The following is a 56239-nucleotide window of genomic DNA, read 5'->3' as shown; positions in this document are numbered from 1 at the left end:
GGACCTCGAACCGAAACATCGCGGCTGTGCCATGGTGTTCCAGAATTATGCGCTTTATCCGCATATGAGTGTGTTCGAGAACATGGCCTACAGCCTCAAAGTCGCCGGCATGGCGAAGGCGGAGCGCGCCGAGCGGGTCGCCGCGGTCGCCAAGATGCTCGGCCTCGCCGACTATCTGCATCGCAAGCCGGGACAGCTTTCCGGCGGCCAGCGCCAGCGCGTCGCGATCGGCCGCGCCATCGTCCGCGAACCCGCCGTACTGCTGTTCGACGAACCGCTGTCGAACCTCGATGCGCAGCTTCGCCATGACATGCGTGTCGAGCTTGCCGACCTGCATCGCCGCATCGGCGCCACCACGGTCTTCGTCACCCACGATCAGGTGGAGGCGATGACGCTCGCCGACCGCATCATGATTCTCAACAAGGGCCGCATCGAGCAGTTCGATACGCCGAAGGCGATCTACCACCATCCGGCCTCGGTCTTCGTTGCCAAGTTCATCGGTGCACCACCGATGAATATTTTGCCCGTGACCGGAGACGGATCGGCGCTGAGGCTCGCCGACGGCCAGGTGGTGGCGAACGCCCCGCTGACCGGCGCCTATCAGCTCGGCATCCGGCCCGAGGACATCGTCGTGGACGGCAAGGCGGACGGCCATGCGGTCAAGGCGGCACTCCGGTTTCGCGAGGATCTCGGTTCCCATTCGGTGCTGGCCGCCGATCTCGGCGGCTCGATCGTCCGCGTCGCGACGCCCTTCGGTGCGGATATCGCCGACCGGCTCGAACTTCTCCTGAACTTCCCGACCTCGCGACTGCATCTCTTCGATGTAGCGACGGGCCGGGCCATACCCGGTGCCTTCGGCGCCCAATGAAAGCCCGGCGCCAAGGGCGCCTAATGAAAGAAACCCTCATGAACTACAAAGACTTCATCGCCGATCCGGCACGCAGCTGTGCCGTCGTTGCCCATCGCGGCGCCTGGCATGGCGCGCCGGAAAACAGCCTGGCGGCCATCGAAAACGCCATTGCGCTCGGCTGCGAGATCGTCGAACTCGACGTGCGCAAGAGCGCCGACGGCCAGCTTTTCCTGATGCATGACGATACGCTGGAACGCATGGCCGGCATCGACCGCGATGCCGAGACTTTCACCATGGCGGAGCTGCAGGCGATCATGCTGCGCGAGGACGATGGCGGCGAAGGCCGTGCTTTCAGCGACCAGCCCATTCCGACCCTGAAACAGGCGCTGGAGATCATGCGCGGCCGCATCTTCGCCGATCTCGATCTCAAGGACCGCGGGCTTTTCTCGGAAGTCGCCGCCTGCGCCCGCGAGATGGGCGCCCACGCCGGCGTCGATCTCAAGACCAAGGTCCACAGCCTAGCGGATGTCCACTGGGTGCGCGACCAGAATATCGACGGCGTGCCGTTCATGGGCATGGCGCGCTTCACCGCCGAAAACATCGGCGACTCGCTTGCGGTTCTCGCCAACCTGTCGCCCTTCATGTGCGAAATCCGCTTCGACAGTCTCGAAACGATCGCTCATCATCGCGAGGCTTTCGCGAGGGCCCGCATGGCGCTCTGGGTCAACACGCTCGACCAGCCGGGCAGCGGCGAGTGGACGGACAGTGCGGCTCTTGCCAATCCCGATCTGATCTGGGGTCGGTTGATGGAGGCGGGCATCAGCGTTATCCAGACGGACCAGCCCGCCGTACTAAAATCCTACATAAAGGCCCGCCAGGCATGACGATCATTTCAGAGGCCGTGCTCCAGTCCCTGATGGAGGATATGCGCCAGGCGGGGGAGGCGGAGGTTCTGCCCCGTTTCCTAGGCGTAACGGCGGATGGCATCCGCGCCAAGACCGCCCCGGACGACATCGTCACCGATGCCGATCTGGGTGCGGAACGCCGGCTTTCCGCAGCACTCTCCACACATTTTCCCGAGGCGCTGATCGTTGGCGAGGAGGCAGTCTCAGCCGATCCGACGCTGCTCGACCGCCTGGCGGATGCCAAGCTCGCGGCGATCATCGATCCCGTCGACGGCACCTGGAATTTCGCCCATGGCGTGCCGCTGTTCGGCATGATCGTGGCGGTCGTTTCCGGCGGAGAAACCGTCGCGGGGCTGGTCCACTATCCGGTGACGGGCGATTTTCTCGTGGCCCGGCCGGGCGAGGGGGCCTGGCATATCGCCCGTGACGGCGCACGCACCCGCCTCAGCGTTGCCGCGGCGGTTCCGGTCGGCGAGATGAGCGGCTTCGTGCCGCTGCATATGTTTTCGCCGCAAGAGCAGGCGGCGTTCGCGCCGCGGCTTCTGCGCTTCGGCCGCACCACCACATGGCGATGCTCCGCTTTCGAATACCGGATGGTGGCGACTGGAGCGATGACCTTCTCACTGAATGCCGACATGAAGCCATGGGACCACGCGGCGGGCGAACTGATCCACCGCGAAGCCGGCGGTTATAGCGGCCTCCTGAGCGGCGAGCCCTATCGCCCCGCGATGACGCAAGGGCGGTTGCTGCTGGCGCCCGATGCGGCGAGCTGGGAGGCGATCCGCGAAAGCCTGAGATGACGGCCGAGTTGAGCGGGGTCGCCGGTCAAGGTCGGCCAGTCGGCATCGGCCCGCCCGCAAAATGAAGCAACACCCACCCCGCGCGTTCGCAAGCGTGATCGCGACCGCGCCGACGGACGACAATTTTCATTCTGGCTTTCGTCAACGTGACGTGTAATGTATACACGATTAGGCTCTCGGGAGGAGTCTGCATCGCGTATCAGGATCCCTGATGGGGTCTTTGGCGCGGTGAGGAGAATGCAAACTAGCCGCCTGCATGTCACATGCTGACCACGCGGGCGGCGGGCCGATAGGAGGATCAGGGCCGCATGCAGCAGCTTGCCGAGACCATGGTGGCCGGTCAGGACACGCTTCTGGATATCCAGAACCTGACATTGTCATTGCGTGACCAATCGGGTTGGGTCGAAGTCCTCAACAATGTTTCGCTTTCGGTAAAACCGAAGGAAATTCTCGGCGTCGTCGGCGAAAGTGGCTGCGGCAAGTCGATGACCGCGCTCTCGATCCTGCGCCTCCTGCCGCCACGCGATTCGCGCCTTGGCGGCAAGATCATGTTCGGCGGGCAGAACCTGGTGTCCTGTTCGGAATCGCAGATGAATCGTATTCGCGGCCGGCACATCAGCATGATTTTCCAGGAGCCGATGAGCGCGCTGGACCCGGTATTCACCGTGGGTTACCAGATCGAAGAAACCCTTCGGCGGCATTTCAAGCTGGATCGCCGGGAGGCGGCGGAACGCGCCATCGCGGCGCTGGATTCGGTCGGCATCGCATCGCCGCGCCGGGTCGCCACGCTTTACCCGATGAACCTTTCCGGCGGCATGCGCCAGCGTGTGATGATCGCGATGGCGCTCGTCTGCGAGCCGCGCCTGCTGATCGCCGACGAGCCGACCACGGCCCTCGACGTGACGATCCAGGCGCAGATCATGGACCTGCTTTTGGGCCTTGCCGACCGCACGGGCACCGCCATCATGTTCATCACCCACAATCTCGGACTGGTTGCGCAGAGCTGCCATCGGATGGTGACGATGTATGCAGGGCAGGTCGTCGAAGGTGGCCCGGTGAGGGACGTCATCGCCGGCCCCCGCCACCCCTATACCGCCGGCCTTCTGCATTCCATCCCCGACAGCAACCGCGCGCGGGGCACGCTGCCCTCGATCGCCGGCCGTGTTCCGTCCCTGCGCCACATGCCGAAGGGCTGTCGATTCGGGCCGCGCTGTTCCTATTCCATGCAGCCCTGCGAACTGCCCCAGAGCATAGAGAATGAGTGCATCGAGGGCGTCGATCGCCGGGAAGTGCGTTGCAACCGTTGGGACGAACTCGAATTGAGGGGGGTAGGAGCATGAGTGCCGGCGCTGCTTCGGATCAGACCGCGCTCAAGGTCGACAACCTGCATGTCAGCTTCGGCAATCCCCGGCGCGGCTCGCTGATCCGCGCGGTTGACGGCGTCAGCTTCAGCGTCCGCCAGGGCGAGATCTTCGGTGTGATCGGCGAGTCCGGTTCCGGCAAATCGACGCTCGGCCGCTGTCTCGTCGGCCTGCTCAGCCCAAGTGGCGGCGGGGTTTTGCATGACGGCGTCGATCCGTTCAAATTCTCCCGACGCGAACTCAACCGTCATCGGCGCAAGTATCAGATCGTTTCGCAGGATCCGAATGCGGCTTTCGATCCGCGCATGACCATCCTTCAGAGCATCTGCGAACCTTTGAACATCGCGGGCGAGGGGACGAAGGCCGAGCGGCGCGAAAAGGCGTTCGCGATGCTGGACCGGGTGTCGCTGGCGGCCGAAATGGCCAACCGCTATCCGCACGAGATTTCCGGCGGCCAGAAGCAGCGCGCCAACATTGCGCGTGCGCTGATGCTCGATCCGAACGTGATCGTCTGCGACGAGGTGGTTGCGGCGCTCGACGTGTCGATCCAGGCCGACATGCTCAATCTTTTCGCCCGCCTGCAGGAGCAGTTCGGCCTCACCTACGTCTTCATCAGCCATGATCTCAGGGTTGTCAGCCATATCAGCGACCGCGTGGCAGTGATGTATTTCGGCAAGATCGTCGAGTTCGGCCCCGCCCATGCCGTGATCGAAACGCCGCTGCATCCCTATACGGAGGCGCTGCGTTCGGCCGAACCGGAGATCAACCCGGCGGCAGCTGATGCCCGGCAGAGAATCATCCTGCAGGGGGAGATACCAAGCGCGATCGCGCCACCGGGCGGCTGCCGTTTCCACACGCGCTGTCCGCGGGTGCGCGACATCTGTCGCACGCAGGAGCCACAGCAGCGCGAATTGCTGCCTGGACGGCATGTTGCATGCCATTTCGCCGAGGAAATGCTTGGCGAAAAGGAGAGGAGAAGTCTTGATCTCGCGGGACGGGACGGCGCTCATCAAAGCGCCACCGCCCACACAGGGCGCTGACATAATGTGACGCTGATATAGCGGTCGAGCACGGCCGGTCATGGATGATGGAGGAGAAGACGTGACCACAAATCTATTTGGAAAGACACCGGATATTACCCGTCGTTCGCTGCTGGCCGGTACGGCTGCCGCGGGCGGCCTGGCCCTGTTGCCGGCAGTGGCGCGGGCTCAGGCCCCACAGCCGAGATCCGGCGGGACGCTGAGGGCCGTGATGCCGTTCAATCCGGCGGCACTCGACCCGCTGACGGGCCGCAACAATCCCGACTTCAACGCGCTTCTCCTGATGTTCGACGCGCTGATCGGCTTTGATCCGCAGACGCTCGAACTGCAGCCGATGCTGGCGACGTCGTGGAAGTTCACCGACCCCACCACGCTGGTTCTCGAGTTGCGCCAGGGCGTCGAATTCCATGACGGCACCCCGTTCAACGCCGAGGCGGTGGTCTTCCACCTGCAGCGCTGCAGCACCTACGATCGCTCGAACGTGAAGTCGGATCTTGCTGTCATCGACAAGGTCGAGGCGACCGGCCCCTACCAAGTATCGCTGAAGCTGAAATATCCGGACGCCACCCTGCCTGCGATCCTCACCGACCGCGCCGGCCTCATCGTGTCGCCCGCTTCGGTCAAGGCTGCCGCAGGTGGCAATGTCGATCGCGCGCCGGTCGGCACCGGGCCGTTCAAGTTCGTGGAATGGCAGGACAACACCCTGATCAAGGTGGTGAAAAACGCCAACTACTGGGGTGACAAGCCCTACCTCGACGGCGTCGACATGCGCATCGTCAACGAGTTCAACACGGCTGTCCGCACGGTGACCGCCGGTGAATCCGATATCGTCCTCAACATGAGCGCACAGCAGATGGCCGTCGCCAAGCGCGACCCGAAACTGGTCGCCGAAGCGACGCCGTCGATGATCTACTACACGGCTTTCCTGAATTATGGTGAGGGGCCGTTGAAAGACGTTCGCGTTCGGCAGGCCATGAACTGGGCGCTCGACCGGCCGGTGCTCAACCAGGTCCTCTGGGGCGGCCTTGGCGGCGGGCATTGCAGCATGTTCCCGTCGGGCTTCTGGGCCAACGACCCCGCGACCGAAAACTATTACAAGCTGGACCTCGACCGCGCCAAGTCGCTGCTGAAGGCGGCAGGTTTTGCAAACGGCATCGAGATCGCCACCTTCACCTGGGCGGACCAGGCGGCGGTGCAGCGCCAGGAAGTCCTCGGCGCCCAGCTTGCCGAGGCGGGCATCCGGCTGAAGGTCACTCCGGCGCAGCCGGCGCAGACGATGCAATATTTCCTCACCGAGAAGAAGGGTCAGATGCTGATGACCCCGACCGGCGGTCTTCCGGATCCGGCAACGGCCTACGACCGTCAGTTCTCGGCGACGGCCTATCGCAACGCGGCGAAGATCGAACTGCCGGGTTATCGCGAACTGATGGATGCGTCGATGAACACGTTCGACAACGCCAAGCGCAAGGATGTGCTCTTCAAGATGCAGCGTTTCGTGCTGGAAAACGCGCTGCACCTGCCGCAGTTCTCGTCGGCCGGCATCATCATCCGCACGCCGAAGGTGCACGGCTTCAATTTCAGCCTGCTGCAGCGCCCGCGCTTCCACAAGGTGTGGATGGAGGCCTGAGGCCAGTGATGCGATGCGCCCATGCGACCGTCGCATCGGGGCGTTGCCCGGAATCGGAGCGGGGGCAGGGTTTGCCTGCCCTGCTTCCCCGCATCGGAAGGCAGTGTTTATGCGCATCCGGTGTTCCCGCGCGGGCCCTTGGACTGGCCGGCGTCAATTGCAGATTGACGGAGTATCGATGATGTACGGCGTCCCCGGGATGATTGCGCAAAGGCTCATGCAGCTCGTGCCCGTGATGATCGTGGCCACGTTCGTGGTGTTTTCCCTCGTCTACATGATGCCCGGCGACCCGGCCATGATGATCGCGGGCGACTATGCGACGGCGGAACGGATTGCGGAAATCCGCCAGATCTACGGATTCGACCGGCCGATGCTGGTGCAATATTTCTTCTGGCTGGGAAATGCCGTGCAGGGCGATCTCGGTCATTCGCTGTTTTCGAACGAATCGGTTCTGCGGCTGATCCTCTCGCGCCTGCCGCATACGATCCTGCTGGTGCTTTATTCGCTGGTTCTCGGCGCAGCGATCGGCGTTCCGCTCGGCATTCTCGCCGCCACCCGCCAGGGCACCACGCTCGACAAGACCATCACCAGCGTCGCCTCGCTTGGCGTCGCGGTTCCCAATTTCTGGCTCGGCATCATTCTGGTGACGCTCTTTTCGCTCGGCTATCGCTGGTTCCCGGCGACCGGCGCCGTTTCCATTTTCGAAAAACCGCTGGAAGCGCTCTATTATGCGACCCTGCCGGCAATAGCGCTCTCGACCGGGGTGGTCGCGGTTCTGGCGAGACAGGTGCGCAGCGCGCTGCTTGAGGTTCTGGGCTCGCAATATATCCGCACGCTGCGCGCCAAGGGGCTCGGTTCGGGCGCCATCCTTTGGAAGCATGGGCTTCGCAACGTGGCGGCGACGATGCTGACGATTGCCGGCCTGCAGGTGAACCGGCTGTTTTCCAGCGCCGTCATCATCGAGGCCGTGTTCGCTATCCCCGGCGTCGGCAACCTGATCAGCTATTCGGCGCTCAACAAGGATTTTCCGGTCGTACAGGGCGTGGCGCTCGTGCTCGTGCTCGTTGTGATCCTCACCAATCTCCTGGTCGACGTGCTCAACGCGACTTTCGATCCCAGAGTGGCAGCCTCCACATGACCGATATGAACATGACCGCGATGACCCAAACCGCTGCCGTGCCGGCAACCAGGGCCACCCTGCCGCCTCCCGCCCGCTTCCGTTTCTGGGCCTGGCTATGGGCCGACAAGCGCGCGCTGATCAGTCTTGCTTACCTCTCCGTTCTGGTTCTGGCGGCGATCTTCGCGCCGGTGATCGCGCCCTATGCGCCCAACAAGCAGGACCTGATGGACCTTCTGGCGCCGCCGAGCGGCGCGCACTGGCTCGGCACCGACGATCTTGGCCGCGATACGCTGAGCCGGCTGATATACGGCTCCTACAATGCGCTTTATGCGGCAAGCCTTGCTGTCGGCATCGGCGTGGCGATCGGCGTGCCGCTCGGCGTCTTCATCGGTTTTGTCGGCGGCTGGATCGACCAAGTGGGCAGCCGCATCATCGATGGCGTGCTGGCCTTTCCGCCGCTCGTGCTGGCCGTCGCCGTCACCGGCGCGCTCGGCATCGGCCTCACCAATGCGATGATCGCCGTCGGCTTCGCCTTCGCGCCGGTGCTTGCCCGCACGATGCGGGCCCAGACGCTGGTGGTGAAGAATGCGCTCTATGTCGAGGCGGCCGTCGGCTTCGGCGCGTCACGCCTGCATCTGATCCTGCGCCATATCCTGCCCAATGCGATCCAGCCCGTGATCGTCGAAGTGACCCTGATGCTGGCCGTGGCGCTTCTGGCGGAAGCCGGACTGAGCTTCCTGTCGCTCGGCGTCCAGCCGCCTGAATCGAGCTGGGGCGGCATGCTGGCGCGCGCCTACCATTATGTCGAGGTGGCGCCCGAGCAGATGTACGCGCCGGGTTTCGCCATCCTGTTCACAGCGCTCGCCTTCAACACGCTCGGCGAATCGATCCGCGTGCTTCTCGATCCGACCATCAAGCGGCGGTAATCCCGATTTTGGATGCGAAACAACCCGGCTTCACGGCCGGGCTGTTTTGTTGCGTCTAACATGTCCTGGCTACGGATCACGCGGTCTGGTCGAGCCAAACGCGATGGAACCGCGGCGAGTGCAGCCGGTCGTACTTGAAATCCTTGACCTTCTTGTTGCGGATCGACATGGCGGCCGAGGTCACCAGCGGCAGATGCAGTGCCTGCTCCACGACGAAGCGCTGGAGCGCGGCAAATGCCTTCTTGCGTTCGCCGGCATCGGCCGAGGTGCCGGTCGCGTCCAGCAGCTTGCGGAATTGCGGGTCCTCGATCTTGCCGGCGTTGAACTGGCCGGTCGCCCCGAACAGCCGCTCATAGGTCTGGCTTGGATCGAGCCAGCCGCCCTGCGGATTGAGGATCATCGCGCCCTGGCCCTCGATGTAGAAGCGTTGGTTGACCACCTGCGGAGGCGAGGGAGTGACCTTGAGGCGGATGCCGACCTGTTCGAGCTGGTTGCCGACCACTTCCATGCGCTGCATCGACGTCTGGTCCGGCCAGCTCCAGGTCTCGACTTCCAGACCCTTCGGATACCCGGCGTCTGCCAGCAGGCTGCGCGCCTTGTTGGGATCGTGCTGGTAGAACTGCGCCGTTCCGGCATCCACCGCCCAGAAATCCTTGGGGAACATGGTCGAGGTCGGCTCGCCGAGGCCAAGCATCAGGACCTGATTCAGTTCGGTACGGTTGATGGCATAGTTCATCGCCTGCCGGACCCGTACGTCGTTGAGCGGCGGCTTGGCGAAATTCATCATCAGGGTGAAGAAGATCATCGAAGGATTGGCTTCGGCGGTCAGGTCCTGCACCCGGCGGGCCGTCGCGATCTGCTGCGCGGCCATGTTGAGCGCGAGATCGGTTTCGCCGGCCGTCACCGTGCGGGCGGCGGTATTGAGTTCGTTGATGATGCGGAAGTCGATGCCGTCGAGATAGGGCAGGCCTTTCTGCCAGTAGTCGGGGTTCTTCGCGACCTTGATCAGGTCGTTGTCGCGCCATTCGACGAATTTGATTGGTCCGGTGCCGACGGGCTTGCGGTCGACATTGCCGTCGGCCGCCGACGTGATGGAGGCGGGCGAGACGATGCAGCCGACGCGGCCGGTCAGGATGGTGGGCAGCGAATAGTTCGGCTGCTTGAGCTTGATCGTCACCTGGCTGGGACCGGTGACCGCCGCCGACGCAACCGAAACCAGGTCCGACTTCACGTTGGAGCGCGGGTCGCTGATGAAACGGTCGAGGTTGAACTTTACGGCCTCGGCGTTGAAAGGCGTGCCGTCATGGAATTTCACGCCATCGACGAGGTTGAGCACCAGTGTCGTGGGATCGGTGAAGCTCCAATCCTTGGCGAGCATCGGCTTCAGCTCGAGCGTTGCCGGGTCGAAGGCGATCAGCGCGTCGAACAGCGCGTAGAGCGCGTTGAAGTCCGGCACGTTGCGACCGGTCATCGGGTCGAGTGCGGCCGGGTTGAACGGCATGGCGATGCGCAAGGTGCCGCCCGGTTTGGGCGGCGTCGCCTGGGCGAAAATCTGCCCGGGCAAAAGCATCGCGCCTCCCAGCGCAGCACCTGACGCCAGAAGCGTTCTCCGGTTGATCCTGCTGTCATGAATGATCGACGGCATGCCGTCCTGCTGTTTCTTCATCTTTGGGCTCCTCCCCAATGAAACGAATTGATGAAACAAACTCCTGCCGGCAAGACTGGTGATGCATACACAACGCCCGCAATCTGGCTTCCTCCTCCCGATTTGCGGCAGCCTGCCGTGGGTAAAACCTACAGCAGCAGGAGGCCGATGTATACTTTTGCATTCGTTTTTTGCAGCAAATGACTTCCTTCCCACCGGGCCATGTGCCATGGTTGTATGGGAGGCTGCGATGGCGCGGCCGCTGTGTCCTTTGCTCTTTCGGTGCCTGGTCCGGCGCCGTAACCGCGAGGCAGGCGGCGGTGCCGGTTGCGGGAAGTGGAGGAGAGACCATGGGTGCGTTCGAGCATTCCCGTACCTACGACTACGTCATCGTGGGCGGCGGCACGGCAGGCTGCGTTCTGGCCAACCGGCTGTCGGCGGATCCGACGGTCGAGGTACTGATGATCGAGGGCGGTGGCGAGGGGCGGGGTTTCTACGTCGACATGCCGCTTGGTCTCGCCTATCTCATCGGCAGGCCGCGATATGACTGGCTCTACAAGGGCGAACCGGAGCCCTATCTCGACGGACGCCGGCTGGCGCTGCCGCGCGGAAAAATGCTCGGGGGCAGTTCCGCGATCAACGGCCTGATCTATGTGCGCGGCCATGCCTACGACTACGACCAGTGGGCGCAGCTCGGCAATCGCGGCTGGTCGTGGGAAAGCGTGCTGCCCTATTTCAAGCGCTCCGAAACGTTCCATCGGGGCGATTCCGAGGCGCACGGCACCGAGGGCGAATGGGCGGTTTCCGATCCCAATGTGCGCTGGGAGGCCCTGGAAGCCTATCGCCGGGCGGCGATAGAGCAGGGTATCCCCGCTGCGGACGACTACAATTCCGGCGACAATGAAGGTGTCGCCTTCTTCGTCGCAACCATCAGGAATGGCGTGCGCCACTCCACCGCCCGCGCATTTCTCGATCCGGTCCGCAAACGCCGCAACCTGACCGTCGTCACCGGCGCACTGGTCGATCGCGTCACTTTCGACGGCAGCCGGGCGAGCGGTGTCGTGTTCAGCCTGGACGGCCAGGCCCATGAGGCGAAGGCCGGGCGGGAAGTCCTTTTGTGCGCAGGAGCCTATAGCTCGCCCGCCATTCTCGAACGCTCCGGCGTTGGCGCGCCGGACGTGCTTGCATCTGCCGGAATAGAGGTTCTTCACGCATTGCCGGGTGTCGGCGAAAACCTGCAGGACCACTGGCACATCAGGATACAGCACCGTCTTCACAACACCCACACGCTGAATACCCGCGCCGGCACGCGGCTTGGCCGGATGCTGCTGGGCATGCAGTATCTTGCGACCAAACGGGGGCCGCTCGGCGGTTCGCCGACGCTATTGGGCGTCTTCCTCAAAACCTCGCCGGATGCGCCGGCGCCGGAAATCCAGATCCATGTCTCCGGCTCCACCTCGCCGAGTTTCGGCGGCGCCATGCATCCGTTCCCGGGCATCACCTCGTCGGCCTGCATCCTCAGGCCGGAAAGCCGCGGCCATTGCCATGTCGCGGGGAGCGATCCTTCGGCCCAGCCGCGCATCCTGCATAATTTCCTGAAAGAGGAGGCCGACCGTGAAATCCTGATACGGTCGATCGAGGCTGTCCGGAGGATCGCCGCGAGCCCCGCCATGGCGCGCTTCGAGCCCGAGGAAATTGCGCCGACTGCAGCCGTGCAGTCCCACGACGACATGCTCGATTATGCGCGCCGGACCCTCAACACTACCTTCCACCCCGTCGGCACCTGCAAGATGGGGCGCGACCGCATGGCGGTGGTGGACGATCGGCTGAGAGTTCACGGCCTCACCGGCCTGCGCGTCGTCGATGCCTCGATCATGCCCACCATCGTATCCGGCAATACCCAGGCCCCGACCGTGATGATCGCAGAAAAGGCGGCGGATTTCATCCGCGAGGAAAAGATGGGCGCACAGGCGGCATGAGCCGGGCTCAGGAAAGCAGCACAGATGTCAACGATGAGCGAGACGCATACGAAAATGGCTAGATTCGAAACCGCCGGGGCGATCGATTGCGACGTCCATCCGCCGACACCGCGTCGTGCCGACCTGCTTCCATACCTCGACGACTACTGGCAGGAGATCGTGACTTCACGCGAAGTCGATGTGCTGGAGCTGATGGGGTACCCCGAGCGCACGCGTCCCTATATGCGGCCCGACTGGACGTGGAGCGGCGATCCGCTCGCGCAGATGCAGGAGAACCTGCTTGACCCGCTCGGCCTCGAAGGCGCCATCCTCAACGTGGTGTCAGGCGCTCACGCCCTGTTCGATCCCTACCTCGCAGCCGCCATATGCCGCGCCACCAACGACTGGCTCGCCGACAAATGGCTGAGCCGCGATAGCCGGCTGAGGGCATCGATGCTGGTGCCGTTCCAGAATGTCGAGGCCGCGGTCGAGGAGATCGAGCGCCGGGCCGACGACAAGCGTTTCGTGCAGGTCCTGACGCTTGCCATGACCGAGTTGCCGCTCGGCCGCCGCACCTATTGGCCGATCTACGAGGCGGCCGAGAAATACGGCCTGCCGATCGGCATCCACGCCGGATCGAACTTCCGCCACGCCCCGAGCCATAGCGGCTTCCACTCCTTCCTGATCGAGGACCATGTGGTGCAGCCGCAGGGTTTCTCCACCCAGGTCGCCAGCCTGATTTCCGAAGGCGTCTTCGTCAAATATCCGAAGCTGAAGGCGGTGATGATCGAATCCGGCGTTACCTGGATGCCGGCGCTGATGTGGCGCATGAGCAAGGACTGGCGCGGCACCCGCATCGAGGTGCCCTGGGTCAAGGACGCGCCGGCCGACATCATCAGGAGGCATATCCGCATGACGTCGCAGCCCTTCGACGGCCCTGACGATGTCGAGGACGTCGCCAAGACGCTCGACCATTTGCTCAGTGATGATATGCTGCTGTTCTCCTCGGACTATCCCCATTGGCATTTCGAGGGGCTGGACGTGCTGCCCGAGGGCCTGCCGGAAGCCAAGGTGAACAAAATCCTTCGCGACAACGTTCTCGCCACCTATCCGAGATTTGGAGGCTGATCCATGGAAACCCCAGTACTCGAACGTAGCTCCGAAAAATCCCAGATGCAGGGCGTGGTGGATTGCGACGTGCATCCGGCTTTCTCTCGGCCGGACCAGTTGCTCGACTACCTGCCCGAACGCTGGAAAACACATGTGCGGGATTTCGCGGTGCGCACGGCAAACCCCTTGCTCGGCACGCTGCCCTATCCACGCATGACGCCGGGCAACGGCATGCGCCGCGATTCCTGGCCACCGAACGGTGGCCCACCGGCGTCGGACCTTACCTTCCTGCGGGAACAATTGCTGGACCAGTGCAATATCGACTACGGCATCCTGCAGCCGCTCGCGGCCGGCAGCATGGCATTCAACCAGGAACTCGGCGCGGCGCTCTGCGCGGCCCTGAACGACTGGCAGATCGACAAGTTTGCGGGGCCGGAGCCGCGGCTGAAAGCCTCCATCTGCATCTCGCAGGAGGATGCGAAGGAATCGGTCGCCGAGATCGACCGGCGCGTCACGGACCGCCGCTTCGTGCAGATCGCCATGCCGCCGCGCACGATGGAGCCCTGCGGCCGCCGTCGCTACTGGCCTATCTACGAGGCGGCCGAGCATTACGGCCTGCCCATCGGCCTCCATACCAGCGCCTTCGGCTATCGCCCCAATACGCCGTCCGGCTGGAGTTCGTTTTATCTGGAAGAGCACTACGCAGCCTCCAACAGCCTGCAGACCGTGCTTTCCAGCATGATCCTCGAAGGCGTGTTCGAGCAGTTCCCGAAGCTGAAGATCGTCCTCGTAGAGGGCGGCTTCTCCTGGCTGCCGTCGCTCGTCTGGCGCCTCGACCGCGAGTGGAAGCGCATGCGCGACGAGGTTCCGCATGTAAAGCGCAAGCCGTCCGAATATGTGCGCGAGAATTTCTGGTACACGACGCAGCCGATCGAGGAGCCGGAGAACAACCGGCATCTCCTCGATATCTTGCGTTGGATCGGCACCGACCGGCTGATGTTCTCGACCGACTACCCGCACTGGGATTTCGACGATCCGCGCTTCGCGTTCAAGGTGCCGCTGACGCCGGCCGAGCGCTCCGCGATCTTCCGTGACAATGCGGTGGACTTGTTTGGCCTGAAATGAGCACGATAGAGAACCCGACCCGGGAAAAGCGCCCGGCCGCTCGCCACGTGGTCGCGCGCGCCGACGAGATCGTGCCGGGCGCTTCCAGGCTGGTCCATGTGGAAGGCCGGGACATCGCGATCTTCAATGTCGCGGGCGAGTTCATGGCCATCGCCAACCGCTGTCCGCACGAAGGGGCTGACCTGTGCAAGGGCAAGCTCGTCTCGCTCTTCGAGTCCGACGAGCCTGGAGTCGTCCGGCTCAGCCGTCACGGCGAGCTGGTGCGTTGCCCCTGGCACGGCTGGGAATTCGATCTGCGCTCGGGAAAATCCTGGTGCGACCCGGCGCGGACCAAGGTCAAAAGCTACGACGTTGCCGTGGAACACGGCGCCAGGCTCATCGAGGGTACCTATCGCGCGGAGGTCTTCAAGATCTCCGTCGATGACGACTATCTCGTCTTGGAACTCTGAGCGAACCGGGCACCGATTTGTTCGGCAGCCCGATTGCGATCGGGCCCTGAGTGGAATGCTGAAGAATCACGATCTCATCGAGGTCCGGACGCCGATACCGTGCGGGCCACTGTGGCAGCGACGGGGGTAGAAGCCGGAATTCACGGGCCGGAAACGACAAAAGCGCGCCAAAAAGCGCGCTTTTGTTGAAAATGGCTCCCCGGGCCGGATTCGAACCGGCGACCTGTCGATTAACAGTCGAATGCTCTACCGCTGAGCTACCAGGGATCATCCGCGAAGGGTCGCGGCGTGTGCGGCGGGTAATACAAATGCTTTTCGCTTTTGCCAAGCGGTTTTTGCAAAAAAATCAAACTTGATTGTTTTATCCCCGGTAAAGCCCCATTTCCCGGGCAAAGTTAGGTCTTTAACCGGTGAGGATAATCGAGAGTGGCAGGCGAACGGAAGCCGAAGCGATTTGGAATGGACCCGCAGAGCGGCAAGCTGGCGCTCGGCAGCGTACAGATTCCCATGCCGCGCTCGCGGATCGGCCGGGTCATCGTCGGTCTCGGCCTGATTTTCGGCGGTGTGCTCGGCTTCCTGCCGATCCTTGGCTTCTGGATGCTGCCGCTGGGCTTCCTGGTGCTCTCTCACGATCTGCCGTTCGTACGGCGCCAGCGGCGCCGTATCGCCCTCTGGTGGGCAAGGCGGCGGGGCCGCAAGGCCGAGCAGCGATAAGGCTGCCCGATCAGGCGAACATCGACGCGATACCCTGGCCGGCGCTGAACGCCAGGTAGGCAAGCACGGCGAAATAGATCACCGTCACGACGTTGAAGAGGTAGCCGCCGAGCACGACCAGCCCGTCGCGCTGGATCATGCCGGTCGACAGAAGGAGGATTGCGATCGCCGGCAGCGTGTTGGAGAAGGGCACCAGACCCAGTGGAAACATCAGGAGCACGCCGCCGACCGTGATCGCCAGGCCGTTCACCCGGTTGACGAGCCGCCCGGTGGTCAAGGCGGAGATGCGCGGCTTCAGGAACCGGTCCAGCCGCGAGACAATGCTGACGCCTTTTTCCAGCGCCGGCAGCAGTTTCTTCGTATCGAGCTCACGGTCGAGGATTTTCTTCGGCAGCCACGGCAGGCGGTTTGCGGTAATCGCCAGGCTGATCAGGATGATCGCCGCCCCGAACACGGTACTGACGCCGGGGATAGACACGGGGAGGAGGAAGGGCAGGGAGGCGACGGCGCAGATGAGCAACAGCCCTTGTTCGCCGACCGCATCCATCAACTGGCGCAGTGTCACCGACTGACCCGTGATGCCGTCGATGAGCTGGCGCAACGTGCCGCTCAGCGAAGTTGAGGTATCGTCGAATTCGATGCCTGCACTCACTCTTCGTTTCTCCATTCCGCTTCAATTGAGCGGCATGGATAGCAACAAACCGTGTCCTCGCAAAGGCGCGAGCCTCAACCTGCCGGAAACGTGAACGCCCGGCGTTCTCATGAAATCAAAAGGCTACGCGATCCGGCAGTCGGCTATCAGGACTGTGCCCAATAATCGTACGCTCCGCAGGCCAGCACGATCGCGAGGATCGCCAGTACCACAGGATTGAGCGTAGTGATGAATTCCAGATACTGCATCACGGTCTCCTCCTACCGCATGTTCGCCGCCCGGTGCTCCCCCACCCGACGACAACAGTATTTTAGCATAATCGCCGGGCTATCGCCACTTGAGTGTTGCCGCAGAGACTCTGGCGGATCGCTCCCCGAATCACTAGGATTGCTCCCGGGATTGAAGACGAGGGTGAACATGGGTCTGAGAGTGATCGAAGGCGGGCTTGCGGCCTGCGTGGCGAAGCCTGCCGATCTGGCCGAGGGCAACATGCCGAGCCGCGACGACGTGCTTCGCGAGGCCGAGCGGCGAATCCGGTCCACCGGATACGAGACTTGGCGCAATCGCGAAACATTGAAACCGGCATACCGGTGCCGCGCGAAATCCGTTATCTGGCCATGCAGATCGGTTTCGTGGCCGAAGCCATCGTCGGATTGGCCGACATTCCAGTTGATTATCGTTCCGACTTCTACTGGCCGGCGTAAGCGCCGCCGTGCGATCGGCGGGCTTAAAACAGCCCTACATGCAGAATGCCGGAAAGCGAACCAACGATTGCGCACGCCGCCGCGGCGTCAGAAACACCGAGTTTCATTTTGAACCATCGCCGGTCGAAGATTCCGCCTCATGACCCGCATCGGATCGAAGTCAGTTCAGCATCTTCGCTTCGATACTGGCGAGAACGAAGGTTTCCCGCACCTTTTCCAGGGGGAGCTTGCGCTGCAGGCAGGCGGCGCATTCCTTCAGGGCCTTGATGTAATAGGTGCCTTCGCGCACCGGCCAGCGCCAGTTCAGGTACTCCAGGGCTTCTTTTGGCCCGTGGATCGTTTCGGGGAAACCGTATCCAACGCGTACTCTAACTGGGGAACTCCACACGGCATCATCTGTTTCAGTTACGCTACTCGTCATGTCCACACCTTGCATTGCGGCGTGGAGAACTCATCCGGACGGATTTGGTTCCGCGAGTTTGGTGAATTTTTTATGAAACCCGCCCGGGACGCCGCCCGGCGCTCGTCCCGGCGTACGCCCGGCGCCGGGCTGGGACGCGATTATCGCCTGTCGGCGGTGGCCTTTTTCGCCTCGTGCAGGAAAAAAATGACAATCGGCCCAAACCCGCTTGCGCCGTTATTCGATTCGTTCTAAACGCCCGACACCACTCGCTCTTTATGCGTTCGGACGGCCTCGTGGCGGAGTGGTGACGCAGAGGACTGCAAATCCTTGCACCCGAGTTCGATTCTCGGCGAGGCCTCCAATTCCCCCTTCTTCCCGGACTGGTTCCTCAAATCCAAACGTGCTTTGATACCAAGCATTTACCACGCATTTTTGTGTGCGCTGCAACATGGTTAATTTTTTAACCTTCTCCTCCTAGGCTCGGAACAGAAAGGCCCGCTCAGCGATTATGGGGCGGAACGGAGGGAAGGCGTTATGACCATCAGGATAATCAACGTACACCGTCAGGCGACCAACGAGGTCGAAGGCACCGGCACATTCGCCGACGGCATGTTCCCGCTGACCTCCGCCGAGCAGTCTGCCTTCGACAAGGACCACAGCCTGCGCTCTTCCTATGGCCGGGACTACGTGACCATCCGCAAGCTGGAAGAAGCGCCGCCGGCCTACGCTTGAGCCTCGCCCCCACGGTTGAGCGGGAGGAGAGCGAGACGCTCTCCTCCGCTTTTTTGCTTCGAAAGCGGCCAGTGTCTTGAAAGCATGTCTTGCCGTCAGTAAGACGGTCATGCGTAGACCGGCGCATCGCCGGGTGATTTGGGGCGACTGAGATGATGGATTTCGAAGCAGCACGGACGAAGATGGTCGAAAATCAGATCCGCACCACCGATGTCACGTCGCATTCGGTTCTGCGGGCCTTTTACAATGTTCCGCGCGAAGCTTTCGTGCCGGCCAAGGCAAAGTCGCTCGCCTATATCGATACGGATATCGAGGTGGCTCCCCGCCGCTACCTGATGGAGGCTTCGCCGCTTGCCAAGCTGCTGCAGCTTGCCGCCATCACCAAGGATGACGTCGTGCTCGAAATCGGCACCGGCAGCGGTTATGCGACCGCCGTCCTGTCGCTGATCGCCGGCTCCGTTGTCTCGCTGGAGGCGGATGAGGCGCTGGCCTCGCAGGCAACCGAAACGCTGTCCGCGCTCGGCTATGACAATGTTGCAATCGTCAACGGCGAGCTCGAAAAGGGATTTGCCGCCGAGGCCCCTTATGATCTGGTCTTCATCAATGGCGCCGTCGAGGAAGTGCCATCCGCTCTTCTGGAACAGCTGCGCGATGGCGGTCGGTTGGTCGCGGTCGTCGGTTATGGCAATGCCGCCCAGGCAAAGGTGCTGGTGAAGGAGCAGGGTGCGATCTCCGAGAGCACCTATTTCAACGCCTCCGTGAAGCCGCTTCCGGGCTTCCGCAAGGCCAAGGAATTCGTGTTCTGATCGATCGGCGCGGTTCGAACGCCATGAACGACAAAGGGGCCTTGCGGCCCCTTTGTCGTTTCCGGCAGTGCTATCTGTTTATTTCACGCCAGTGTCACCTGTTTCCGGCAAGTGTGACTTACGGGATTCACAACGCCAACAAAACTGTGTATCGGTAGGAAGCCTGGGGCACTTGTCATTGTTTCCAGCCCCCCCAACACCTTAGAGTAACGTCGATTCGGTTCACCCTCCACGGGGCCGACTCGAGTGCCGGTAACAGCGGGGATGAAAATGGCTCAGCCAAATGTAGCGCGTGAACCCTCCATGGAAGAAATCTTGGCGTCCATTCGCCGGATCATTGAAAGCAATGAGCCGAATGCCGAGAACGCGCTCAGCGGCCAGCTCCCCCCCGTCTATGGCGACGATGAGATGGAAGACGGCGAAGAGACTGGCTTTGTTCCCGAGATGGCTGCCAATGACCGCGGCGCGCCATCGCGCAGCGAGCCGATGAACTACGCGCCAGGCTCGTCCGGACAGACGGCACAGCAGGATCGTACCCTGTCGCTCGCCGATGTCGCCGCAAGGGTCCGGGCCGCTTCGACCCGCCAGCAGGAGACCGGCGCGGTGCGCCTTTCGTCCGCCTCGACTGCGCCGGCTCCGTCCCCCTCGGCACAGAAGTCGTCTTCGCCCGCGGCTGTGACACGCCAGGAAGAACCGGCTCCGCTTCGTCCGCAGATGCCGCGCATGCCCGAATTCCGCGAACCGGTCGCCCATGCCGCCTCCGTCACGCAGGCCGCTCCGGTTTCCCAGCCGGTGGCACCACCACAGCCGGAGCCGGTTCAGCGCGTCATGATGCCGGTCTTCGACCCGCCGCTGTCGGCCCCGCTCAGAGCTGAAACGGCGGTTCGGCCGGAACCGAGGATTGAGCCGAAGCCTGAGCCGAAATTCGCCGCAGAACCGGCCCCGCGCAGCCTGCCGGCCAAGATCGAGGAGACCGCGAACCTGCTGTCCGCCGAGGCAGGCGCCCAGGTCGCAAAATCCTTCAGCGAGCTCGCCTCGGTGTTCAACGGCATGGAACGCCGCTCGCTCGAAGACATGGCCGGCGACATGCTGCGCCCGATGCTGCAGGAATGGCTTGACGACAACCTGCCGACGCTGGTCGAACGACTGGTGCGCGAGGAAATCGAGCGCGTGTCCCGCGGCACGCGCCGCTAAGCCGTTCCGAGGTCGACCAAGACGGCCGCTCCGGTGACGGGGCGGCTTTTTTATTGACTTGGAACACCCCATCCTATTTACACCCCGATAGCTCTCAAAGAACAAAAACGGGTCAGGAAATGCTCGAAAAGACCTATGATTCCGCAGAAGTAGAACCGAGGATCGCCAAGGCCTGGGACGAGGCCGACGCTTTCCGCGCCGGCGTCAATGCCAAGCCGGGCGCGGAACCCTTCACGATCGTGATCCCGCCGCCGAACGTGACCGGTTCGCTGCACATGGGCCACGCGCTCAACAACACGCTGCAGGACGTCATGATCCGCTTCGAGCGCATGCGCGGCAAGGACGTGTTGTGGCAGCCGGGCATGGACCATGCGGGCATCGCCACCCAGATGGTCGTCGAGCGCCAGTTGATGGAGCGCCAGCTTCCGGGCCGCCGCGAAATGGGCCGTGAGGCCTTCGTCGACAAGGTCTGGGAGTGGAAGGCGGAATCCGGCGGCCTGATCTTCAACCAGCTGAAGCGCCTCGGGGCCTCCTGCGACTGGTCGCGCGAACGTTTCACCATGGACGAGGGCCTGTCGGCCGCTGTCCTGGAGGTTTTCGTCACGCTCTACAAGCAGGGCCTGATCTACAAGGACAAGCGCCTCGTCAACTGGGACCCGAAGCTGCTGACGGCGATCTCCGACATGGAAGTCGAGCAGATCGAGGTGAAGGGCAATCTCTGGCATCTGCGCTACCCGCTGGAAGAGGGCGTCACCTATCAGTATCCGGTCACCTTCGATGAGGATGGCAATGCGACCGAATTCGAGACGCGTGACTATATCGTCGTCGCGACGACGCGTCCCGAAACCATGCTCGGCGATACAGGCATTGCGGTGAATCCGGATGACGATCGCTACAAATCGATCGTCGGCAAACATGTCATCCTGCCGATCGTCGGCCGCAGGATTCCGATCGTCGCGGACGAATACGCCGATCCGACGGCTGGTAGCGGTGCGGTCAAGATCACGCCGGCGCACGACTTCAACGACTTCGAAGTCGGCAAGCGTGCAGGCCTGCGCCGGATCAATATCCTCGATATCGACGGCACCGTCACCATCAAGGATAACGAGGATTTCCTCGAAGGCCTAGATAATCCGGCGGCACTGCATGGCGCCTGGGATCGGCTCGAAGGCCAGGATCGCTTCACGGCCCGCAAGATCATCGTCGAGATATTCGAGGAAGCAGGCCTGCTCGACAAGATCGAGCCGCACAAGCACATGGTGCCGCATGGCGACCGTGGCGGCGTGCCGATCGAACCGCGCCTCACCGAACAATGGTGGGTGGACAACAAGACGCTTGCCCAGCCGGCGATCGCCTCGGTTCGCGAAGGCCGCACCAAGTTCGTTCCGAAAAACTGGGAAAACACCTACTTCCAGTGGATGGAAAACATTCAGCCCTGGTGCATATCGCGCCAGCTGTGGTGGGGACACCAGATTCCGGCCTGGTATGGTCCGGACGGTCAGGTCTTCGTGGAAAAGACCGAGGAGGAGGCGCTGCAAGCCGCCATCCAGCACTATCTGTCGCATGAAGGACCGATGAAGGCCCTCGTTGAAGATCTTCTGGAGAATTTCAAGCCGGGCGAGATCCTCATCCGCGATGAAGACGTGCTCGACACCTGGTTCTCGTCGGCGCTCTGGCCGTTCTCGACGCTGGGATGGCCGGAAAACACCCCGGAACTCAAGCGGTATTATCCCACGAGCGTTCTCGTCACCGGTTTCGACATCATACCCTTCTGGGTCGTTCGCATGATGCAGATGGGCCTGCATTTCATGAAGGATGAGGACGGCAATCCGGTCGAACCCTTCCATACGATCTACATTCACGCGCTCGTTCGCGACAAGAACGGTCAGAAGATGTCGAAGTCGAAGGGCAACGTCATCGACCCGCTCGACCTGATCGACGAATACGGCGCCGACGCGCTACGTTTCACCCTGGCGATCATGGCTGCCCAGGGCCGCGACGTGAAGCTCGATCCGGCCCGCATCGCCGGTTACCGCAATTTCGGCACCAAGCTCTGGAACGCCACCCGCTTTGCCGAGATGAACGGTGTCAAGCGCGATCCGGCCTTCCTGCCGGAGGCGACGGCGCTCACCGTCAACCGCTGGATACTGACGGAGCTTTCCGAGACCATCCGCGACGTCACTGAGGCGATCGAGACCCAGCGGTTCAACGAGGCGGCGGGTTCGCTCTACCGTTTCGTCTGGAACCAGGTCTGCGATTGGTATCTGGAACTCCTGAAGCCGATTTTCGCGAGCGAGGACGAGAAGGCCAAGGCGGAGGCCCAGGCCTGTGCGGCCTACGTGCTGGAAGAAACCTACAAGCTCCTGCATCCGTTCATGCCGTTCATGACGGAAGAGCTCTGGGCCCATACCGAAACGCGCGACGGCCTGCTTTGCCACGCCGATTGGCCGGCGCCGGAATTCGCCGATCAGGCGGCTGCGGAAGAGATCAACTGGCTGGTCGACCTCGTCACCGGCCTGCGTTCGGCCCGCGCCGAGATGAACGTGCCGCCATCGGCCGTTGCGCCGCTGGTCGTCGTCGGCGCCAATGAGTTGACCCAGGCGCGTCTGCGCCGTCACGAGGCGGCCGTCCGCCGCCTTGCGCGCGTGGAGACCATCGAGCTTGCCGACGCAGCGCCGAAGGGTTCAGCCCAGATCGTCGTAGGCGAGGCAACAGCCTGCCTGCCGCTCGGCAATCTGATCGACCTCGTGGCCGAGAAGGCGCGCATCGAGAAGGCAGTCGGCAAGACTGAGGCCGAGATGGACCGTATCGGCAAGAAACTGGCCAACGAGAAGTTCGTCGCCAATGCCGATCCCGAGGTGGTTGCGGCAGAGCGCGAACGCTTCGCCGAACTGGAAGTTCAGATGGCGAACCTGAAGACCGCTCTCCTGCGCATCAGCGAAGCCGGCTGACCGTCTTTACCGTGACTCAGTGCGACAACGCGCCGCGCCGGAAACGGACGCGGCGCTTCCCGTTTTACAACCGTTTGTTGGCCGAAATTCCCGTGTGTGCAACTGCTAACCTGCAGAAAGCCGCATTGTTGCCGCATTGACACAGATGGGCAGCTGGAAATAATAAAATTCTAATTCTAACGATGGAATTAAGGGTAAAGGAGTAATTTTGTGCCGAAATCGGCACCGGAGCCCCGGTTCCTGGTTTGCTTACGTAAATCCGCGACACGTTTGCGCCGCGATACGCCGAAGAGCCGAAAGTTGTCAATCGGAGCGAACCATCTAGGGTGATTTCGGTCACTTACCAGGGAGTGGGAGATTTTATGGTAAGCAAAATAATTACGAGGGGCCTCCTAGCTCTTACCGCAGCTGGCTTTGGACAAACTCAGGCCCATGCAGGTGGTTTTTCGTGGGGCGAGGCGAGTACGGACATCCTCTACGAGAGGAGCAACGGCGCGGCCGAAGCCGGGGTAATCTATGTAAACCCGCATCGGAAATTCGACACGATTAACGGTGCAAGTTCTTCCGACAGCCATTTCTCCCAGGAGTACTTCATTCCTGATATCGCGGTCATGGGACGTCTGTCGGACATGTTCGCCTGCGCATTCACTTACACAAGACCGTTTGGCGGCGATTCGAAATACGGCGCTCAGGCCCAGGCTGCCGACGCGGCAGCGACGCCGCCCACCGCTTATAGCAGCAAGAAATTCCATACTAATGAGTATGGCGGCACGTGCGATGTCAGTTTCGAACTCGGTAAGGGGCGGCTGCATTTCATCGGCGGCGGTTTCATGCAGGATTTCGACTACGAAGCGGTTGCGAATATCGGAACGCTGAGGCTGCAGGACGATTCCGCATTCGGCTACCGATTGGGCATCGGTTATGACATCCCGGAATATGCGCTCCGGGCGCAGCTCATGTATCGGTCTGAAATCAAACATGAGGCCGATGGCGATTTCACGCGCAATCCGGCGGTGCTTCCCCTTTTTCCGGCAGTTGTTGATGCAAGCGGCTATGGCACTTTGCCCCAATCGCTGAAGCTCAATCTGCAAAGCGGCATTGCGCCCGGTTGGCTGGTCTACGGCTCTGTGGAGTGGACCGATTGGAGTGTCCTTAAGACCTTGAACTACAACATCAACATTCTGGGCGACCGTCAGGACGTCTATAATTGGCGTGACGGCTGGACCATTACGGGCGGCGTCGGCCACAAGTTCACCGACAAGATTGCCGGTACCCTGAATGTGCGCTGGGACAAGGGCGTGGGCAGCGGCGCAGACATCATGACCGACACTTGGACGGTCGGCGTCGGCGCGGCTATCGATTGTGGTCCGGGCCAGCTTCGAGTCGGTGGCGGCGTAAGCTATCTCACGTCCGGCAGCCAGTCGACCGCGAAGGGTGCAAGCTTCAACGCCACGGCGGATGGTGACTGGGCATATGCGCTGACCGCCAGCTACAATGTGAAGTTCTAAAATTCGAGATCAAATTCGGCGCCGGTGATGGATAGTGAACTATCCTGTCCGGCGCCGATTTTTTGTTGGTTGGGACGTTTCCCGCATCGTTATATGCGTTGGAATTCCCATTTTTGATTTCCTGTCTTGTGACGATTTAGCAACACTTTTTCGAGACTATTATCAGGGGCCTTGCGAGGGGCGTTTCTGTCCACTTCCCGCCACAAACGGGGAGCAGCGATAGAGGATGAACAGGCGCGGAACGCGGGGGCGGGGCGCGTAATTGGAGTATCATGGGCGGGTTTCTTTATGAAAAGCCGGGCTTTTTGCGCTCAGGCAGGCGGATTGTGATGCCGTCCTGTCCTGCCGCAATTGCTGCGGTTCTGGGTCCTAGTCTTGCCGAAAACGGCGGCTACAGTTTCATTCGTCTCTCGGGAGGAGCAGGCACGGGATATCCCCGGACGAACCTTTTTCCGGCAGCGGGCTATGCTCGGGCTGCGGCGGGTAGTCGCGCGCGGAGTGAAAGAAACTGAAATGCCGAAGTCTGAGATCGGATCCATGAGAGTATTGCTTCTTGGAGCGTCGCTCGCCTCGATTTTGGCGGGATCGGCGGCGGCCTTCGATATCAAGTCCGGCGTGACCAAGGAATCAGGTCCCTTCGACCTCTTCAAGTTCGGCTTCAAGGCCTATAAGAACGGCCAGAAGGAAGACGCGGTCGAAGCCTATCGCTACGCCGCCGAAAAAGGCCATACCGGTTCGCGCTGGGCGCTTGCCAATATGTACGCCTATGGCGACGGCGTCGCGAAGGACGATTTCGAGGCCTTCAAGATTTATAACGAGATCGCTGCACAGGGCGTGGAACCCGGTTCGGAGGATACTGGCTTCTTTATCAACGCGCTTCTGTCGCTCGCCAACTATTATCGCCGCGGCATTCCCGGCAGCCCGGTTAAGCCCGATCTGTCGCAGGCCCGCCAGCTCTATTTCCAGGCGGCATCCACATTCGGCGTGGCGGAGGCGCAGTTCCAGCTTGCCCGGATGATTCTCGCTGGCGAGGGCGGTACCGCCAATATCCAGCAGGCGAAGAAATGGCTGAACCAGGCCCGCAAGAGCGGCCATGCGGGCGCCATGTCGGTTTTCGGCAACGTTCTCTTCCAGGAAGGCCAGACGGTGCGGGGGCTGGCCTTCATGACGGCAGCACTCGACAAGTGCACCGCCAAGGAATGCATCTGGATGCAGCAATTGCAGGAACAGGCATTTTCCGTCGTCGGCGAAGAGGATCGCCGCGGCGCGGTCGCCCTGTCTCAGGAATTCGCCCGAGGCGTCGAATAACCGACGCCTCGCCGTTATTCTTGACGGTCAGCTAAAATCGAACACACCAATGACGGGGACGTGGTCCGACGGCTTTTCCCAGGCCCGGACATGTTTCTCGATCGCCGTGGACTTCAGCCTGTCGGCGGCTTCTGCCGATAACAGGAGATGGTCGATGCGGATGCCGTTGTTCTTCTGCCAGGCGCCGGCCTGGTAATCCCAGAACGAATAGAGCTTGGTCGCATCCGTCGTGGCGCGCACGGCATCGACGAGGCCGAGGTTTTCCAGGCGCCGGAAGGCGGCGCGGGTCTGCGGCAGGAAAAGCGCGTCCGTCGCCCACACCGCCGGGTCGAAGCAGTCGTGCGGCTCGGGAATGACATTGTAGTCGCCGGCTAGGATCAGTGGCTCTTCGAGGAGAAGGCAGTTCTGCGCATGCAGGCGCAGACGTTCCATCCAGGCGAGCTTGTAGGGGTATTTGACCGGATCGTCAGCGGGATTGCCGTTCGGCAGATAGATGGAGGCTACGCGGATCGCGCCGCCCGGTATCGAAAACACACCTTCGATATAACGCGACTGCTCGTCCGCCTGTCCGTCCGGGCCTTCACCGCCCGGCAGGCCGCGCATCACCTCGTCCGGCTTGCTCTTCGACAGCAAGGCGACGCCGTTGAACCCCTTCTGGCCGTGGGTCTCGACGTGATAGCCAAGCGCCTCGATCTCGAGCCGCGGGAAGGTTTCGTCGACGGACTTGATTTCCTGCAGGCAGACGATGTCCGGGGAGGAATCGGCCAGCCACTGGCGCAGGTTGTCGATCCGCGCCTTGACGCCGTTGATGTTCCAGGTGGCGATCTTCATCGGCCCTTGCCTCCCACTGTTCGCTTCCTCTTTTAGCGAAAGAGGAAGCGTTGGGAAGGGCGAAGTGCGTAGGAGCAGATGTTATCAGATCGAGAAACTGGTGCCGCAGCCGCAGCTGGCGACCGCGTTCGGGTTCTTGATCTGGAAGGACTGCCCGAGCAGGTTATCGACGAAGTCGATCTCGGAACCCGCCATGTAGACCAGCGAGAGGCTGTCGATCAGCACCTTGGCATCGCCATTGGCGATCACCACGTCGTCGTCTCCAGGTGCTTCGGCGAGATCGAACTTGTAGGAGAAGCCGGAACAGCCGCCGCCTTCGACCGAGACGCGCAGCGCCTGCTTGCCGGCTTCGTTGCCGACGATTTCGGCGATGCGCTTGGCCGCCGCATTCGATAGAGTTACATTGGTTTCCATATGATCCGCCTCCTGCCGGGTTCAAGGCCCGGAGAGATTCCTGTCACCGGCATTGCGCACAGCTTCACTATAGGTATGAAGACGTGAACGGCACGTCAATGGGCGGCAGGCTGCGGATGAACAAACAGGTGACGGCATGACGATCGATACCAGGGCGCTGGGTTTCGGCAGTGGCGAGCGGGCGGTCTATGCCGCCAATCCCTGGGCATCCCGAGGCCGGCTGTTTCCCGAGGAGGGCAGCCTGACGCGCTCCGAATTCCAGCGCGACCGCGACCGTATCGTCCACACGACCGCATTCCGGCGCCTGAAACACAAGACACAGGTCTTCATCAGCCCTGACGGTGACCATTACCGCACAAGGCTCACCCACACGGTCGAAGTGGCACAGATCGCCCGGGCGCTTGCCCGCGCCCTGAAGCTCGACGAGGATCTCGCCGAAGGCGTGGCGCTGGTCCACGACTTCGGTCACACGCCGTTCGGCCATACCGGCGAAGATGCGCTGGATGAAATGCTGAAGCCCTATGGCGGCTTCGACCACAACGCCCAGTCGCTGCGCATCGTCACCAAGCTGGAGCGCCGTTACGCGGATTTCGATGGGCTCAACTTGACCTGGGAAAGCCTGGAGGGCCTCGTCAAGCACAATGGCCCGCTCCTGACCCAGGCTGGTGAAGGGACGCGCGGACCGGTGCCTCAGCCGATCCGCGACTACTGCGAACTGCATGATCTGGAGCTCGCAAGCTATGCCAGCCTTGAGGCGCAGGTCGCGGCGATCGCCGACGATATTGCCTACAATACCCATGACATAGACGACGGCCTGCGCTCCGGCCTGCTGACCTTCGAGATGCTGGAGGAAGTCCCGTTCCTCGCCAGGCTGATGGCGGAGGTGAGGGCACGCTATCCGCATCTGGAGCCGAGCCGGTTTGCCCACGAGATCATGCGTCGGCAGATCACTCATATGGTCGAGGACGTCATCGACGTTGCACAGCACAATCTGAGCAAGGTGGAACCGCGGAGCGCCGACGACGTCCGTGCCGCGGGGCATGTCATCGCCACGTTCTCTGGGGAGATGGCCGAGACCGACCGTTGCATCAAGAAGCTGCTGTTCTCGCGCATTTACCGGCATCCGGACATCATGCGCATTCGCGCCGGCGCTTCCCAGATCGTCACGGATCTCTTCAGCGCCTATATGAACGATCCGTCGCTGATGCGCAGCCACTATTGGGTCAACCATATTGCCGGGCTCGGCGAGACGGCGAGGGCGCGCCACGTGGGCGATTATCTCGCGGGAATGACAGACACGTTTGCGATCAAGGCGCATGGGGAGCTGTTTGACCAGACTCCGGATTTGCGCTAGGCACCGCCACCAATGACACTGGCCAGCAAGGGTCCTCGGGCATGTCTCGGGGATGATTGAACATGAATCTTTTCGCCGACTTCGAAACAAGAATTAAGAACGCTTTGGAACACCTTGATATCGTCAAGGAAAAGCGAAGCGAGCTTGATTTCGGCCGTATCGCAGTTGAGCCGCCGCGGGATCAGAGCCACGGTGATGTGGCGACCAACGCCGCCATGGTTCTGGCAAAGCCGCTTGGCACCAATCCGCGTGCGCTTGCCGATATCATCGCCGAAGCGCTGCGCGCGGATACCGATGTCAGCGAGGTTTCTGTCGCCGGTCCCGGCTTCATCAACATCCGTCTTGGCGCCCCTTACTGGCAGCGCCTGCTCGCCTCGATGATTGCCGAGGGCACGGACTACGGCCGTTCCAAGGTGGGCGCAGAGAAAAAGGCGAATGTCGAATACGTCTCCGCCAACCCGACCGGCCCGATGCATGTCGGCCATTGCCGCGGTGCGGTGGTGGGTGATGCGCTAGCGAACCTGATGAAATTCGCCGGCTACGACGTGACCAAGGAATATTACATCAACGATGCCGGCAGCCAGATCGACGTCTTGGCCCGGTCCGTCTTCCTGCGTTATCGCGAGGCTCTTGGAGAGACGATCGGCGAAATTCCGTCGGGCCTTTATCCGGGCGACTACCTCGTGCCGGTCGGTCAGGCTCTCGCAGAGGAATACGGTCCGCGTCTGCACAACATGCCGGAAGACGCCTGGATGCCGATCGTCAAGGACAAGGCGATCGATGCGATGATGGCGCTGATCCGCGACGATCTGGAGGCCCTCAACGTCCATCACGACGTCTTCTATTCGGAGCGGGCATTGCATGCCAATGGCGCGCAGCGCATCCGCCAGGCGATCAATGATCTGACCTTCAAGGGCCACGTCTACAAGGGCACGCTGCCGCCGCCGAAGGGCCAGTTGCCGGAAGACTGGGAGGACCGGGAGCAGACGCTGTTCCGCTCCACCGACGTGGGCGACGATATGGATCGGCCGCTGATCAAGTCGGATGGCAGCTATACTTACTTTGCGGCCGACGTTGCCTACTTCAAGGACAAGTTCGATCGTGGTTACGACGAGATGATCTATGTGCTCGGCGCCGACCATGGCGGATACGTCAAGCGCCTGGAAGCCGTCGCACGCGCCGTCTCCGCCGGCAAAGCCAAGCTCACCGTGCTCCTCTGCCAGCTCGTCAAACTGTACCGGAATGGCGAGCCGGTGAAGATGTCGAAGCGTTCCGGCAACTTCGTGACCCTTCGCGAGGTGGTCGACGAGGTCGGCCGCGACGCGGTGCGCTTCATGATGCTCTACAGGAAGAGCTCGGAGCCGCTGGACTTCGACTTTGCCAAGGTGACCGAACAGTCGAAGGACAATCCGGTCTTCTACGTGCAGTATGCGCATGCGCGCTGCTCGTCGGTGTTCCGGCAGGCAAAGGAAGCCTTCCCGGGTCTCGATTTTGATTCGCTCGACCTCAAGGGCTCAAGCAGCCTGATCAACGATCCGAACGAGATGCAGCTGGTAGCCAAGCTTGCGGAATACCCCAGGATCATTGAGGCTGCGGCGCAGGCGCAGGAGCCGCACCGGCTTGCTTTTTACCTCTACGATCTGGCAAGTTTCTTCCATGCGCACTGGAATAAAGGTAAAGAACAACCGGAATTACGCTTTGTTAACGATAAAAACCGAGAATTGAGTATTGCCAGGCTTGGGCTGGTGCATGCTGTCGCCTCTGTTTTGAAGTCAGGACTTGCAATCACAGGCACTGCGGCACCGGAAGAAATGCGGTAGATATCGCCACCATTTCCCCACATTGCACTGGCATATGCGTTGTAATGTAGGTGAGTGGACGAGGTAATGGCCGATAACAACCTTGCGCGTAGCCGGAATGATTTGCCGGACTTCTTTGCCGATGATGACCCGCTGGCAGAACTCGCCCGCATCGTAGGCTACGACGATCTCCCCGTCGCGGCGAGGCCCGGATCTTCTTCCGCAGATACGTCTGCGCGGCGCGAGCCGGCGTTCAATCTCGAAGACGAGCTTCTTCAGGAGTTCGAGCGCTATGACGCGCCGCCCCTCGACCCCGTTCACGATATTGCGGTCGACGATGTCCCTCGGCATTTCGCCGAGCCTGCGCCCGATATTACGGTCGCCGCACCGCCGATAGAGCCGGAGGAACTGGAGTTCGTCCCCTCCGAAACCGCCGCGGTAGAAGCGCCGCAGGCTTTCCTGCCGGCCGATGGCGCTGTCGGCGCGCGCGCTGACCTGTTCGGTGACGAGGAGCCGCCCTTGGCGGTTGATACCATCGACGAGAATGTTGCTGCGGAACCGGTATTCGAGCCGGCTGTCGAAACCGCGCGCATGGAGCCCATTTTCGATCTGCCCGATTTCCCCGCTGCAGGTTCTATGTCGCCTGTCGCGTCGGTAGAAGACCCGGCGGAGGAGTTCGATCTCGCTGCGGAACTGGAAAACTCGATCGCGGCCGAGCCCGTTGCGGCAGTCGAGCCGGAAGTGACGTTCGAACCCGAAGCGAAATTCGAGCCTGAGGCAGCCCCTGAGCCCGAGGCGGCATTCGAGCCTGAAGCGAAATTAGAACCCGAAGCGAAGTTTGAGCTGGAGCCAAAGACGGAGAGGGGCAAGGGTGCCTACATTCCCGGCTTCCGGATGCCGCTGAGCAATTTCAGTGTGGCACGAGACGTCTCTGCGGCCTCCGCGCAGGCGGCTGTAGCCACGTCTCAAGTGGCGGCACCTGCACCGAACGAATATGCTTTCGAGCCTCCGGTTCTAGAAGATAGCCCGAGCCCGAAGATCGAGCCGGCACCGGCTGCCGGGCCGCAGGTTTCCGCAAAGGCCCCGGAGCCGCAGGCCCAGGAACTGCAGCCGGCGCCCGTCACCGTTGCGCCGATCGCTGCCGCACCAGCCGCTGCGCCGCAAAAGGATCGGTTCTCTGCGCTTGACGAACTGATCTACGACGTCCAGCGCTATACGCTGCCGACCTCGAACGGGCAGCCGCTCGCGACCCCTGTGGCAAAGCCAGAGCCAGCCGTCACGCGCCCCGCTGCATCTGTGGCGTCCGCTGCGCCCGTTGTTGCCAATGCGCCGGTTGCCGAACTGCATTCTCTTGACGAGACGGATCCGTTCTCCGATGAAGAGTTCGAGTTGGCGCTCGATGGTCTCGAACTCGACCTCGCCGAGATTGTCGTCGAAGAGGCCCAGGCACATCCGGTTCCGGCACCGTCTCCGGCGGTTGCCCCTGTGAAGGCTGAACCTGCACCTGCTGCCGCTCCTTCCATGGCGCCGGTCGCGCGCGTTGCACCCGTCACCGCTATGGCGGCACCGATCGTGGAGACGCAGGTTGTAGAAGAGCCAGAATCGATTGGCGACCTGCCGTTCGATCCGGCCCAGATTGCCGATTCGGAAGACCAGGTGGAGGCGATCGCCGAACTCGACGTACCGTCGCTGCCGGCAGAAGAGCCGGAACAGCCGCCGGCCTATCGTCCCGATTACGAACTCGACATCGATGCCGAGCTTGCGACGCTGCTGGCTGCGCCCGGCAGACCGGCCTCGGCGCCGGCACGCAAGCCGGAGATCGATATCGCCCCGAGGGGCCAGCAGGCCGCGACCGAAGCCGGCCGTTCGCCGGCCTATACTGATCTCGACGATTTCGAGCGGGCTCTGGAAGAGGATTTCCGCCGCAGCCTGACGACGCCGCTGCCGGCCGCCGAGCATGAGGAATTGCACTATTCCGACGCCGACTATGTCGCGACCGTCGAGAACGCCCGCCGTTCCGTCCGCAGTTGGGCTGTGCCACTGGTCCTTGCCGGGGTTGTGATCCTTGGAGGTGTCGGCGCCTACGCGTTCTTCGGCAGCAGCGTGTCGGGTGTCATGTCAGGCGGCGAACCTGTCATCATTGCGGCCGACAACGAACCGATCAAGATTGCGCCGGAAAATCCGGGCGGCAAGACCGTCCCCAACCAGGACAAGGCGGTCTACGACCGTGTCGCCGGCGTTTCACCGAAGGATCCGAAGCAGCGCACCCTGATCTCCTCCAATGAGGAGCCGATCGACGTCGTGCAGAAGACCCTGATGCCCGATACGCTGCCGCTCGAAGGCGAGAACGACATCGAGCCGACCGATGTCGGCGAGACGGAGGATCCGCGCCTCCTGCCGCAGGATCGGACCGCGCAAAACAATGCCGCTGCTGAGCAGCAGCCCGTGACCGTCATGCCCCGCAAGGTCAAGACGATGATCGTCCGCCCCGACGGCAAGCTGGTCGAGCAGGAAATCGCAGCCCCGGCGCTTGCCGCGCCGGAAACCGCCAAGCTGCCCGCCGCCGGCGCAAAGCCGGTTGAGACGGCCGCTGCTTTCCCGGAGAAAGTTCCGGCTTCTGTGCCAGCTACACCGACCCGTACGCAACCTCTGCCGGCTAACTCGAATACCAGCGCTGGCGGAATCCTTCCGGTCTCGGCACCCGCCAATCCGGCCGCTCCGACCGAACACGTCAACGTGGTGAGAACGAACCCGGTCACGCCGCCCGTCGCAGCCGCTCCTGCCCAGCCTGCCGCGGCTGCTCCGGCTCCTGCTGCCGCACAGGCTCCGGCGCCCGTTGCTCCGGTTCAGGCCTCTGCACCTGCGGCGAAGGCTCCGGTTCCGATCGCACGTCCGGCCGAACAGCCGGTCAACGTGGTCGCTGCCGTAACCGATCAGGGCAATGTCCGCGCACCGGCCCAGCCGGCGGCGGCTCCGGCGTCTGCTGCAAACCAGGTCGCTTCAGCAGGCCCCGGTGACTACGTGATCCAGATCGCCTCGCTGCCGTCGCAGGCCGAAGCACAGAAGTCATACCAGAGCCTGTCGTCCAAGTTCGGCAGCGTTATCGGTGGCCGCGGCGTCGACATCAAGTCGGCCGAGATCGCCGGCAAGGGCACATTCTACCGCGTCCGTATTCCGGCAGGCGGCAAGAACGAGGCCATAGCGCTCTGCGAACGCTATCGCGCTGCTGGCGGTACCTGCCTGGTCGGCCGGTAAGGACCGAAAAAGCGAAGAAATCCGACGGGGCGCCTGGGCGCCCCGTTTTTCGTTGGCCCTCCAATGATCTAAGATCGGACCATGAGCGAATCAAAAGCAATGATCCTGGGCTCCAGCGGCCCGACCCTCACGGCCGACGAAGTGGCGCTTTACCGGGATGAACGGCCCTGGGGCTTCATCCTGTTTGCCCGCAATTGCGTCGAGCCGGCGCAGATCACCGATCTCGTCGCGTCCATGCGCGATGCCATCGGCCGGCCGGATGCGCCGGTGCTGATCGACCAGGAGGGCGGCCGCGTCCAGCGTATCCGCCCGCCGATGATCGAGCGTTATCCCTCGGCCGCTGTGCTCGGGGAGCTTTACCGCCGGGATCGCGAAAAGGGCTTGCGGGCAACTTGGCTGATGTCGCGCCTGCATGCCTTCGACCTGATGAAATTCGGCATCAATGTCGATTGCCTGCCCGTGCTCGACGTGCCGATCGAAGGGGCAAGCAACGTCATCGGCGATCGCGCCTACGGTTTCGATCCGAAGACGGTTGCCGAAATGGGCCAGGCTGCCGCCGACGGTCTCAAGGCGGGCGGCATGCTGCCGGTGATGAAGCACATGCCGGGCCACGGCCGCGGCATGGCCGACAGCCATCACGAACTGCCGGTGGTCACCGTCTCGCGCGCAGATCTGGAAGCGCACGACTTCCTGCCTTTCGTCGCCATGAAGTCCGAGTTGATGGCGATGAGCGCCCATATCGTCTTCACCGCCATCGACCCGGATGAGCCGGCGACCATTTCGCGCAAGGTGATCGACGAAATCATCCGCGGCCATATCGGCTTCGACGGGCTGCTGATGTCCGACGACACGTCGATGAACGCGCTTAAAGGCACGATCGGTGAGCGTGCGGCAAGAATCGTTGGGGGCGGCTGCGATATTGTCTTGCATTGCAACGGCGTGATGGACGAAATGAAGGCCGTCGTGAAGGAAGCGATCCCGCTTGCCGGCGAGGCGCTGCGGCGTACAAAGGCGGTGGAAGCCGCCTTCGGCCCGGGCGACGACTTGAGCGAAGAGGCGGTCCGCGCGGAATTCCACGGTCTTCTCGCCGTCTCCTGACGGTGGTCGACAGCAAGAGGTTGGGGAATGGCAACGACGACACCGCAGAACGCCATTCCGATGGACAAGTTGTGGCAGGATACCGGCGCCGAGCGCGCGACGGACGATCCGGCACTTGTCATCGATGTCAGCGGTTTCGAAGGTCCGCTCGACCTGCTGCTTCATCTGGCCCGCACCCAGAAGGTCGATCTCGCCCGCATTTCCGTTCTGGCACTGGTCGAGCAATATCTACTGTTCATCGACAGCGCCCGGCGGGTCCGCATCGAGCTTGCCGCCGATTATCTCGTCATGGCCGCCTGGCTCGCCTATCTCAAGTCGAAGCTGCTCATTCCGCAGCAGGCCAAGGGCGACGACGGCCCGAGCGGCGAGGAACTGGCCGCAACGCTCGCTTTCCGCCTGAAGCGCCTTGAGGCGATGCGCGAGTCGGCGACCCGGCTGGTCAACCGCAACCGGCTCGGCCGCGACGTCTTTGCCCGCGGGGCGCCGGAACATATCCCGCATCGCGTCGAATCTGCCTATGACGCGACGCTCTACGACCTTCTCTCGGCCTATGCGAACCTGCGCCAGCGCACGGCGGTCACCCAGGTGACGATCGAGAGGCGCAAGGTCTGGTCGCTGGTCGATGCCCGCGAGCTGCTGACCCGCATGCTCGGCGAGATCGTCGACTGGACGACGCTGCAGCACTATCTCTTGCCCTATCTGCCGCCGGAGGACCGGGTCACGGCGACTGCCAGTGCCTTTGCCGCGTCACTGGAACTGGTGCGCGAAGGCAAGCTCGAAATCCGCCAGGACGGCGCCTTCCAGCCGATCTTTCTGCGCAAGGGAACCGGACCGCAACAGCCCGCCCTGCCACCGCCCGCCAAGGGAGGCGTTGATTGACGCCGCCAGAGGACGACGATCTGCCGATCGCTGCGGAAGAAGAGGCGGAGCCACCATCCTTCTCGTCGGCGGAAGTCGAGCGGATTGCGGAAGCGCTGGTCTTCGCCTCCGCCGAGCCGGTCTCCGAGGCGTTTCTGGCGGAACGACTGCCGCGCGGCACCGATGTGAATGCCGTCATGCTGCGGCTGATGGATGTCTACGCCCCCCGCGGGGTCAACCTGATCCGCAGCGGCGACCGCTGGGCCTTCCGCACCGCCGCCGATCTCTCCTTCGTCATCCACAAGGAAGACAACGAGACGAAGAAGCTGTCGCGCGCCGCACTGGAAGTGCTGGCCATCATCGCCTATCACCAGCCCGTCACCCGTGCCGAGATCGAGGAGATTCGCGGGGTACAGACGTCGAGAGGCACGCTGGACGTGCTGATGGAAGCGGGCTGGGTCCGCTTCCGCGGCCGCCGCCGCACTCCGGGACGGCCGGTGACGCTCGCCACGACGCCCGATTTCCTCGACCATTTCGGCCTGGAAGAACTGCGCGATCTGCCCGGTCTCGAAGAATTGAAGGGCGCTGGTCTGCTTTCCGGCCGCATCCCGCCGGGCTTTGCGATACCCGTCCCGCTCAATGTCGACGATCTTTCCGAGGACGAGGACCCGATCACCCAACTCGACCTCGAGGAACTTGGCCTCCTGACGCCGGGCGGTGAAGCGGAGGAATGACCCGCCGAAGCGAGTGCGGCCCTGGTGCGCGTCGGTGTGTCGCACCATGCGCAGAAACGCCCGAATGCGCTCGCCTGCGGCACGCAGCAATCTTGCAAGCCCTTTTCCGGCCTCGTTTCTTGGCTAAAGGACATGATCCGAACCGATGCTGGGCGATGCCGGCGTAACGCTCGAAAGCGGGCAGATCGCGGCGCACATCCTGCCGCCATGGTTCCTCAGCGGCGTCGAGTTCCCGATGCTCGCGGTTCGCGGAGCCGGTCAACGGGGCAGTGCCTGCATCCGCGCCGACCGGTTGTCGCGCCGGGGTTGAGGAGGTCTCGATAACGGCGACCATCGACGACATTTTGGTGTTTGAAAAAGCATCATAAAGAGCTTACATCGATGAAACGGTACTAATGGAGTTGGACTTATGGGTTCTTTCAGTGTGTGGCATTGGCTGATCGTTCTGGTCATCGTGCTCGTTCTCTTCGGACGCGGCAAGATTCCGGAATTGATGGGCGATTTCGCCAAGGGCATCAAGAGCTTCAAGAAGGGCATGAGCGACGAGGACGCCCCGGAGGCGAACGGCGCGACGACCACGACGAAGACCGTTGATCTCAAGGCTGAAGAGGCCAAGGAAACCACTCGGTCGTAATGTCCGAGTGACGGGTTCCAGGAGCCTCGTTGAATGTTTGATATCGGCTGGACCGAACTTCTCGTCATTGCGATCGTCTTGATCGTCGTGGTTGGTCCGAAGGATTTGCCGCCCATGCTCAGGGCCTTTGGCAAGATGACGACCAATCTGCGCAAGATGGCCGGCGAATTCCGCGCGCAATTCGATGAGGCGCTGAAGGAGTCGGAACTCGACGACGTGCGCAAGACAATTTCCGATGCGCAGCGGCTGAACCCGACGAACGCGCTGAGGGATGCGATCAACCCGCTCCGGCAGATGGGCCAGGAGATCCGCGCCGACCTGCAGAAGGCGACGCAGATGCCGACGGCACCCGTGAGCCAGACGGATATCGAGGCACAGCAGGCTGTCGAGGGCACGTCGCCCATCGATGCGGCTCCCGAAATCCCGGCAAACTTCCCGTCGCCGGCCGCAACATCGACACCGGCGCCAGTCACGGCTCCCGTCCAGTCCGTGCCGGCCACCCAGCAGGCTTTGGCAGCAGCGACCGTCGCGGAAAAGCCGAAGCCGGTCCGCAAGACCGCAGCCAGGGCAAAACCCGTTGTCGAGACCGCAGCGGCTCCGGTCGCCGTCGTCGAGAAACCGAAGCGTGCCCGCGCGGCGGCCAAACCGGCACCTGTCGCCCAGGCTGTGGATGAGGCGATCGTCAAGGCTCCGGCCCGCAAGCGCACGCCGAAAAAGGCCGATACCCCGAAGGACGACGCATGAGCGGTGACATCGAAGACAAGCCGCAGCCGCTCATCGAGCATCTGATGGAACTGCGCACCCGGCTGATCTGGTCGATCGGCGCATTTTTCGTCGCATTCGTCGTCTGCTTCTTCTTCGCCAAGCAGCTCTTCAACCTGCTTGTCGTGCCCTACAAATGGGCCGTCCTCTGGGCTCATCTCGATCTTGCCAAGTCCGAGCTGATCTATACCGCGCCGCAGGAATTCTTCTTCACCCAGGTGAAGGTGGCGATGTTCGGCGCGCTGGTGATCGCCTTCCCGGTGATCGCCTCGCAGATTTACAAGTTCGTGGCCCCTGGCCTCTATAAAAACGAGCGGGCTGCTTTCCTGCCGTTCTTGATCGCTTCGCCGATCCTCTTCCTGATGGGCGGCGCGCTGGTCTATTTCTTTTTCACGCCCATGGTCATGTGGTTCTTCCTTGCCATGCAGCAAGCGCCGACCGAAGGTGAAGTCGGCATTTCGCTTCTGCCGCGGGTTTCGGAATATCTGAGCCTGATCATGACGCTGGTCCTGTCATTCGGCCTGGTCTTCCAGCTTCCGGTCGTCACCACGCTGCTCGCCCGCGTCGGCATTCTTTCCAGCGACTGGCTGCGGGAAAAGCGCAAATATGCGATCGTGCTTGCCTTCGTGGTCGCGGCCGTGCTGACCCCGCCCGATCCGATGTCCCAGATCGGTCTTGCACTGCCGACCATCCTTCTCTACGAGATTTCCATCTACGCCGCACGACTCGTCGAGCGCAAACGTGCCGAGGAAAAGCTTTCGGAGCAGGAACCTTCGGATGTTGCGGAGACGGACAAGGCCTGAAGCCTTCCGGCCTGCCTCGCGAGTCCGCGGCGTTCCGCTCTAAAGGCAAGGCAAGATGCTCGATATCAAGTGGATCCGTGAAAACGAAGGGGCTTTGGATGCGGCGCTGAACAAGCGCGGTGCAGAGCCCATGGCGGCAACCCTCCTGGCGCTGGACGACAAGCGCCGCTCCGTCATCCAGAAGCTTCAGGACATGCAGTCCCGCCGCAACGCCGCCTCCAAGGAGATCGGCATTGCGCTCGGACAGAAGAATTCCGAGCTTGCCGAGAAGCTGAAGGCCGAAGTCGCGACCATCAAGGAGACTATGCCGGTTGCCGAGCAGGAAGAGCGCGACGCGGTCGCAGCGCTCGACGATGCCCTGTCGCGCATCCCCAACATTCCGCTCGACGACGTACCGGTCGGCAAGGACGAGCACGACAACGTGGTCAAGCACGTGGTCGGCGAAAAGCCGCGCTGGAACCATACCGCACGCGAGCACTACGAGATCGGCGAAGCGCTCGGAATGATGGATTTCGAGCGTGCCACCAAGCTTTCCGGCTCGCGTTTCACCGTCCTTACCGGCCAGCTCGCCAGGCTCGAGCGGGCGCTCGGCCAGTTCATGATCGACATGCACACGACCGAGCATGGCTATACCGAAGTTTCTTCGCCGCTGATGGTGAAGGGCGAGACGATGTATGGCACCGGCCAGCTGCCGAAGTTCGAGGAAGACCTCTTCAAGACGACCGACGGCCGTTACCTCATCCCCACGGCGGAGGTGACGCTGACCAACCTCGTTTCCGGCGAAATGCTGGAACAGGAAAAGCTGCCGCTCCGCTTCACCGCGCTGACGCCGTCCTTCCGCTCGGAAGCGGGTTCCGCCGGCCGCGATACGCGCGGCATGCTGCGCCAGCACCAGTTCTGGAAATGCGAACTCGTGTCGATCACCGACCAGGAATCGTCGATTTCCGAGCACGAGCGGATGACCGAATGCGCCGAGAACATGCTGAAGCGCCTCGGCCTGCATTTCCGCACCATGACGCTCTGCACCGGCGACATGGGGTTTGGCGCGCGCAAGACCTATGACATCGAAGTCTGGCTGCCCGGCCAGGACACCTATCGCGAAATCTCGTCCTGCTCCGTCTGCGGCGATTTCCAGGGACGTCGCATGAATGCGCGTTATCGCGCCAAGGACGACAAGGCGCTGAAGTTCGTTCACACGCTGAACGGCTCGGGCGTCGCGGTCGGCCGATGCCTGATCGCGGTCATGGAAAATTACCTGAATGAGGATGGTTCGGTCACAATTCCGGACGCGCTTCTGCCGTATATGGGTGGCCTGACCAAGATCGAGCGGGCGGCCTGATGCGGATACTTCTGACCAATGATGACGGCATTCACGCCGAAGGCCTCGCCGTTCTCGAGCGAATCGCGCGAAAACTGTCGGACGATGTCTGGATCGTCGCGCCGGAAACCGATCAGAGCGGCCTTGCCCATTCGCTGACGCTCTCCGAGCCGCTCCGTCTTCGCAAAGTCGGCGACAAGCATTTCGCGCTGCGCGGCACGCCGACCGATTGCGTCATCATGGGCATTCGTGAAGTCCTGCCGGGAAAACCGGATTTGGTGCTCTCGGGCGTCAACGATGGCGCCAACATGGCCGATGACGTCACCTATTCCGGCACGATTGCCGGCGCGATCGAAGGCACGCTGCAGGGCGTGCGCTCCTTTGCGCTGAGCCAGGCGGTGCGGCGCGAAGACGGTCGGGTGGTGCCCTGGGAAGTCGTTGAATCCTACGCGGCGGATCTCATTGGCAAACTGATCGACGTGGACCTGCCGGACGGCACCTTCCTCAATCTGAACTTCCCGAATTGCGAACCGGGCGATGTGCAGGGCGTCGAAGTGACGTCGCAGGGCAAGCTCGATTTCGGCCTGACGATCGATGCCCGCGAGGATGGCCGCGGCAAGCCCTATTACTGGCTGCGATTCGGCGAGCGGAAGGGCAATTTCCGAGACGGCACCGATATCCAGGCGCTGAAGGAAAACAAGATCTCCGTGACGCCGCTCAAGCTGGACCTGACCGACTATTCGGTTCAGGATCGTGTCGCCAAGGCATTGGGATTCGGAGCTGCCGATTGAAATCGGGCATGGTCGAAAAAGAGGGTTTTGCGGCGCTCGTGCTGCGCCTCAGGTCGGAAGGCATTTCCGACCTTGATCTGCTGACTGCCGTTGAACAGACGCCCCGCTCGCAGTTCGTGCCGCCGTCGCTTGCCGAGGACGCCTATTCCAGCCGTACCGTGCCGATCGATTGCGGTTCCTTCATGGAAGGTGCCGATCTCGCCGTGCGCCTGCTGCATCGCCTGCAGGTCAAGCCGGGGCATAGGGTGCTGGAAATCGGCACGGGCAGCGGCTTTACCGCCGCCGTCATCGCCCGGCTTGCCGAGCGGGTGCTGACCGTCGAGCGATACCGCACCCTGGTCACCGCCGCTCAAAGCCGGATGGATGCGCTGGGGCTGCGCAATGTCGTCGTGCGCCAGGCTGACGGCGGCAACGGCATGCCGGGTGAGGGCACTTTCGACCGTATTTTCGTGACCGCAGCCTTTCCGGCGCTTCCCCGCTTCTATGCCGAGCAGCTCACCCACGGCGGATCGATGCTCGCCCCGCTGATGGATGGCGACGCCTGCGTGATGGTGCGCCTGACCAAGACCGGCAGCCGATTCGAGCGCGAGGATCTGTTCCCCGTGCCCTTTCTGCCGATCATTCCGCATATCGCGGCGGCACTCTAGGCCGTTTTGTTCCATGCCGCGACGGCGTTTTGGCCGTCATGGTTATCAATTTCCCTAAAATTTTAGGAGAATGTCTGCCCTTTAACGGTGCAGTAAGACTAACGCGTTTTAATGACTCTCACGATGGTTGCGTATCTGTAGGTCGAGTCATGCGTATGAAGAGTTCTCCGAAATTCGGAAAATCTGTAATCAAATTTGCCGTCGCGGCGCTGCTCGCCAGTGCTGCGACCGGATGCAGTTCGGACGCAACGCGGTTCTCGGGGCTCTTTTCGAAATCCGACAACATCACGACGGCGTCCATACCGCAGCGGCAGGGTGGCGGGGCCTATGGCCGCGCACCAACACCGCAGGCCGATCTCGGTTCGGGGCAGGCTCAGGCTCTGCCGCCAATTCCGCGGAACGACTACGGTTCGCGCAATACCGCCATGGCTCAGCCTTATCCCGGCAATTCCGGCGGATATACCTCGCCGGCGCGCACCGCATCCGCTCCGGTTGCCGTTCAACGCTCCGAACTCGCCGCTCCGACCGGTGCCACGGCGCAGCGTAACGCCGCTCCGCTGGGCCGCGATCCGGCGACCCGCCAGGAAGCACTCGCCCAGCCGTTCCCGGGTCGTCAGCCGGCAGCCAATACGCTCGTCGCTCCGTCCGCCTCGACGCTGAGGGCCGACAATGTGGTTACCGGCACGACCCCGAAGCCGATGTCCGGCTGGTCCACGGTCAATGCGCCCAAGGTGACGCTGAAGCCCGGCGAAACGGTCTCGACGCTGTCCAAGCGTTACGGCGTTCCGGAGAAGGAAATCCTGAAGGCAAACGGCGGCGCCGTTGCCCCCGGCCAGTCCGTCCTCATCCCTACCTTCGGTACGGCTCAGAATTCGGCGAAGAACGCCGCCGGCACGATCGATCTTCAGAACAAGGCTCCGGCGCCGGCCCGCGAACCCGAGCAGAAACTCGCTGTCCTGCCGACCCAGACGCGTGACAAGGCGATTGCCGAACCCGCCAAGCTGACGCCTCCGGGCGGCAAGCCGGTCGGTGGCACCTATGTGGTCAAGCCGGGCGACACGATCACCAAGATCGCCCGCGAGACCGGCACGCCGGTTGATCAGCTGAAGGCCGCCAACAATCTGACATCGGGTGGCGTCCGCATCGGCCAGACGCTCAAGGTCGCGAACGGTGCTGCGGCTCCTGTCGCCGATCCGGTCAAGACGGCATCCATTCCGCAGAAGCCGGTCGAAAAAGCCGCAGCCGCGGCCCCGAAGCCGGCCGCCGCCGCTGCACCTGCTCAGGTCGCCCAGGTGTCCGTGGCGCCGGCCGCAGCCAAGGCTGCCGTCGACAACGCATCGGTCGCGGACGTCGAGAAGAAGTCGGACACCGCCTCCGTGGCGCCGCAGTCCACCGGCATCGGCAAGTATCGCTGGCCGGTCAACGGCGCGGTGATCGCCGGCTACGGCCAGAACGTCGACGGCAACCGCAATGACGGCATCGACATCTCGGTTCCGGAAGGCACGCCGATCAAGGCCGCCGAAAACGGCGTGGTCATCTACGCGGGCAATGGCCTGAAGCAGCTCGGCAATACGGTTCTCGTCCGTCACGACGACGGCAAGGTCACCGTCTACGGCCATGCCGGCAGCATCAACGTCACACGCGGGCAGAAGATCACCCGCGGCCAGACGGTTGCCTCCTCCGGCATGAGCGGCGACGCGAAGCGCCCGCAGGTCCATTTCGAGGTCCGCAAGGACGCGACCCCGGTTAACCCGATTACCTTCCTTGAATAAGTAGTGCGTTTCAGGGGACGGAGAAAAGCCCGGCAGTGCCGGGCTTTTTGCGTTTTCTCAGTGCTTTTTCAGGTTTTCAATCGCGAGAAAGCGGCTTCCTCAGCCGCCCGGCGAGATCCTGGATATATTGCCACGCGACGCGGCCCGAACGCCCGCCGCGGGTGGTCGCCCATTCGAGCGCTTCGTGATGCAGGGTTTCCTGATCGAGGCCGAGATCGAAATGCTCGGCATAACCGTCGATCATCTTCAGATAGTCGTCCTGGCTGCATTTGTGGAAACCGAGCCACAGGCCGAACCGATCCGACAGCGACACCTTTTCCTCGACCGCCTCGGAGGGGTTGATGGCGGTGGACTGCTCGTTCTCCATCATGTGGCGCGGCAGAAGGTGGCGGCGGTTTGAGGTCGCGTAGAACAGAACATTGTCGGGCCGGCCTTCGATACCGCCGTCGAGCGCCGCCTTCAGCGACTTGTAGGCGGTATCGTCGTGATCGAAGGAGAGATCGTCGCAGAACACGATGACGCGTTGGCCGGAAGCCTTGAGGATATCGAGCAGGGCAGGGAGCGAGGCGATATCTTCGCGATGTACTTCGACGAGCTTCAGCGAGATGCCGGTTGCGGCGCGCACGTCCTCGTGGACGGCTTTCACCAGGGAGGATTTGCCCATGCCGCGGGCACCCCAGAGAAGCACGTTGTTGGCCGCAAAGCCCTCCGCGAACCGCAGCGTGTTTTCATGCAGGATGTCGCGCACGTGATCGACGCCGCGGATCAACGTCAGGGCGACCCGGTTCGGACGCGGCACCGGCTGCAGGCGCTGGTTTGCCGGTACCCAGACGAAGCAGTCGGCGGCATCCCAGTCGTTGACGGCGGGCGGAGGTCCGGCGAGCCGCTCCAGCGCATCCGCAAGCCTGCGGACCTCAGCCAGGATCAGGGTGTTGAAGTCTTCGCTCATGGTGTTTCTCCAGTCGCATCGGCCAGTTCGTGAGCCTTTTCGCTGCGGTAACACGCTCGTTGGTGCATCAAAAGCCTGAGAGCCGTGGATTCGGTACGCCGGCCGGCGTGTTTCTGTTGCATTCCGGCCTATCGCAACTATATTCCGGCGGCTTGTAACGGGGGCCTAGCGTCTCCGGTAATCTTAGGAGTTTTCGATGTTCATTACCGAAGCATTCGCCCAGGCCCCAGCCGCAGCACCGGGAGCCTCCGCGTTCGGCTCCGGCCTTGAGATGCTCTTCCTCTTCGCGCCGCTGATGGTTGTCTGGTACTTCTTCCTCATCCGCCCGCAGCGCGCCCAGGCCAAGAAGCGCCAGGAAACGCTCTCCAACGTCCGTCGCGGCGATCAGGTCGTTCTCGGCGGCGGCATCACCGGCAAGGTGACGAAGGTTATCGACGACGCCGAAGTGGAAGTCGAAATCGCCGAAGGCGTGAAGATCCGCGCCATGCGCGCCTATATCGCCGAAGTCCGCGTCAAGGGCGAGCCGGTCAAGACCGAACCGGCAAAGACCGGGACGGCTTCCTAAAGCTTCGCCGAGGCAAGGCCCTGTTTGCTACGGGGCCTTGAACTCAAAGAGCCGGATCATCTCCGGCTCGCAACCTCTTCGAGAAGGCATGTGACCCATGGCGAAAGGCATCGAAATCCGCGACGCCCATTTCCCCGGTCGTGCTCCGATCGATGCTTATGGCAATGGCGGTTTCCGTTTTGCCGACATGTCGCATCGAGGCTCACTGCTCTGCCTTCCCTCGGGTATTCACGGCTGGGAGCTGCAGGAAGGTGAACCGCTGACGGTCGCTTCCCTGATGAAGGTGCTCGCCGAATCGGCTGAGATCGAAGTGCTGCTTGTCGGCATGGGCGCCAACCTCAAGCCCATTCCGCCTGACGTGAAGGCGGCGCTGAAGGCCAGAGGCATCGCCTCCGACCCGATGAGCACTGGCGCCGCGGTGCGCACGTTCAACATCATGCTCGCCGAATCGCGCGCCGTCGCCGCAGCTTTGATTGCCGTCTGACAGATGGCCGATCCAGCCAGACAGAACGGCGACATCTGCCTCGCAACGCTGAGGGATACCGACCGCGACCGTTATCTCGCCTGTCTTCTGTCGCCGCAGGACAAGCGCGGCGCTCTTGCGGCTCTTTATGCCTTCAACGCCGAGATTGCCCGTGTCCGCGACGTGGTGCGAGAACCGCTTCCGGGGGAAATCCGGCTGCAATGGTGGCGAGATCTCCTCGAAGGCAACGCCCAGGGCGACAGCACCGGTAACCCTATCGCGGCTGGCCTCCTCGAAGCGATCGAGACCTACCGCCTGCCGCGCCAGACGCTCGTCGACATGATCGAGGCGCGCATCTTCGATCTCTACGACGATCCGTTGACCGATCGGAACGCGCTCGAAGGTTATGCCGGCGAGACCGCTTCGGCGCTCATCCAGCTCGCGAGCCTGATTCTCTCCCCCGCCGATGCGGCACGATCCGCGGAATCGGCAGGCCACGCCGGTGTCGCGCAGGCGATCGCCGGTTTCCTGCTCCTGATGCCGATCCATCGCCGGCGTCACCAGCTCTATCTGCCGCTCGATATTCTCTCGGCGACCGGGCTCGACCGTGATACATTCCTGCGCGGCGAGAACAGGTCGCGCATTTCTGCTGCAATCGAGGCCTTTGCCGGGCTTGGGCTGGAGCATTTGAGCAAGGCCAGACAACAGGGAACCCTTCCGGCCGCAGTGTTTCCGGCCTATCTGCCTGTGGCGCTTGCCGAACCGGTGCTGCGCCGGGCAGTGCGTGGTGGTGCTTCGGTGCTTGATACCGTCCTGCAACCGCCGCAGTGGCGGCGCCAATTGCGGCTCATGAAAGCTTCCGTCACCAGGCGCTTTTGACGGACGTCAAATTCGCGCAAGGCTCGCCGGCTAAGGAACGAAATAGAAATCCGGTGTCCTCGTAAGGAGAAGTGGTGTGAGCCCCATCGTCGTCTGGTCGATCATCTTCGTGCTCCTTATGGCACTCGCCTATTACATTACGCGGATGTCGGGCAAGGACCGGGACAAGGACGGCAACCTGCACGATACGGGCATGGCCATCCTCGAGTTCGGCCGCGCCTTTCCCAATGAAGCGATCCGCAGCCTGCATGTGACGGCCAATGGCGAAGCGATCTTCGTGCGCCTGCACGACAACAAGGCCGGCTTCATGCGCAGCCACCGCAACCACTACGCCTGCTTTCTGATCGAGCCCGGCCGGGTGCGGGTCTCGCCCCTTCCGGATGCCAAGGGATTCACCGTCGAGTTTCTCGACGCATCGACACAGAACGGTACCTACCTCTTTTCCACGGAAAAGGAGGCGGCCGAAGTCGCCCTCTGGCTGCTCGACAACTATGTCAGCGTTGCCGATCGCGATATCGAGGAAAAGCCGGCGTCATCGGCCCCGGATGTCAGCCCCGACCGAGCCAACTAGCGCAATCCTGAAGCGCTCGGGCGGAGAGCAGCTGCCGCTTCATCACCGTCTTGTCCTTGCCGCGGAAACGCTTGACGCCCTCCGGCTTGACAATCGAGCCCGGCTCCAGCTCCGGAAACAGCCCGAAATTGACGTTCATCGGCTGGAACGAGCGCTTGCCCGGCTCGTCTTCCGAAACCAGATGCCCGCCGGTAATATGGCCGAGCAGCGAGCCCAAGGCCGTCGTCGCCGGCGGTGCCCGGAGCGTTTCGCCCTTGCGTTCGGCCGCCGCGAAGCGGCCGGCGAGAAGCCCGATCGCCGCGCTTTCCACATACCCTTCGCAGCCGGTGATCTGGCCGGCGAATCTGAGGCCGGGCCGGCTTTTCAGCGTCAGTGATTTATCGAGCAGCACGGGCGAGTGGATATAGGTGTTGCGGTGCAGGCCGCCGAGCCTTGCGAATTCGGCATTCTGCAGGCCGGGAATCATCCGGAAGATATCCGCCTGGGCGCCGTATTTGAGTTTCGTCTGGAAGCCGACCATGTTGTAGAGCGTGCCGAGCGCGTTGTCCTGCCTCAGCTGCACGACCGCATAGGCCTTGACCGTCGGATTGTGGGCATTGGTGAGGCCCATCGGCTTCATCGGCCCGTGACGCAGCGTCTCGCGGCCGCGTTCGGCCATCACTTCGATCGGCAGGCAGCCGTCGAAATAGGGCGTGCCTTCCCATTCCTTGAAACCGACCGTATCGCCTGCGATCAGCGCATCGACGAAGGCATTGTATTGCGCCTCGTCCATCGGGCAGTTGATATAGTCCTTGCCCGTGCCGCCGGGTCCGACCTTGTCGTAGCGCGACTGGTACCAGCAGATGTCCATGTCTATCGAATCGCGGTGTACGATCGGCGCGATGGCGTCGAAGAAGGCAAGCTGGTCCTCGCCCGTCTCCGCCTGGATCGCGGCTGCGAGTGCCGGCGAGGTGAGGGGGCCGGTGGCGATGATCGCCAGATCCCATTCCTTCGGCGGCAGGCCCTGGATCTCCTCGCGCACGATGGTGATCAGCGGATGTTTTTCGATCGCCTCGGTAACGGCATCGGAAAATCCGTCGCGATCGACGGCAAGTGCGCCGCCGGCCGGAACCTGGTGCCTGTCGGCACAAACCATGATCAGCGAACCGGCGAGCCGCATCTCCGCATGGATGACGCCGACGGCGTTCGCCGTCGCATCATCGGAGCGGAAGGAATTCGAGCAGACGAGCTCGGCGAGTCCGTCCGTCTTGTGGGCGTCAGTGCCGCGCACGCCACGCATTTCATGCAGAATCACCGGCACGCCGGCCGAGGCGATCTGCCAGGCGGATTCGGAGCCTGCAAGGCCGCCGCCGACGACATGGATAGCAGGATAGGTGGAGGAGGAAGAAATGTTGCTCATGGCCGGCTCATTATCACGCCGTTTGCCGGACCGGAATCAAAAAGGCACCTGAGAAGGTGCCTTTGATACGTCCTTGGATGTCCTCTCGGACCGCTTTATCCTCGCCGCAGCGGCCTCATACCGTGCGGGTCCGCCTGCGAGCAGCGGATTAGCGGAAAGAGCGGGCCGCGATGTGGCGGATGTCGTAGCGGGTCAGACCGATGTCGCTGAGGGCCTGGCTCGAAAGATTTCCAAGCTCGTTCATCGTACGGCGGTAGCTGATCCAGTTCTTGGCGATACGGATCGGGTTCATGGTTGTTTCCTCAAGATTTTTCCTGATGCTCTGTCGTCATCAGCGATGAAGGTCTTATACATCCGCATAATAAGAATGTGCAGTGCAAAAAATGTGCGACTGCCATGCAAATGTGCAGGGGATCGCCGAAGTTTGCGGCGGAGGCCAAAAATCAGGCAGGTATTTCAAGTGTGAAATTTCTATGAACAAAAAGAAAAGCGCCTCCCGGAGGAGGCGCTTTTGGATAGTGCAGCAATGTCTGCGCGAGGCTTAGAAGCCGACGGCAGTCCGGGCAACGCGGCGGATATCGGCGCGGCCGATGCCGAGGTCGCTGAGTTCACGGTCGCTCATGCGGCCGAGCTCGTTGACGGTTTCGCGGTACTTGCGCCAGGTGGTGAGCTTCTGTGCGATGTTCATGATCTTGTCCCTTTCTAGGCCCTTGCCAGCAGCCCGTTCGGCGCTGACTTCAATCTCATGACCGCCAATATATGCTGCGCTGCGAAAAGTAACAGCGCCCATTCGGTATGCCACCTATGCGCCTGGCGCATTACGAGACCGTTTACCATGCGGAAGTGATGAAAGGATGAGCGATTTATAGGCAGACCGCATGCTGCAGAACAAAAAATAACGCCCACCGGGGGAGGAGGTCCGGTGGGCGTCATTTGTAACGACCGGCGATTTGGGAGGAGGAGGATCGCCAGTCCCATCGAGCCTGCGCTGGGAGGAGGAGTGCGCGGCTCGAATTCCTGTCACAGGGAAACTCCCCGAGGGCGCTTGCACATTCGCACGGGTGCCAAGCCGTCCGAAACAGAGAGATCAAAACCTTCCGATCAACCCCTGTATTTGCACATTATGAGATTTCAGTAACATTGTGCAGTGCAATATCAGAATGGATGATATGCGAACCTTGCATGACTCCCACCGCCGACAGGTTCCAATGTACACATTAGAATTTAATAAAAAGTTAATGATCCGGTTTTCGGCACCACTCCGACATGCAGGAAGAGGTGCCGAATTGCGGCTTTCCCGGGCTTTTTTTGAACTGCCAAAAAAGCGTCATTTTCCCTTTGCGCGGGCTGAAACGGGTGATATAGAGACGCGCGCTCCGGAAGGCCTCAGCGCGAGGGTTTTCGACGCGGTTTGAAGCGCGGGTATGGCGGAATTGGTAGACGCATTGGTTTTAGGTACCAACGCTTCGGCGTGGGAGTTCGAGTCTCTCTACCCGCACCAGATGCTCACGATAGTGGCGCGAGCCGATCGGGAAGGTATCTGGTGAGCGCTTGCCGCGGCCGGTCAATAGATTCCGGCGTGTGCTCATTGAAACCAACGGCTGTCTGAGCACCGCCGCCACGATATGAAGGTATGAAAATGCAGGTTACCGAAACGCTCGCTGAAGGGCTGAAGCGCGAAATCAAGGTTGTTATCCCCCAGCGGGAAATGGAAGCGCAGCTGAACGTGCGCCTCGCCGACGCCAAGGACAAGGTCCGCATCAACGGTTTCCGTCCGGGCAAGGTGCCGATCGCCCATCTGAAGAAGATGTACGGCAAGTCGATCATGGCGGATCTCGTCAACGAGATCGTTCGTGAGCGCCCGACCGAGATCCTCACCGACCGCGGCGAGAAGTCGGCGACCCAGCCGTCGGTCGCCATGACCGAGGACGAGAAAGAAGCCGAAAAGATCCTGAACGCCGAGGTCGATTTCGAATTCACGCTTTCCTACGAAGTCATTCCGGACATCGAACTGCAGCCGACCGACGGCCTTTCCGTCATTCGTGAAGTCGTCGAAGTCACCGAAGACGAAGTCAACGAGCAGATCGAGAAGATCGCCGAAAGCGCCCGCACCTTTGAGGCCAAGACTGGGAAGGCCGCCAATGGCGACCGCGTCACCATGAATTATCTCGGCAAGGTCGATGGCGTTGCCTTCGACGGCGGCACCGCCGAAGATGCCGAACTGGTTCTCGGTTCCGGCCGCTTCATCCCCGGCTTCGAAGACCAGCTGGTCGGCGTCAAGGCCGGTGATGAGAAGACCATCAACGTAACCTTCCCGACCGAATATCCGGCCGCCAACCTCGCCGGCAAGGAAGCCACTTTCGACGTCACCGTCAAGGAAGTCGCAGCTCCGGCCGCTCTCGAGATCAACGACGAACTCGCCTCCAAGCTCGGCATCGAATCCGTCGATCGCCTGAAGGAGATCGTCCGCGGCCAGATCGAAAGCCAGTACGGCAACGTCACCCGCCAGAAGGTCAAGCGTCAGATCCTCGACCAGCTCGACGGCATGTACCAGTTCGACACCCCGCAGGGCCTCGTCGACGCCGAGTTCGACAACATCTGGCGCCAGATCAATACCGACCTGCAGCAGTCCGGCAAGACCTTCGAAGACGAAGAAACGACCGAGGAAGAAGCACGCGTCGAATACCGCAAGCTCGCCGAACGTCGCGTTCGTCTCGGCCTGGTCCTCTCCGAGATCGGCGAACAGGCCGGTGTCGAGGTGACCGAGGAAGAAATGCAGCGCGCCCTTTATGCGCAGCTCCAGCAGTTCCCGGGCCAGCAGAAGGAAATCCTCGATTTCTTCCGCAACACCCCCGGCGCTTCCGCGTCGCTGCGCGCGCCGATCTTCGAAGAGAAGGTCGTCGACAAGCTGCTGACCGAAATCAAGGTCACCGACAAGGTCGTGACCAAAGAGGAGTTGATGGCGGAAGACGAGGAAAGCTCGGAGAAGGCTGAAAAGCCGGCCAAGAAGAAGGCTGCTCCGAAGAAGGCTGCGAAGGCCGAGGCTGCTGACGAAGCCGCCGAAGGCGAAGAAGCCGCCGCTCCCAAGAAGAAGGCTGCCCCGAAGAAGAAGGCCGCTGAAGACGGCGCCGAATAAGCTTCGCATTGATTGTGTAGAAAAGCCGGGTCGGCGACGACCCGGCTTTTTGTTGTGATGAAACCTTTCGAGCCCGCCCGCCCATGATCCGTATTGAAAACATCAGCAAGTCGAACAGCCACCGCATCCTCTTCATCGAGGCGGCCGCGGCGCTGAACCGCGGCGAGAAGATCGGCCTCGTCGGCCCGAACGGCGCCGGCAAGACGACGCTCTTCCGGATGATCACCGGCTCTGAAATGCCGGACGAAGGGCAGGTCTCCGTCGAAAAGAACGTCACGATCGGTTATTTCAACCAGGATGTCGGCGAAATGGCCGGCCGCAGCGCCGTCACCGAAGTGATGGACGGTGCAGGCCCGGTCAGCGTCGTCGCCGCCGAATTGCGCGAGCTGGAAGCGGCGATGGTCGATCCCGACCGGCTCGACGAGATGGATCAGATCATCGAGCGTTACGGCGAGGTGCAGGCGCGTTACGAAGAGCTTGATGGCTACGGCCTCGAAGGCCGCGCCCGCGAAGTTCTTGCCGGCTTGAGCTTCACCCAGGAGATGATGGACGGCGATGTCGGAAAACTGTCCGGCGGCTGGAAGATGCGTGTGGCGCTCGCCCGCATCCTGCTGATGCGTCCGGACGTCATGCTGCTCGACGAACCGAGCAACCATCTTGATCTCGAAAGCCTGATCTGGCTGGAACAGTTCCTCAAGGGTTATGATGGCGCCCTGCTGATGACCTCGCACGACCGCGAGTTCATGAACCGCATCGTTACCAAGATCATCGAGATCGACGGCGGGTCGCTCACCACCTATTCCGGCGACTACGGTTTCTACGAGCAGCAGCGGGCTCAGAACGAAAAGCAGCAGCAGGCCCAGTTCGAGCGCCAGCAGGCGATGCTTGCCAAGGAAATCAAGTTCATCGAGCGCTTCAAGGCGCGCGCCAGCCACGCCGCGCAGGTGCAGAGCCGGGTGAAGAAGCTCGACAAGATCGAGCGCGTCGAGCCGCCGAAGCGCCGCCAGGCGGTCGCCTTCGAATTCCAGCCGGCGCCTCGTTCCGGCGAGGACGTGGTCAACATCAGGAATGTCGCCAAGCGATATGGCAGCCGCTCGATCTATGAAGGTCTAGACTTCATGGTGAAGCGGCGCGAGCGCTGGTGCATCATGGGCGTCAACGGCGCCGGAAAATCGACGCTGCTGAAACTGGTGACGGGCTCGACCGAGCCGGACGAAGGCAGCGTTGCGATCGGCGCCAGCGTCAAGATGGGCTATTTCGCCCAGCACGCCATGGATCTGCTCGATGGCGACCTGAGCGTCTTCGAATGGCTGGAGGAACAGTTCCCGCGCGCCGGGCAGGGGGCACTCCGGGCGCTTTCCGGCTGCTTCGGCTTTTCGGGTGACGACGTCGAGAAGAAATGCCGGGTGCTGTCCGGCGGCGAGAAGGCGCGTCTGGTGATGGCCGCCATGCTGTTCGACCCGCCAAATTTCCTCGTCCTCGACGAGCCGACCAACCACCTGGACCTCGATACCAAGGAAATGCTGATCAAGGCGCTGTCGGAATATGAAGGCACCATGCTGTTCGTCAGCCACGACCGGCATTTCCTCGCCGAACTGTCGAATCGCGTGCTCGAACTGACGCCTGATGGCATCCACCGTTATGACGGCGGTTATACGGAATATGTGGAACGGACCGGTTACGAGGCGCCGGGGCTGCGGAGCTGAGGATCAAGGCAGGGGCAGAAGCGGAGCGGCGTCTGCCTCTACCGCTTCCGGCTCCGGACGTTGTGGATTCTTCGACAGTTGTCCGCCGGATATCCGTGAACGGCAGGGCGGGAAGTCAACTTTCCGTTAGGAAGACCATCGTAAGACGTCGTTCCGGCACGCGCGGAAAGACCTCGGTTCGAAGGCGCTTACCGTCAGGTCCACCTGCAGCCGGAACGATTTTCTGCACAGTTTTGATTGTCTCATATGCCGTTTGATCTGAATCAGTTTTTAAGGTATCCCTTTTCGCGCCGTAGCGATTTCTGGAATTATACCGCAAGGGGGGATATTCATGACGGCGAACGATAAGGCCCTTCTCCGACCGGCAATCGGTCTGGTTGGAATGATGTTCCTGTCGGCATGCACGTCGGCTCAGACGACGGCGTCCATTTCTCCCGTCACCAGAACTGTGAAGCCGGCACCTGTCTCGAAGAAACAGGTCTACCACTACACGCCGGCTGATCGCGATTGCATGAAGCGGGCAATGTATTTCGAGTCGCAGCGGTCGAGCCGTGAAGGGCTGATGGCTGTCGGCACCGTGATCATGAACAGGCTGACCTCCGACGCCTATCCGCCCACCATTTGCGGCATCGTTGCCCAGGAAAGGCAATTCGCCCCGGGCGTGATGACCCGGGCGATGAATGAGGCGACGGTTCCGGAACTCGATGCCGCCGTCGATGCGATCATTCGCGGCGAGCGGAACCCGGAAGTGAAGGACGCGATGTTCTTCCATACCGCCGGCTTACGTTTCCCCTACCAGAACATGCATTATGTCACGGTTGCCGGTGGCAATGCGTTCTACGAGAAGCGCGACAGGGACGGAGATCTGCAGACGCCTCCGCCGAAGCCCGTAGATGAATACGTACTCGCGCTGGTGCAGAGCAATCCCGACCCGTTCAGCCTGATCCAGGCGAAGGAAATCGACGTTGCGTCGATCCCGGCGACGGGCACGGATTCGATGGTGGCGACGAATGTCCCGGTTCCGATCGGGCGGCCGGATCCCCTGGCGATCCGTTCTGCCAGCATCCAGCCGGCCGGCACTCAACCTGTAAAGCCTTCTGTCGCGCCGGTGATCCTTGCCAGCTCCATGAGCAATGAATGGATGCTGCGTTTCGACACCGGCAACGCGAAGCCGATACCGATCCCGTCGCCAAAACGATCGTCGGCCGGTGTCGACCGCTGATCCTTAAAGCTATCCTGTCTTCTGCAGCTCGGCAGCCGCGGCATTGTCCTTGTCGTTGGCCCGCTGATAGGCCTCGCGTCGCGCAAGCCGTCCGAAATACTGTTCGAATGCGGCGCGTTTTTCGATCGTGCCGAACTGCAGGCCGTAACCGAGCTGCGAGCCGACATAGACATCCGCGGCGCTGAACGTGTCGCCGGCGATATAGGCGTTCGCCCGGACGGCAGATTCCAGCGTATCCATGACGTCCTGATAAGTGCCGTAACCCACCATCCGCTCGCGTTCCTTCGGCACCTCGAAGCCGAGTACGCGGTTGCTGACGGCCGCTTCCAGCGGACCGGCCGCGAAGAACATCCAGCGGTAATAGTCGGCTCGCTTGGCGGGGGCAGGGGCAAGCCCCGCCTGCGGAAAGGCATCCGCCAGATAGGCGCAGATCGCCGCGCATTCGGTTACAATGGTCTTGCCGTGCGCGATGCTCGGCACCTTGCCCATCGGGTTGACGCTTCTGTAGGTGTCGCCCTTCATCGTCGTGCCGAAATGCAGGATTTCAGTGCGATAGGGGGCGCCGACCTCCTCCAGCATCCAGCGGGCAATCCGGCCGCGTGACATCGGATTCGTGTAAAGCACAATTTCGTCTGACATGTGATCCTCCCGGCAGTGATGCCTAAGTTGTGGGGCAACTTGCCTGTCAATCAAGGCACCAAGACGAATTAGAGCGCCTTCCGGTATTGGATGAAGCCGGAATTTTGGGCGATTCGGTCGTAGAGTCGCCGTGCGGCAGCATTGCTTTCCTGCGTCAGCCAATAGAGCCGGCCGGCGCCGTTTGCCCGTGCGAGGTCTGCCACCGCTTCGATCAGGGCTGCGCCGGTTCCCCGGCCGCGCAGGGTGTTCTTGACATAGAGGTCCTGCAGATAGCAGGTCCATTCGGGCAGCCAGCAGGATCGGTGGAAGATGATATGCGCGATGGCGATCATCTTGCCAGTTTCGTCGAACGCGCCGAGGGCATGCATCGGCTCGGCCGGATCGTGAAACCGGCTCCAGGTGAGATCGTACATCTCCTTCGGCAATACGGTCTCGTAGAAGCGCAGATAGGCTTCCCAGAGCGGCTCCCAGGCGGCACGGTCGGACGGCTCGAGCGGGCGGACGGTGATGGTCATGCGAAACTCCCTCACAAAAGAAAACGGCGGAGATTGCTCCCCGCCGTCGAATGATTAGCCGATTTTTCGGACTTAGGCAGCCATGGCCGCCTTGAGATTCTCATCCACCTTGTCGAGGAAGGCGGTGGTCGAGAGCCACGGCTGATCCGGACCGATGAGCAGCGCCAGATCCTTGGTCATGTAGCCTGCTTCGACGGTATCGACGCAGACCTTTTCGAGCGTCGAGGCGAACTTGGCAAGTTCGGCATTGTCGTCGAGCTTGGCGCGATGTGCCAGGCCACGGGTCCAGGCGAAGATCGAGGCGATCGAGTTCGTCGAAGTTTCCTGACCCTTCTGGTGCTGGCGGTAATGGCGGGTGACGGTGCCGTGGGCGGCTTCGGCTTCGACCGTGCGGCCGTCCGGCGAAAGCAGAACCGAGGTCATCAGGCCGAGCGAGCCGAAGCCCTGGGCGACGATGTCGGACTGGACGTCGCCGTCATAGTTCTTGCAGGCCCAGACGTAACCGCCGGACCACTTCAGCGCAGCGGCGACCATGTCGTCGATCAGGCGGTGTTCGTAGGTGATCTTCAGTTCGTCGAACTGCGCCTTGAATTCGGCATTGAAGACTTCTTCGAAAATATCCTTGAAGCGGCCGTCATAGGCCTTGAGGATGGTGTTCTTGGTCGACAGGTAGACCGGCCACTTGCGCATCAGGCCGTAGTTCAGCGAAGCGCGGGCGAAATCGCGGATCGACTCGTCGAGGTTGTACATGGCCATCGCCACGCCTGCGTCCGGAGCCTTGAACACTTCCTTCTCGATCACCTGGCCGTCTTCGCCGACGAACTTGATCGACAGCGTGCCCTTGCCCGGGAACCTGAAGTCGGTCGCCTTGTACTGGTCGCCGAAGGCGTGGCGGCCGACGACGATCGGCTTGGTCCAGCCTGGAACCAGGCGCGGCACGTTCTTGCAGATGATCGGCTCGCGGAAGATGACGCCGCCCAGAATGTTGCGGATCGTGCCGTTCGGGCTCTTCCACATTTCCTTGAGGTTGAATTCCTTGACGCGGGCTTCGTCCGGCGTGATCGTCGCGCATTTGATGCCGACGCCGTGCTTCTTGATGGCGTTGGCGGCGTCGATGGTCACCTGGTCGTTGGTGGCGTCGCGGTTCTCGACCGAGAGGTCGTAATATTCGATGTCGAGATCGAGATAGGGAAGGACCAGCTTGTCCTTGATGAGCTGCCAGATGATGCGGGTCATC

General features: G+C 62.1%; 53 protein-coding genes and 3 tRNA genes (2 of these 56 only partly in view). 43 read left to right on the top strand and 13 right to left on the bottom strand.

Annotation, left to right across the window (positions count from 1 at the left end; genetic code table 11):
• The 8 genes from J2857_RS10160 to J2857_RS10125 all read left to right on the top strand — a co-directional run.
• Positions 1 to 868 carry the 3' portion of an ABC transporter ATP-binding protein gene (locus J2857_RS10160; RefSeq protein ID WP_210009948.1) on the top strand. It extends 239 nt beyond the left edge of the window, so the window shows 868 of its 1107 coding nt (coding positions 240-1107); the start codon falls outside the window, past its left edge; its stop codon occupies positions 866 to 868.
• 38 nt (positions 869 to 906) lie between these two features.
• The gene (locus J2857_RS10155; protein ID WP_210009947.1) at positions 907 to 1734 is read left to right on the top strand and encodes a glycerophosphodiester phosphodiesterase family protein; all 828 of its coding nucleotides are present in this window, start codon (positions 907 to 909) and stop codon (positions 1732 to 1734) included.
• Complete coding sequence (locus J2857_RS10150; protein ID WP_210009946.1) at positions 1731 to 2555, top strand: inositol monophosphatase family protein; 825 nt, start codon at positions 1731 to 1733, stop codon at positions 2553 to 2555. Before J2857_RS10155 ends, J2857_RS10150 begins: the two co-directional genes overlap by 4 nt.
• A gap of 308 nt (positions 2556 to 2863) precedes the next feature.
• Positions 2864 to 3895: an ABC transporter ATP-binding protein gene (locus tag J2857_RS10145; protein WP_210009945.1), complete on the top strand. Its 1032-nt coding sequence runs from the start codon at positions 2864 to 2866 to the stop codon at positions 3893 to 3895.
• Positions 3892 to 4956: an ABC transporter ATP-binding protein gene (locus J2857_RS10140; protein WP_210009944.1), complete on the top strand. Its 1065-nt coding sequence runs from the start codon at positions 3892 to 3894 to the stop codon at positions 4954 to 4956. Before J2857_RS10145 ends, J2857_RS10140 begins: the two co-directional genes overlap by 4 nt.
• 61 nt (positions 4957 to 5017) lie before the next feature.
• Positions 5018 to 6583, top strand: a complete 1566-nt coding sequence (locus J2857_RS10135) for an ABC transporter substrate-binding protein (RefSeq protein ID WP_210009943.1) — start codon at positions 5018 to 5020, stop codon at positions 6581 to 6583.
• A gap of 178 nt (positions 6584 to 6761) precedes the next feature.
• A complete protein-coding gene (locus tag J2857_RS10130) occupies positions 6762 to 7721 on the top strand; it encodes an ABC transporter permease (RefSeq protein WP_210009942.1) in 960 nt (319 codons plus the stop codon).
• On the top strand, positions 7718 to 8629 hold the full coding sequence (locus tag J2857_RS10125; protein ID WP_245363061.1) for an ABC transporter permease: 912 nt from the start codon (positions 7718 to 7720) through the stop codon (positions 8627 to 8629). Before J2857_RS10130 ends, J2857_RS10125 begins: the two co-directional genes overlap by 4 nt.
• 76 nt (positions 8630 to 8705) lie before the next feature.
• Here the strand turns inward: J2857_RS10125 and J2857_RS10120 are convergent, their stop codons facing one another.
• A complete protein-coding gene (locus tag J2857_RS10120) occupies positions 8706 to 10295 on the bottom strand; it encodes an ABC transporter substrate-binding protein (RefSeq protein WP_210009941.1) in 1590 nt (529 codons plus the stop codon).
• Positions 10296 to 10624: 329 nt separating this feature from the next.
• Between J2857_RS10120 and J2857_RS10115 the strand changes: the two genes are divergently transcribed.
• Genes J2857_RS10115 through J2857_RS10100 form a run of 4 tightly spaced genes read left to right on the top strand, consistent with a single transcriptional unit; the run spans position 10625 to position 14916 of the window.
• Complete coding sequence (locus tag J2857_RS10115; protein WP_210009940.1) at positions 10625 to 12253, top strand: GMC family oxidoreductase; 1629 nt, start codon at positions 10625 to 10627, stop codon at positions 12251 to 12253.
• Between the two features lie 54 nt (positions 12254 to 12307).
• A complete protein-coding gene (locus J2857_RS10110; RefSeq protein ID WP_210009939.1) occupies positions 12308 to 13360 on the top strand; it encodes an amidohydrolase family protein in 1053 nt (350 codons plus the stop codon).
• Positions 13361 to 13363: 3 nt separating this feature from the next.
• The gene (locus J2857_RS10105; protein ID WP_210009938.1) at positions 13364 to 14467 is read left to right on the top strand and encodes an amidohydrolase family protein; all 1104 of its coding nucleotides are present in this window, start codon (positions 13364 to 13366) and stop codon (positions 14465 to 14467) included.
• Positions 14464 to 14916: a Rieske (2Fe-2S) protein gene (locus J2857_RS10100; RefSeq protein WP_210009937.1), complete on the top strand. Its 453-nt coding sequence runs from the start codon at positions 14464 to 14466 to the stop codon at positions 14914 to 14916. The genes J2857_RS10105 and J2857_RS10100 overlap by 4 nt, the downstream gene beginning before the upstream one ends.
• A gap of 192 nt (positions 14917 to 15108) precedes the next feature.
• Here the strand turns inward: J2857_RS10100 and J2857_RS10095 are convergent.
• Positions 15109 to 15183, bottom strand: a tRNA-Asn gene (locus J2857_RS10095).
• 192 nt (positions 15184 to 15375) lie between these two features.
• On the opposite strand from J2857_RS10095, the gene J2857_RS10090 reads away from it, so the two are divergent.
• A complete protein-coding gene (locus tag J2857_RS10090) occupies positions 15376 to 15630 on the top strand; it encodes a hypothetical protein (RefSeq protein WP_245363241.1) in 255 nt (84 codons plus the stop codon).
• 10 nt (positions 15631 to 15640) lie between these two features.
• Here the strand turns inward: J2857_RS10090 and J2857_RS10085 are convergent, their stop codons facing one another.
• On the bottom strand, positions 15641 to 16297 hold the full coding sequence (locus J2857_RS10085; RefSeq protein ID WP_210009935.1) for an exopolysaccharide biosynthesis protein: 657 nt from the start codon (positions 16295 to 16297) through the stop codon (positions 15641 to 15643).
• A 539-nt stretch (positions 16298 to 16836) separates the two neighbouring features.
• Here J2857_RS10085 and J2857_RS10080 point away from each other — a divergent pair.
• Entirely contained in the window at positions 16837 to 16986 is a 150-nt protein-coding gene (locus J2857_RS10080) for a hypothetical protein (protein WP_210009934.1), read from the top strand.
• 160 nt (positions 16987 to 17146) lie between these two features.
• Here the strand turns inward: J2857_RS10080 and J2857_RS10075 are convergent, their stop codons facing one another.
• The gene (locus tag J2857_RS10075; protein WP_210009933.1) at positions 17147 to 17407 is read right to left on the bottom strand and encodes a DUF982 domain-containing protein; all 261 of its coding nucleotides are present in this window, start codon (positions 17405 to 17407) and stop codon (positions 17147 to 17149) included.
• A gap of 269 nt (positions 17408 to 17676) precedes the next feature.
• Between J2857_RS10075 and J2857_RS10070 the strand changes: the two genes are divergently transcribed.
• From J2857_RS10070 to exoR, 7 genes are all read left to right on the top strand, one after another.
• Positions 17677 to 17750: transfer RNA gene (locus tag J2857_RS10070), tRNA-Cys, on the top strand.
• Positions 17751 to 17923: 173 nt separating this feature from the next.
• Positions 17924 to 18121, top strand: a complete 198-nt coding sequence (locus J2857_RS10065; protein ID WP_210009932.1) for a hypothetical protein — start codon at positions 17924 to 17926, stop codon at positions 18119 to 18121.
• 152 nt (positions 18122 to 18273) lie between these two features.
• A complete protein-coding gene (locus J2857_RS10060) occupies positions 18274 to 18927 on the top strand; it encodes a protein-L-isoaspartate O-methyltransferase family protein (protein WP_210009931.1) in 654 nt (217 codons plus the stop codon).
• 270 nt (positions 18928 to 19197) lie between these two features.
• The gene (locus J2857_RS10055; protein ID WP_210009930.1) at positions 19198 to 20121 is read left to right on the top strand and encodes a PopZ family protein; all 924 of its coding nucleotides are present in this window, start codon (positions 19198 to 19200) and stop codon (positions 20119 to 20121) included.
• A 119-nt stretch (positions 20122 to 20240) separates the two neighbouring features.
• Positions 20241 to 23072: a valine--tRNA ligase gene (locus tag J2857_RS10050; RefSeq protein ID WP_210009929.1), complete on the top strand. Its 2832-nt coding sequence runs from the start codon at positions 20241 to 20243 to the stop codon at positions 23070 to 23072.
• Positions 23073 to 23434: 362 nt separating this feature from the next.
• A complete protein-coding gene (locus J2857_RS10045) occupies positions 23435 to 24580 on the top strand; it encodes an OmpP1/FadL family transporter (RefSeq protein ID WP_210009928.1) in 1146 nt (381 codons plus the stop codon).
• A gap of 513 nt (positions 24581 to 25093) precedes the next feature.
• A complete protein-coding gene (gene exoR / locus J2857_RS10040) occupies positions 25094 to 25888 on the top strand; it encodes an exopolysaccharide production regulator ExoR (protein WP_210009927.1) in 795 nt (264 codons plus the stop codon).
• A 27-nt stretch (positions 25889 to 25915) separates the two neighbouring features.
• Here exoR and xth read toward each other — a convergent pair whose 3' ends face one another.
• Positions 25916 to 26719, bottom strand: a complete 804-nt coding sequence (gene xth / locus J2857_RS10035; RefSeq protein ID WP_210009926.1) for an exodeoxyribonuclease III — start codon at positions 26717 to 26719, stop codon at positions 25916 to 25918.
• An 84-nt stretch (positions 26720 to 26803) separates the two neighbouring features.
• Positions 26804 to 27133, bottom strand: a complete 330-nt coding sequence (erpA, locus tag J2857_RS10030; RefSeq protein WP_037084555.1) for an iron-sulfur cluster insertion protein ErpA — start codon at positions 27131 to 27133, stop codon at positions 26804 to 26806.
• 136 nt (positions 27134 to 27269) lie between these two features.
• On the opposite strand from erpA, the gene J2857_RS10025 reads away from it, so the two are divergent.
• From J2857_RS10025 to J2857_RS09960, 14 genes are all read left to right on the top strand, one after another.
• Entirely contained in the window at positions 27270 to 28487 is a 1218-nt protein-coding gene (locus J2857_RS10025; protein ID WP_210009925.1) for a deoxyguanosinetriphosphate triphosphohydrolase, read from the top strand.
• A 62-nt stretch (positions 28488 to 28549) separates the two neighbouring features.
• Complete coding sequence (gene argS, locus J2857_RS10020) at positions 28550 to 30307, top strand: arginine--tRNA ligase (protein ID WP_210009924.1); 1758 nt, start codon at positions 28550 to 28552, stop codon at positions 30305 to 30307.
• 66 nt (positions 30308 to 30373) lie between these two features.
• Complete coding sequence (locus tag J2857_RS10015) at positions 30374 to 33541, top strand: SPOR domain-containing protein (RefSeq protein WP_210009923.1); 3168 nt, start codon at positions 30374 to 30376, stop codon at positions 33539 to 33541.
• A gap of 81 nt (positions 33542 to 33622) precedes the next feature.
• Complete coding sequence (nagZ, locus tag J2857_RS10010) at positions 33623 to 34639, top strand: beta-N-acetylhexosaminidase (protein ID WP_210009922.1); 1017 nt, start codon at positions 33623 to 33625, stop codon at positions 34637 to 34639.
• Between the two features lie 27 nt (positions 34640 to 34666).
• Positions 34667 to 35518, top strand: a complete 852-nt coding sequence (locus J2857_RS10005; RefSeq protein ID WP_432420147.1) for a segregation and condensation protein A — start codon at positions 34667 to 34669, stop codon at positions 35516 to 35518.
• Positions 35519 to 35538: 20 nt separating this feature from the next.
• Positions 35539 to 36231 (top strand): SMC-Scp complex subunit ScpB, encoded by a 693-nt coding sequence (gene scpB / locus J2857_RS10000; RefSeq protein ID WP_245363239.1) that lies wholly within the window; start codon positions 35539 to 35541, stop codon positions 36229 to 36231.
• 145 nt (positions 36232 to 36376) lie between these two features.
• Positions 36377 to 36541 (top strand): hypothetical protein, encoded by a 165-nt coding sequence (locus J2857_RS09995; RefSeq protein WP_210009920.1) that lies wholly within the window; start codon positions 36377 to 36379, stop codon positions 36539 to 36541.
• A 99-nt stretch (positions 36542 to 36640) separates the two neighbouring features.
• Positions 36641 to 36865: a twin-arginine translocase TatA/TatE family subunit gene (locus J2857_RS09990; protein WP_037084545.1), complete on the top strand. Its 225-nt coding sequence runs from the start codon at positions 36641 to 36643 to the stop codon at positions 36863 to 36865.
• Between the two features lie 33 nt (positions 36866 to 36898).
• Complete coding sequence (gene tatB / locus J2857_RS09985; RefSeq protein WP_210009919.1) at positions 36899 to 37609, top strand: Sec-independent protein translocase protein TatB; 711 nt, start codon at positions 36899 to 36901, stop codon at positions 37607 to 37609.
• Positions 37606 to 38430: a twin-arginine translocase subunit TatC gene (gene tatC, locus J2857_RS09980; protein WP_210009918.1), complete on the top strand. Its 825-nt coding sequence runs from the start codon at positions 37606 to 37608 to the stop codon at positions 38428 to 38430. The genes tatB and tatC overlap by 4 nt, the downstream gene beginning before the upstream one ends.
• A 55-nt stretch (positions 38431 to 38485) precedes the next feature.
• Positions 38486 to 39769 carry a serine--tRNA ligase gene (gene serS, locus J2857_RS09975; RefSeq protein ID WP_210009917.1) on the top strand — a complete coding sequence of 428 codons (1284 nt, stop codon included), beginning with the start codon at positions 38486 to 38488 and terminating at the stop codon, positions 39767 to 39769.
• Entirely contained in the window at positions 39769 to 40539 is a 771-nt protein-coding gene (surE, locus tag J2857_RS09970) for a 5'/3'-nucleotidase SurE (protein WP_210009916.1), read from the top strand. Before serS ends, surE begins: the two co-directional genes overlap by 1 nt.
• An 8-nt stretch (positions 40540 to 40547) precedes the next feature.
• Complete coding sequence (locus J2857_RS09965; RefSeq protein WP_432420146.1) at positions 40548 to 41186, top strand: protein-L-isoaspartate(D-aspartate) O-methyltransferase; 639 nt, start codon at positions 40548 to 40550, stop codon at positions 41184 to 41186.
• Positions 41187 to 41335: 149 nt separating this feature from the next.
• Entirely contained in the window at positions 41336 to 42958 is a 1623-nt protein-coding gene (locus tag J2857_RS09960) for a peptidoglycan DD-metalloendopeptidase family protein (RefSeq protein WP_210009914.1), read from the top strand.
• 76 nt (positions 42959 to 43034) lie between these two features.
• Here J2857_RS09960 and J2857_RS09955 read toward each other — a convergent pair whose 3' ends face one another.
• Positions 43035 to 43907 carry an ATP-binding protein gene (locus J2857_RS09955; RefSeq protein ID WP_210009913.1) on the bottom strand — a complete coding sequence of 291 codons (873 nt, stop codon included), beginning with the start codon at positions 43905 to 43907 and terminating at the stop codon, positions 43035 to 43037.
• Positions 43908 to 44103: 196 nt separating this feature from the next.
• Between J2857_RS09955 and yajC the strand changes: the two genes are divergently transcribed.
• From yajC to J2857_RS09935, 4 genes are all read left to right on the top strand, one after another.
• Entirely contained in the window at positions 44104 to 44472 is a 369-nt protein-coding gene (gene yajC, locus J2857_RS09950) for a preprotein translocase subunit YajC (protein ID WP_007754668.1), read from the top strand.
• Between the two features lie 97 nt (positions 44473 to 44569).
• Positions 44570 to 44956 carry an Mth938-like domain-containing protein gene (locus J2857_RS09945; protein WP_210009912.1) on the top strand — a complete coding sequence of 129 codons (387 nt, stop codon included), beginning with the start codon at positions 44570 to 44572 and terminating at the stop codon, positions 44954 to 44956.
• Positions 44957 to 44959: 3 nt separating this feature from the next.
• Entirely contained in the window at positions 44960 to 45814 is an 855-nt protein-coding gene (locus tag J2857_RS09940; RefSeq protein WP_210009911.1) for a phytoene/squalene synthase family protein, read from the top strand.
• Between the two features lie 118 nt (positions 45815 to 45932).
• A complete protein-coding gene (locus J2857_RS09935) occupies positions 45933 to 46385 on the top strand; it encodes a hypothetical protein (RefSeq protein ID WP_210010102.1) in 453 nt (150 codons plus the stop codon).
• Here the strand turns inward: J2857_RS09935 and trmFO are convergent.
• The 3 genes from trmFO to J2857_RS09920 all read right to left on the bottom strand — a co-directional run bounded on the left by trmFO (position 46363) and on the right by J2857_RS09920 (position 48472).
• A complete protein-coding gene (gene trmFO / locus J2857_RS09930; protein ID WP_210009910.1) occupies positions 46363 to 47784 on the bottom strand; it encodes a methylenetetrahydrofolate--tRNA-(uracil(54)-C(5))-methyltransferase (FADH(2)-oxidizing) TrmFO in 1422 nt (473 codons plus the stop codon). The two genes, J2857_RS09935 and trmFO, sit on opposite strands and share 23 nt — an antisense overlap.
• A gap of 148 nt (positions 47785 to 47932) precedes the next feature.
• A complete protein-coding gene (locus J2857_RS09925; RefSeq protein ID WP_007762204.1) occupies positions 47933 to 48076 on the bottom strand; it encodes a DUF1127 domain-containing protein in 144 nt (47 codons plus the stop codon).
• A gap of 249 nt (positions 48077 to 48325) precedes the next feature.
• A complete protein-coding gene (locus J2857_RS09920; protein ID WP_065814416.1) occupies positions 48326 to 48472 on the bottom strand; it encodes a DUF1127 domain-containing protein in 147 nt (48 codons plus the stop codon).
• 730 nt (positions 48473 to 49202) lie between these two features.
• Here J2857_RS09920 and J2857_RS09915 point away from each other — a divergent pair.
• From J2857_RS09915 to J2857_RS09900, 4 genes are all read left to right on the top strand, one after another.
• Positions 49203 to 49285: transfer RNA gene (locus J2857_RS09915), tRNA-Leu, on the top strand.
• Positions 49286 to 49423: 138 nt separating this feature from the next.
• On the top strand, positions 49424 to 50920 hold the full coding sequence (gene tig, locus J2857_RS09910; RefSeq protein WP_210009909.1) for a trigger factor: 1497 nt from the start codon (positions 49424 to 49426) through the stop codon (positions 50918 to 50920).
• 83 nt (positions 50921 to 51003) lie between these two features.
• Complete coding sequence (locus tag J2857_RS09905) at positions 51004 to 52626, top strand: ABC-F family ATP-binding cassette domain-containing protein (RefSeq protein ID WP_210009908.1); 1623 nt, start codon at positions 51004 to 51006, stop codon at positions 52624 to 52626.
• Positions 52627 to 52957: 331 nt separating this feature from the next.
• Positions 52958 to 53848 (top strand): cell wall hydrolase, encoded by an 891-nt coding sequence (locus tag J2857_RS09900; RefSeq protein ID WP_245363060.1) that lies wholly within the window; start codon positions 52958 to 52960, stop codon positions 53846 to 53848.
• A gap of 9 nt (positions 53849 to 53857) precedes the next feature.
• Here the strand turns inward: J2857_RS09900 and J2857_RS09895 are convergent, their stop codons facing one another.
• The 3 genes from J2857_RS09895 to J2857_RS09885 all read right to left on the bottom strand — a co-directional run.
• On the bottom strand, positions 53858 to 54487 hold the full coding sequence (locus J2857_RS09895) for a glutathione S-transferase family protein (RefSeq protein WP_210009907.1): 630 nt from the start codon (positions 54485 to 54487) through the stop codon (positions 53858 to 53860).
• 68 nt (positions 54488 to 54555) lie between these two features.
• Complete coding sequence (locus J2857_RS09890) at positions 54556 to 55002, bottom strand: GNAT family N-acetyltransferase (RefSeq protein ID WP_210009906.1); 447 nt, start codon at positions 55000 to 55002, stop codon at positions 54556 to 54558.
• Positions 55003 to 55074: 72 nt separating this feature from the next.
• Positions 55075 to 56239, bottom strand: partial view of an NADP-dependent isocitrate dehydrogenase gene (locus J2857_RS09885; RefSeq protein WP_210009905.1) — the 3' portion only. 50 nt of this gene lie beyond the right edge of the window; 1165 of the gene's 1215 nt are visible here — the last part of the coding sequence; the start codon falls outside the window, past its right edge; it ends in the stop codon at positions 55075 to 55077.

The organism is Neorhizobium galegae (genome assembly GCF_017877055.1).
GTDB classification, from domain to species: Bacteria; Pseudomonadota; Alphaproteobacteria; order Rhizobiales; family Rhizobiaceae; genus Neorhizobium; species Neorhizobium galegae_D.
Note: the sequence above shows the minus strand (reverse complement) of the source record. Positions and strands in the feature narration are given on the sequence as shown.

Coding starts and splice junctions, on each gene's coding strand:
- J2857_RS10155 (WP_210009947.1), top strand. CDS start 907: ATGAACTACAAAGACTTCATCGCCGATCCGGCACGCAGCTGTGCCGTC.
- J2857_RS10150 (WP_210009946.1), top strand. CDS start 1,731: ATGACGATCATTTCAGAGGCCGTGCTCCAGTCCCTGATGGAGGATATG.
- J2857_RS10145 (WP_210009945.1), top strand. CDS start 2,864: ATGCAGCAGCTTGCCGAGACCATGGTGGCCGGTCAGGACACGCTTCTG.
- J2857_RS10140 (WP_210009944.1), top strand. CDS start 3,892: ATGAGTGCCGGCGCTGCTTCGGATCAGACCGCGCTCAAGGTCGACAAC.
- J2857_RS10130 (WP_210009942.1), top strand. CDS start 6,762: ATGATGTACGGCGTCCCCGGGATGATTGCGCAAAGGCTCATGCAGCTC.
- J2857_RS10125 (WP_245363061.1), top strand. CDS start 7,718: ATGACCGATATGAACATGACCGCGATGACCCAAACCGCTGCCGTGCCG.
- J2857_RS10120 (WP_210009941.1), bottom strand. CDS start 10,295: ATGAAGAAACAGCAGGACGGCATGCCGTCGATCATTCATGACAGCAGG.
- J2857_RS10115 (WP_210009940.1), top strand. CDS start 10,625: ATGGGTGCGTTCGAGCATTCCCGTACCTACGACTACGTCATCGTGGGC.
- J2857_RS10110 (WP_210009939.1), top strand. CDS start 12,308: ATGGCTAGATTCGAAACCGCCGGGGCGATCGATTGCGACGTCCATCCG.
- J2857_RS10105 (WP_210009938.1), top strand. CDS start 13,364: ATGGAAACCCCAGTACTCGAACGTAGCTCCGAAAAATCCCAGATGCAG.
- J2857_RS10100 (WP_210009937.1), top strand. CDS start 14,464: ATGAGCACGATAGAGAACCCGACCCGGGAAAAGCGCCCGGCCGCTCGC.
- J2857_RS10090 (WP_245363241.1), top strand. CDS start 15,376: ATGGACCCGCAGAGCGGCAAGCTGGCGCTCGGCAGCGTACAGATTCCC.
- J2857_RS10085 (WP_210009935.1), bottom strand. CDS start 16,297: ATGGAGAAACGAAGAGTGAGTGCAGGCATCGAATTCGACGATACCTCA.
- J2857_RS10075 (WP_210009933.1), bottom strand. CDS start 17,407: ATGACGAGTAGCGTAACTGAAACAGATGATGCCGTGTGGAGTTCCCCA.
- J2857_RS10065 (WP_210009932.1), top strand. CDS start 17,924: ATGACCATCAGGATAATCAACGTACACCGTCAGGCGACCAACGAGGTC.
- J2857_RS10060 (WP_210009931.1), top strand. CDS start 18,274: ATGATGGATTTCGAAGCAGCACGGACGAAGATGGTCGAAAATCAGATC.
- J2857_RS10055 (WP_210009930.1), top strand. CDS start 19,198: ATGGCTCAGCCAAATGTAGCGCGTGAACCCTCCATGGAAGAAATCTTG.
- J2857_RS10050 (WP_210009929.1), top strand. CDS start 20,241: ATGCTCGAAAAGACCTATGATTCCGCAGAAGTAGAACCGAGGATCGCC.
- J2857_RS10045 (WP_210009928.1), top strand. CDS start 23,435: ATGGTAAGCAAAATAATTACGAGGGGCCTCCTAGCTCTTACCGCAGCT.
- exoR (WP_210009927.1), top strand. CDS start 25,094: ATGCCGAAGTCTGAGATCGGATCCATGAGAGTATTGCTTCTTGGAGCG.
- xth (WP_210009926.1), bottom strand. CDS start 26,719: ATGAAGATCGCCACCTGGAACATCAACGGCGTCAAGGCGCGGATCGAC.
- erpA (WP_037084555.1), bottom strand. CDS start 27,133: ATGGAAACCAATGTAACTCTATCGAATGCGGCGGCCAAGCGCATCGCC.
- J2857_RS10025 (WP_210009925.1), top strand. CDS start 27,270: ATGACGATCGATACCAGGGCGCTGGGTTTCGGCAGTGGCGAGCGGGCG.
- argS (WP_210009924.1), top strand. CDS start 28,550: ATGAATCTTTTCGCCGACTTCGAAACAAGAATTAAGAACGCTTTGGAA.
- J2857_RS10015 (WP_210009923.1), top strand. CDS start 30,374: ATGGCCGATAACAACCTTGCGCGTAGCCGGAATGATTTGCCGGACTTC.
- nagZ (WP_210009922.1), top strand. CDS start 33,623: ATGAGCGAATCAAAAGCAATGATCCTGGGCTCCAGCGGCCCGACCCTC.
- J2857_RS10005 (WP_432420147.1), top strand. CDS start 34,667: ATGGCAACGACGACACCGCAGAACGCCATTCCGATGGACAAGTTGTGG.
- J2857_RS09995 (WP_210009920.1), top strand. CDS start 36,377: ATGCTGGGCGATGCCGGCGTAACGCTCGAAAGCGGGCAGATCGCGGCG.
- J2857_RS09990 (WP_037084545.1), top strand. CDS start 36,641: ATGGGTTCTTTCAGTGTGTGGCATTGGCTGATCGTTCTGGTCATCGTG.
- tatB (WP_210009919.1), top strand. CDS start 36,899: ATGTTTGATATCGGCTGGACCGAACTTCTCGTCATTGCGATCGTCTTG.
- tatC (WP_210009918.1), top strand. CDS start 37,606: ATGAGCGGTGACATCGAAGACAAGCCGCAGCCGCTCATCGAGCATCTG.
- serS (WP_210009917.1), top strand. CDS start 38,486: ATGCTCGATATCAAGTGGATCCGTGAAAACGAAGGGGCTTTGGATGCG.
- surE (WP_210009916.1), top strand. CDS start 39,769: ATGCGGATACTTCTGACCAATGATGACGGCATTCACGCCGAAGGCCTC.
- J2857_RS09965 (WP_432420146.1), top strand. CDS start 40,548: ATGGTCGAAAAAGAGGGTTTTGCGGCGCTCGTGCTGCGCCTCAGGTCG.
- J2857_RS09960 (WP_210009914.1), top strand. CDS start 41,336: ATGCGTATGAAGAGTTCTCCGAAATTCGGAAAATCTGTAATCAAATTT.
- J2857_RS09955 (WP_210009913.1), bottom strand. CDS start 43,907: ATGAGCGAAGACTTCAACACCCTGATCCTGGCTGAGGTCCGCAGGCTT.
- yajC (WP_007754668.1), top strand. CDS start 44,104: ATGTTCATTACCGAAGCATTCGCCCAGGCCCCAGCCGCAGCACCGGGA.
- J2857_RS09945 (WP_210009912.1), top strand. CDS start 44,570: ATGGCGAAAGGCATCGAAATCCGCGACGCCCATTTCCCCGGTCGTGCT.
- J2857_RS09940 (WP_210009911.1), top strand. CDS start 44,960: ATGGCCGATCCAGCCAGACAGAACGGCGACATCTGCCTCGCAACGCTG.
- J2857_RS09935 (WP_210010102.1), top strand. CDS start 45,933: ATGGCACTCGCCTATTACATTACGCGGATGTCGGGCAAGGACCGGGAC.
- trmFO (WP_210009910.1), bottom strand. CDS start 47,784: ATGAGCAACATTTCTTCCTCCTCCACCTATCCTGCTATCCATGTCGTC.
- J2857_RS09925 (WP_007762204.1), bottom strand. CDS start 48,076: ATGAACCCGATCCGTATCGCCAAGAACTGGATCAGCTACCGCCGTACG.
- J2857_RS09920 (WP_065814416.1), bottom strand. CDS start 48,472: ATGAACATCGCACAGAAGCTCACCACCTGGCGCAAGTACCGCGAAACC.
- tig (WP_210009909.1), top strand. CDS start 49,424: ATGCAGGTTACCGAAACGCTCGCTGAAGGGCTGAAGCGCGAAATCAAG.
- J2857_RS09905 (WP_210009908.1), top strand. CDS start 51,004: ATGATCCGTATTGAAAACATCAGCAAGTCGAACAGCCACCGCATCCTC.
- J2857_RS09900 (WP_245363060.1), top strand. CDS start 52,958: ATGACGGCGAACGATAAGGCCCTTCTCCGACCGGCAATCGGTCTGGTT.
- J2857_RS09895 (WP_210009907.1), bottom strand. CDS start 54,487: ATGTCAGACGAAATTGTGCTTTACACGAATCCGATGTCACGCGGCCGG.
- J2857_RS09890 (WP_210009906.1), bottom strand. CDS start 55,002: ATGACCATCACCGTCCGCCCGCTCGAGCCGTCCGACCGTGCCGCCTGG.